The sequence below is a fragment of the Mycobacteroides sp. CBMA 271 genome (assembly GCF_009729205.1).
Taxonomy (GTDB): Bacteria; Actinomycetota; Actinomycetes; order Mycobacteriales; family Mycobacteriaceae; genus Mycobacterium.
Genome location: NZ_VTHB01000006.1, coordinates 342,896 through 388,302, shown reverse-complemented (window position 1 = coordinate 388,302; position 45,407 = coordinate 342,896). Strand labels below are relative to the sequence as shown.

The window sequence follows — 45,407 nt, the reverse complement described above, 5'->3', positions numbered from 1 at the left end:
TAAGGGTCGTTGTTACGACGACGGCCACGGGGAGTCCGTGATGGGAACCCAACTCGCCCGAGGTGATGTTTGATCGCAGGGTGGCGCGCAGGGCGTCGTGGTTGCGTTGCGCGCCGGTGCGGGTGTCCCGTTCTGCCGCTTCGGCGGGTATCTCACCATCGACGACGGGGCTTTGGTCGGCGGGGTTGCACATGCCGGGGGCGGCCAGTTTGGCGAAGACGGCATCGAGATAGGCGCGGGTTTCCGGGTCTAACAACCCGCTGATGGGTGACATGCCGTCGAATCCCTGTTGTCCGATCGTGAGGCCGCGGCGCCTGGCTCGATCAATGTCGGAGAATTCTCCGTCCGGGTTCAGCAAGGCCATTATGCGTTCGGCGCCGGTGCGCAATTGTTCGGGCCGAAACTGGGCGGCCATCTGCGCGAGTTGCTCTTCGGCGCGTGCGCGGATCGGTGCATCGACCACGATCGGGAGCCGGTCAAAGAACTGGCGCACCACCCGGATGTGTTCCTCGCCGACCTCGCCGCGCCCGAATGCGGCGGCCACGTTCGGTAGTTGCGGCGCCAACACTTCCCCGGTCAGTGCGCGGCGTGGGGCCAACTGCTCGGCGTCCGCGATCCGCCTGCGCGCCGCACCCCTGCTGATATGCAGCCGCCGCGACAACACATCCAGATAAGAGGTGCCGCCCAACTCGACCGGGGAGGCCTGGGCGGTCACCTTCGGCACCAACCCCAGCGCACTGGCGGACAGTCGTCGCTGCACCACCTCCAACCGGGCCAGAACCGTCAACGCCTCAGCGGCGGTGAGCCCTTCGATCGACTCAGCGCAGAAGGCATCGACGGCCGCCTCCAACACCTCGACCGAACGCATGTTCGAATACTAACCGCCCCTACCGACAAGTGCTTAGCCCTGGATCCACCTCGACCACCCGCGCCTACGACGTCGCGCTGGCGGTGGCGCCACCACTTCGGCAGTGGCCGCACTGCGTTCGGGATCGCGATCGATGGGACCGGATTCGTAAACGGCCACGAATTCTTGGGCGGCACGGACAAACGCGTCCTCGTAGTCTGCGACGTTGGGGTGTTCGTCCATGGACCCCACCGAGTACTCGATGGCGTTCGAAACTACGTTCATCACCGATTTCGGGTACGAACCGACCATCCGCGCGTCATCAAAGCCCCAATAGATCTCGTTCGCGGCATCCCCGGGCACCATCAGCCCGCGGCCGACACGAAGACACAGATCGTAGAGACCAAGAAGGAAGCCGCCACCCTCATCCGGTACTTCAATACCTAGTTCACTTGCACTGTCACGCAATAACTCCAAGAGATCCTCGGGATACTCGTCGATCGATCTGCCCGCGAGATCGCGCAGACTGGGCGAATCGAACCCGGCAACAAGCGCTTCAGCGGCAAGCCATGGAAGATTGCGCGCCACATCGCTCCCGCGTCCGGCAAGCACCAGCCGAATACGTCTATCTATCTCGACGACCGGATCGACCTCCACAGTCCAACTTTATGGACTCGTCAACCCCAATAACTCGGCGCCATTGCGATCGAGAATCAACAATGCGTCCTCAGCCGACAGCCCTTCCCGGATGTATGTCGCGGAGCTGACGTATCTGGCGCCACCTTGGTACGGAAAGTCAGATCCGTAGACCAGCCGATCGGCACCGAGCGAAGCGACGGCCGCCTGCAATGCGGGCGTGTGGTCATGCCCCACGGTGTCGTACCAGATCCGCCGGGCCGCATCCTTCGGCGCCTCCGGGCAGTGTGTCGCCTCCCACTCAGTGACCTGCCGATTCACGCGTTCCAACACCATCGGCAACGCCCCGCCCAGGTGGCACGTCACGATCTTCATGTCCGGGTATCGCGACGGGATGCCAGCCACGATCAGGTGCATGATCGCGATCGTGTCCTCGATGGGCGCGCCAATGGACCAGGTGAGCGAGTGGTCGGTGATAAGCGAGGACTCCGCACCACACCCTGCGGGATGTACGAAAAGTACTGCGCCCCTGCGATTCAACTCCTCGTACAGCGGATCGAAGACCGGGTTGGCGATCGATAGTCCCAGCACCGAGGTGGTGATCGCCGCCCCGAACATGCCGAGATCATCGATCGCACGGTTCAACTCCTGCACCGCGGCCGGGACATGCGGCAACGGCAGAGACGCCAGCGCCCTGAACCGTCCCGGATACTCACTCGCGAGCTTCGCGTACTCGTCGTTGACGAACCGGGCGCTCTCCACGGCCGCTTCCTCGTCCTCGAAATGGGGCGATGCCGGTGTCGCGGAAAGGATCTGCAGGCCGACACCCGCCTCATCCATCAACGCGAAACGGCCATCGAGGTCAGCCCGGTCAGCCCCCGCACCGAGACCACGATGAACATCGGTACCGGCCCGCCCATGACTGTCCAGCAGCGAGAGGTACTCGTCGGACCACAGGTGGGCATGAATGTCGACGCGCACACTAGTCATGCTAGTACCGGAACCCCCGTCGCGAGCGGTGTCAACAGTTCACTGAAAATCCCCACCCCGTCCCTTGTCAGGATCGACTCGGCATGAAACTGAATTGAGGCGAATCGCTTGGCACGTAACGCATGAACCTCGCCCGTCACGGGGTCCGAGCTGACCTGTATCCGTCCCGCCGGAGTGTCCACCCACTCACCATCCGCCGTGGCCGCAAAGGTGTTGTAGAACCCAACGTGCCGCTCCGCGCCGAACAGGTCGATCTGTCGCTGCACACCCTGGTTCGGCTGCTGCCTGCGCCGGACAGGAAGGCCGAGTTGCCGGCAGAGCACCTGATGGCTCAGGCAGATCGACAGGAATGGAATGCGTTGGCTGAGTGCGGTCTTCGTCAACGCGGTCAGGGTCGCGATCTTCGGGATATCGAGCGCCGTCGGATCGCCGGGACCGGGACCCAACACCACGATGTCATGTGCTCCGAGCTCGATGTCCTCGTCGAACCGCCTGATGTCCACCTGCAGCCCCAAGGCCCGCAGCTGCAATCCGATCATCGAGGTGAAGGTGTCCTCCGCGTCGACGACTAGCGCCGTCCGCCCGAGGAGTCTCGTGGCGGTGTCGAGAGGGCCATGCCCCAGCCAGAACGTCCCAATACCGGTATTGCGACTCGCGAGAGCCTCCGTCACGCGGGGATGACTCCGCAGTTCACGACGCGTCGTCAGTGCGGACAGCAATCCCGCTGCCTTGCTACGAGTTTCGGCAGCCTCACTCATGGGGTTGGAGTGCCGCACGATGGTTGCTCCGGTGCCGGCCGTGAGCGCACCATTCGGAGCGATCTCAGCGGTACGGATCAGGATGGCCGAATCCAGTTGCCGTACCCCAGCGGTGTCGGTGCTGATCAGCGCCGCCACTCCGCTGTAGTACCGCCGACCATTGGGTTCGTACCGTTGAATGACGCGGCACGCGTTCTCCAACGGACTGCCGGTCACGGTGGGCGCGAACAGCGTCTCGGCAAGGACATCGCGTGGATCACGGTTCGTCACACCGGAAATCAGATACTCGGTGTGCGCCAACCGGGCCATCTCCTTGAGATACGGCCCCTGCACCTGCCCGCCATCCGGGCAAATGCGAGCCATCATCTTCAGTTCCTCGTCAACCACCATGTACAGCTCATCGGATTCCTTGGTATCGGCCAGAAACTCCATCACCGCGTCCAGGCTCGGACCGTTGGCGTCGTATCGGTAGGTCCCGCTGATCGGATTCATCACCGCCAATGAATCCTGCACGCTGATATGGCGTTCGGGCGTAGCGCCGATGAAAACCTGCTCCCCCGTGTTCACCAGGAAGGTCCAGTACGCCCCCCTCTCCCGCTCCAGCAGCCGGCGAAACAGGGTCAGCGCAGTATTGATCGAATACTCGTGCAACTGGACGAGCAGATTCCGCTTGAGCACAAAGTTGGCTCCCGCACCCTGGCCTATCTCCTCGGAGATGATTCCCGAAGCCAGACGCGCATACTCTTCGTCGTCGATGTCGAAATCACTGTGGCCCACCACTACCGGATGCTCAGGAATCCTCTCGAGCACCTCGGACAAGGGGACCGTCTCCTGCTGCTCGATGGCGAGTGCCAGCAGCGGGGCACCGTCATCGGGTGCCACGAACCCACGCTCGGCAATCTGCCGATACGGAACCAACGCCAGCAGGTCGTGCCCAACGCGCGCGTCACGCAAGGGCAGATCGGCGATGCGCTCGACGGAGCTCACCTCCCCCGTGAACACATCGACGGTATCGGGCGCACCCGATTCGGGTCGGAACAGCAGCGCGAACGGCCCGGCCGTACCGGTCAACACGTGCCCAAGCAGGTCACTCATGTCAGCACCTCATCCGTGACGGTCAGCACGGCGCACCGCCGGGCCGCGTACTCCAATGCCATCCAATGTGATTCGTCATCGAAATCGGCGGTCGCATCGGCAACCAGGAAGGTCTCGATGTCCTGGGTAAATGCGTCGACCGCCGTCATCAGCACCCCGACATGTGCGTATACGCCGCAGATCACCAGCTGGTCCCGTCCGGCTGCATGCATCCGCTCTAGCAGTGCCGACCGGTGAAAGGCGCTGTATCGCCACTTGGTGAAGACCCAATCCCCTGACTCGGGTGCGATGGGATCGACGATCTGACGATGCTCCTCATCGACCCGCATGCCGGGTCCCCAGAAGTCCTTGAGCAGCCCTCGCTGCTCTTCGGTCATGCTGCCGGGCTGCGCGGTGTAGGCAATCGGGATGTCTGCCGCCACACACCGTTCCCGGATGGCCGCGACATTGCTCACCAGCTGGGTGCGCAATGAAATAGGCAGCGGTGCAAGGAAGTAGCGCTGCATGTCATGAATGAGCAGCACGGCACGCGCTGGGTCGATCTGCCAGGTCGCGGTGTTGGTAGGCAGCAGGTCGGCGGTGGGCAGGTCGTATTCGGCGATGATCGGTATGCCGCGTTCAACTGTGGTCATTGATCAAACCCCTAGCGTCGCGCCGCCATCGACCACCAGCGTGTGCATGGTGATGTGGGCGGCTTGGTCGGAGAGCAGAAAGGCCACGGCGTCGGCGATGTGGCGCGGTTGGGCAACGCGCCCCAGCGGGATTCCCGGCTTGAAGTCATCGAGACTGCCGGCAACTAGACCAGAATCGGAGGATTCTCCGAGCATGGCGCGCAGCATCGGTGTATCGGTGGAGCCCGGAGCAACGACGTTGCAACGGATCCCGTATTCAGCGAGCTCCAGCCCCAGACTCTTGGTGAAGGCATTTACGGCCGCCTTTGACGCGGCATAGGCCGTCATCCCCTTGCGGGCCACTAACGCAGCGTTGGAGGCGACGGTCACGATCGACCCCGCACGTCGCGGGATCATGTGCCGCGCTACCTCTCGGCTCAGCACAAACGGCGCGCGCACATTGACGTCGAAGGTCAGTGCCCAATCGGCATCGGAGAACTCCACCGCAGCACCGGTTCTCAGCACGCCCGCACCGTTGACGAGCGAGGTGATGGGTCCGATGCGGGATTCGATGTCCGCAACCCCCACTGCCACCGCGGTGTCGTCGGTGATGTCGAGAACCTGCCCGATGATGTCCAGGCCTTCCTCGGCGGCGTACTCGACAAGCTGTTTGATCGCAACCTCGTCGATGTCCACCGCGACCACACGCTCGTCACGACGGGCCAGTGTGGTCACTAACTGAGAACCGACGCCCCCTCCCGCGCCGGTAACCACCGCTACCATGCCGACGCCACCTCAGTGGCCTGTGCGATGTTCAGCCGCGGATCGCATAGCGTCGAATACCGCTGTCCAACTTCATGGTTCTGCGAGTCGTTGAGTACGCACTCCACCACGTCGTCCGGGGTGGCCTCCAGATGCAGTCCACCGGCGTGCACACCGGCCTCGGACAGCACCTCGCGGAAGCCGCGCACTTCGTCTATGGCCGTCTGGACGTGGCGAGTCTTGTACCCCGACTCCGTGGACACCGTGTTGGCGTGCAACGGATCGCACAACCAGATCACCGGATGCCCTGATTCACGCACTGCCGCAACCAACTCCGGCAGCTTTGCGCGTACCGCCGAGGCCCCCAACCGCGCGATCAGCGTCAACCGTCCGCTGACGTGTTCCGGGTCCAGCTTGTCGCACAGCGCGAGCAGGTCGTCGGTCGTCATCGACGGTCCCACCTTGCACGCCACGGGATTTGCGATGCGAGAGAACAACTCGACATGCTGGCCATCCAGATGCCGGGTCCGATCTCCGATCCACGGCCAGTGCGTGGATGTCAGCACCATCTGGCCCTCGCCATCGCGACGCAGCTGCGGTGCCTCATAGTCGAGCAACAGCGCCTCATGTGACGTCCACACCGGCGGTTCGATAACCGACAGCGAGGACGGCACCCGCCACCCAAGATGCCCCATCACCCGATTCGCCGCCCAGTAGCCGGCCAGCATCCGATCCGGGTTGGCCCGCCGATGCACCGGGTGCGGCTGCGGTCCGTTCACCAAATGCCCACGGAATGAAGGCAGCTCGACGCCGTCGATCGTCTCGGTAGGCTTGGATCTTGGCTTGGCGTACTGGCCGCCGATACGCCCGACACGCAGCACCGGGCGGTGAGTCTTCATCCGCATGGTGCCAGCGAGCACGTTGAGCAGCGCCACCTTGCGCGCCACATGGGCGTCCGTCGACTCCTGCGGATCCTCCGCGCAATCGCCCGCCTGGATGATGGTGGCACGGCCATGCGCGACCGTGGACAGCAGGGTGCGCAGCGTCCTGATCTCGTCGGCGCCGACCAGCGCGGGCAGCTCGCTGAGTTCCGCGCGTACGCGTTCTAGGTGGACTGGATTTTCCCAGTCGGGCTGTTGTACAGCATGTCCGGTATCGAACAGCAACGATGACGCAGTCATTCCAGTGGTCTCCATTCGATTGATTTCTGATTCACTTGCCCCACTGGACGGCATCGAGAATGCCCAGCTGTCTGGTCTTGGTGGGTGCCGCAATGGTTCCGGCACCATCACGCAGCACGAGCTGACGCAGGTCCGCGCCGACCGGATCCCATCGAGGAAGCCGCGGACTCTGCGGCGCGCGACCGTGAGCGAATTCGGCCACCACATCCATGAAGACGGCCGAGGTATCCCGCTCTTTCGGCCCGTCACCGAACTTGGCCACGTTCGCGGGATGCGCATAGGTGCCGAACAGGAAGGGCGATGTCGACTCGTGGGGCACACCGAAGTACGGCGGTCTTACCGGATGCGCGTACTCCATCAGGTAAAGCGGTGCGCGCTGTTCGGCGACCGCGCGATGCGTGAACGCGAGAATGCCGTGTCGGATTAGCGCATCGCCCCACAGCTCGGTCCACAGCGACAGCGGATCCGTGGGCCGGCCGTCCGCTTTCGCCGAATCCGTGTACACGGCAACGGCATCAGCAACTGTCGCATCGGATACCGACACCCCCTGCTCGAGGATGTCACGGAAGGCGGCCCGGAGCGCGGCAGCATCGGTGGGCCGCGGTTGTGGGTCGGGGGCACCCCGATCGGTGAAGAATGCCCCCTCCGTGGTGGTGTAGATGGAGATGGCGGGGATGTCCGGCATCGGCTGGTTCACGTCGAAGGCGGGAAGCAGCACCGGATCCAAGACAGGGCCGCGATACTGGCGACCGCTGGTGACCACGCGCCCAGAGCGCGGCAATGCGAACTGGGCGACCCACCAATCGCGTATCCGGTCTGCCGGTATGTCTTTCAGGTTCTGCACCGAAACCCCGTGGGCAGCGGCCAAGGCGTCGAACACCGAGGCGGCGTCTTCCGCCGTCAGGCTCAGGTACGGACTCCAGACATGCGCCGGACTGATGCTGACGATCCGGCGCAGCAGCGGTCGTGTCTGCGGATGCAGAGACAACTGCCAGGTACTGGCACCGCCTGCCGAGGTCCCGATGAGTGTGATGTTTCCCGGATCGCCGCCAAATGCCCTGGCATTCTCACTGACCCAACGCAAGAGAGCGATTTGGTCCTGTAGCCCCCAATTGGTGTGCAGCCCAGTCTCGGGGTCTTCCAGGGCGGGATGGCCGCAGAAACCGAAGGCGCCCAGCCGGTAGTTGAAGTTGATCACGACGGCACCGGCATGCTCGGCGAGCGCGGCGCCGTCGTAGACGGGAAGGCTGCCCGCGCCCCGAGACCAGCCTCCACCATGGATGTAGACGATGACGGGCAGCTTGGCTCCCCCGTCGACCGACGGTGTCCACACGTTGGCGTACAGCGCGTCCTCCTGGCGCACCGGGTCGCCACCTGCCGGCTGGATAAAATCGGATCCGAATCGGGTGGTGTCCAATGCATTTCGCCACGGAGCCACGGGGAGAGGGGACCGGAATCGATTCGCGCCGGTCGGCGGCTGCGCATAGGGGATGCCTCGGAACACATGCACCCGTCCGGCGGTTTCCCCACGGATCGGGCCGCCGGTCACCGTGACTAGCGGGGCCGCTGCGTGAGCCGGCGATCCGCAACCGGCCAGTACCGCCGCTCCCGCCAACGCCACGCTGGTTCCTAGCAATGCCCGCCGGGTGATCACCCCTCTATCTTCGGGATGGCCCATCCCGCACCAAACAATCGCGAATTCACTTCGTCAGTTCGACGGCAATCCGTCAGGTTGCACCCCTTTCCACCCCATTGCGCCACCTAGACACTCAGGCTGGATTCAATAATGCGCAGGTCATGGGGTTGTTCATCACACGGCCACTTTGCATTCGTCCACCACGGCGGGTGTAGCGGGGCACCCGCATAGTCCGTCACTTTGTGTGGTGCCAATACCTGGTGTACAGCGCGACTGTCACCCAAGCTGGGGGCGACATCGAACATCCGCTAATTCATCGAGGTGCGACAGACATGACATCTGCGACCAAGCCACAGGCCGCGACCGAGCTGTTCGATACGCGCCCCCGCGTCAACGCCGTCGACGCCATGGCGTCCGTCGCCGCACATGTGTGCCCGGACGTGCTGCGTTCGCTGCCGCGTTGCGATCAACGTGCCAAGGGAGAGGACTATGTCACCGGGCTGCTGAAGGTGCCCGGCCGTAAATCCGCGAGGAACATGGCCGCTTCGATGGGCCAATCCATGGGTAGAGAGGTGAGCGAGCAGAACCTGCATCACTTCGTGAACAGCTCCACCTGGGACTGGTGGGCGGTGCGCCGGGACCTGACGGCCTACCTCACCAGCGCCTATCACGCCGCCGCCTGGGTGGTAACCCCGATGCTGATCCCCAAGGCCGGCGTGCATTCGGTGGGCGTGGACCGCCGATACTGCCCACGCGCCGGGCGTGCGGTCAACGGCCAACTGGCCCTCAGCGTCTGGCTGGCGGCAGACGGTTTCGCGGTGCCGGTGAGCTGGCGGCTGCATCTGTCGCAGCCTTGGCTGGAATCCGCGACGAAGAAGACCAAGACCTCCATTCCCGAGGACTATCCGCTGGAATCGGTGAGCGGATGCGCACTTTCCTCGTTCCAGGAGTTCGTCCGGGTGGCCCGTCCCTCGAAGGCGCCGGTGATCTTCGATCTACTCGGCGCGAACGGTGCGGACCTGACGCAGCTCTTCGGAACGTTGGCGCATCAGGTCACCACCACCCGGGTGCCCAGCGACCTGCAACTGCAGGTCGTCGACCCGGCATTCGCCGGACACCAGGGCCGGGTGCTGCCGGCCGCGCAGATCGTGCAGGCCACCAAGGGCTCACGGCGCACCGAACAGTACGTCTACCAAGGGCGTCGCCATCTGATCAGCATCGCCAAGGTGCAGCTGGCCGACCCGCAGGCGAAACGGTCGCCAGCACCTCTCACGCTCGTCGGCATGACTCCCCTGGACCATCCTCGTGCGCGCACCGAACTGTGGTTGACCAACGACCCGGAATTCTCCACCTCGTCTCAGGCGCATCAGGTGGCACTGGCCGACCACGTGCAACAGGGATACCTGCACCTCGCGAACCGCATGGGTATGCAGGACTTCGCGGGACGGTCGTTCACCGGATGGCATCGTCACGCCACCCTGGTGTCTATCGCCGCCGCGGTTGGCTGCCTGGTGTCACCCGGTCTGGCGAGTGAGCAGCGAGCCCCGCACTTTCCACAGCTTGATGGCGAGCTGCGTGTCCAAGAGCCGCTCGGCGTCCTGCCACCCGTCACCCAGTAGCTCGTTCACTCGATCGAGGCGACGCACCACAGTATTGGGGTGTGTGTGCAGGATTTTCGCGGCACGGGTTGGGCTGGCACCGACGGTGAAGTACACGTCGAGTGTCTGCAGCAGATCGGTGTCGCGGTCGTCGTCATAGTCGATGACGGGACCGACCATGGAGCGGACGAACCCCTCGACATCCTGATGACGAGACAGCAGCACCCCTAGGAATCCGAGTTCATTTGCGGCAGCAGCTGTTCCGAGCGCCCCCAACGCGCTCATAGCGTCCAGGCAGCGCGTCGCATCCTGGTACGTGTCCTCGATGGACTCGATACGGTCCGACGGTCCGGCCGAAGATACCGTCACCGGCATCCGCAGGTGCGCGGTGGTCTCGTCCCATACCGCCTGTGCGGTCCGCCCCGGATCCGTTCCTGGGACGAGCAGCACCACCACCTCATCCTGCGTGGCGCGCAGCCCGCCCACCCGAGAGGCAAACGACGCCGACCACAGTGACGCCCGATCCAACCCACCACGTTCCGGCCTGACGATGACGACGACGTGTGGTTGGTTGAGGTCCAAAGCCAAACGGCGGGCATAGATCTGGACCAGACGACTGTCTCGTTGACGGTAGTCCAAAACGTCATGCAGCAGGTCATTACGCAACTGGGACACCGACAACGACATTCGATTGTCACCACACATCACCACTGCGGCAGTGGTGGCGAGGTCCTGGATGTGCAACGGGTACACAGAAACCGGTCCGTCGTCCAGGCTCGCTACAGATAGCTCGCCGTGATAGTCGTCGCCCACCGTGAGCGCGGTGGACAGCACGTTCGCTGGTTCTGGTTCCCATTTATAAGAAGCGATCTCGGCGCCGTCATGCCCCGTCACCCGCATGGCGACACCCAGCTGCTCCCCTGCGGTGTGGACGAAACTGTCCATGCCGCCGGGGCCGGCACCGGTGTCCAGCAGCGCGGTCCGCAGTTCGATGCGACGCTCCAGCTCACCGATTCGGGTTGTGTTACTTGCGAATTCGTCCGCACGCGCCAGCGCAATACTCGCGAATGAACAGAGGCTCGCGAATAGTGACCGCTCTGCGCCGGCATAGCTGCGCACCGTGCGCGAACCTACATACAGATTTCCGAAGTGCTGCCCCTCATGCTCCATCGGCATGATCATCAGGCTGTGCACACCCTCGGACCGCATCGCGGCATCACCGTCGGTCGCGCGCACAAACCTCGTGTCGGACGGATAATCTGCCGTCCACACGGGGCCCTGGCCCGGACGGTACAGACTGACCAATCCGATGTCGTCGCCGATCGGGAAGTACAGGCCACGGTTGATGGCGGTGGTGGGCCCATCCACATACCGGACGTGATGCCGCACATCTGGTCCGGAATCGTCACGCACCGAGATGAACGCGAAATCGGCGTCAAACATGATGCGGGCCCGTTTGATCAAAGTGGTCGATGCCTCGTCGATATCGTGGCAACCGAGAAGTTCGATACCCACACCCACCAGGTTGGACAGCCGCGCCTCACGCTGGTTCTGTCCTTCGATCAGACCGTAAATACGCTCGGCATATCCCCGCGCACGATGCAGATCGGCGGCACTCCACGGCGGCGAGGACTCGCGTGCCATCTCCTTGAGCCGGGCCTCGAATGCGTCGGGAGCCGTGCCCGACGCCAACAAGCGCAGCACCGACAGGGCAGATGGGCCTACCACGGAGCCCCCATCGCGCGCCCCGCCCACCTGTATTTCAGTCAATCCCAACTACCCGTCTGCCGTGTGTGCGTGGCAACGGTATGGGCGGGGTATGGCAGCGTCAAGACTATTGCGCGCGAACAATTCGCAAAGAATCGATCTGAGCGAAAGTTCGCGCAGGTGGCGTCCTCAGGATCGAGGCGCGATCGCCACATCAACAAGCTGACCTGCGGCTCCTACATAGGTGACCGGATCCACCAGTTCATCGATCTCGGCCACACTCAACCAAGCGACGATCTCGGGTCGGGCGAGACTTGCCTCGCGCAAACTCACGCCACGCGCGACTGCCTCGTCGATGACGGACGATACGAGAGCCTTCGCCTGCTTCCTGCCTACCCGTGGGGAAAGTGCCGCCGAGAGCCGTTCGGCCGACGGCTGTCCGCCGAGCAGCGCAAGGTTCTCCGACATGCGCTGCGCCCGAACCTGGAGTCCGCGAGCGAGATCAACGGCAGTCTGCGCGGCACCGCCGGTGAGCCGCAGACATTCCCGCAGCGCCAACCATTCCGCGTGCCAGCCACCCGCGGACCGTTCGTCCTCGCTGAGCAACGAGTTCGTCAGGATGGTGCTCAGCGCCGGAACCTGCAGCGCCGCCGATCGAATCATTGTGGCGAGCACAGGGTTTCTCTTGTGTGGCATGGCCGAGGAGATCCCCCGCCCCGGTGGCGCGGGTTCGGCCACCTCGGCGATTTCGGTGCGGCTCAAGGTCAGCACGTCGATGGCGAACTTACCGAGAGCACCCGTCACAAACGTTGTGGTACAGCCGATATCCGCTATCGGAGCGCGCAGCGCATGCCACGGCAACGGGGTCGACGACAATCCGGTCCTGTGCGCGAAGGCCGCGCTCAGCTTCTCGACAAATACCTTCGGGTCGGAGCCTTCCAGTCCCGAGTATTCGAGGTATCCGGCAAGGGTTCCCGCGGCACCGCCGAGCGAGACCGGCAGCCCACCGGCCACCGCCAACACTCGTTCGCGCGCATCGAGTATCAGCTCCCGCCAGCCGGATGCCTTGAGCCCGAATGTGGTGGGAACGGCCTGTAGTGACAGCGTGCGGCCAGCCATGACGGTGTCTCGGTGCGTAGCGGCCAGGCCCGCGAGGGCCTCGGCGACAGCGGCGAGATCGGCGGCGATGATGACCAACACCCGCTTGGCCAGCATCATCGCCCCGGTATCGAGAATGTCTTGACTGGTCGACCCCCGATGCACGTAATCGGTTGCACTCGGATCGATCTCACCCACCACCCGGGTCAATTCGTTGATCAGGCCGACGACGGGGTTGGCGGTCTCCCTGGCGGACAACGCCACCCTGCGGATGTCGATATCGTGCACGGTCGCGGCCTTCGCGATCACGTCCGCCGCGTCCCTGGGTAGAACACCGATATCTGCCTGTGCGGCTGCCAGCGCTGCCTCGGCATCAAGCATCGCCTGCAGCCAGGCGGCATCGGTCAATTCGGCCTCGGCGACGGTGCCTGCACTGACCGGCGAGAGCAGCCCGGCATCAAGGAATCCGCTCACACCAACACCCCGGGCTCACCGACATCCTCGACCGGATGGGGTGCGCTCGCCAACGCGGCGCGGGCGATGGCGTCTGCGTCGCCGAGCGTCACCGAATCCACCCCGGGCCTGATACCCGCCGCGGTGACCCAGTGCACGGATTCGGTGGGCACCCCGTAGGCGAACCGGCGTGGATGCACCCGTCCGTCGGCGCCGATCATTCGGTAGGGGCGCTCAGTGACCGCCAATCCCTTTGTCTGGTAGGCATTGTGCCCGTCGGCGGGAATCTCGTATGGCCGGCATTGACCGGTTTCCAGCAGAAAGATGAGAAGCGGGTCGCTGCTGCGCCGCAAGTCGGGTTCATGTAATCGCGCCTCGATGAGGCTGCCCGTCCTGATGGCTGATCCGGCAATCAGCGATGACTCGACCACGACGGCAGGATCGTGGGTGTCGAATCGCACCTGCATCCGAGGCCCCACCAAATGCAGCACCCCGGCCTCAATCAGCGCGATCATCTCCTCGATCCGCTGAGCCGGGGGGCCGATGGACAGATACGCGTTGAGCGGCGTATACCAGCCCTCCAGCTCCTCCCGGTACGACTTCCCATCCAACCCACCATGATCCACCGCGAGCCGGATCTCATTGCGCAGATCGCGCAGCACATCCAGCGCTGCCTTCACGGGTCCGTCGACGTTACCCTCCCGTGCCATCACCACATCGGCCCGGAGATGTTCGAGGATCCACGCGGTGAAATCCGCGGGGCCGGCGAACTCCCGGTCGCCCCACGGACGGTCGAGATCGTCCCAATCCCACGCGACGTCGAGCAGATCGTGCTCCGCCAGCACAGCCGGCAGTTTGCCTTCGTCGGCGTGGAGATACTGCTCGGAGAACTCGATGGTTCCTGCGCCTCGCTGTGCTAAATGCCGTTCGTAGTAAACGCATTCCACCTCGCGCGCGATGAGCGGCCACAGATCGCGTCGAAACTGCAGCAGGCCCCCGAGAGTCTCGCGGAGGCGGGCGATGCGTTCGACGGTGAGCAGCCGCGGTAGGTAGCGACCCGAGGAGCCCTTCTGGTTCTCGCCACGTGCGTGGTACGGAATGCCACGCCGGGAGCTTGCATGCAGAACAGGCTCCTGCCCGGACGGGCGGTACACCAGTCGCTGTTCCTCGCGCTCGAACCTCCCACCCCGCCCGACCGTCAACAGCGCCATATAGTCGAAGAAGTTCAACCCCAGACCCCGAACTGCCACGGGCTCACCGGGTTTGATCGCGGACAGGTCAATATCGGCGGGGTTGGCCGGCGTAACGTACGTCAGCCCATGGATGCGGGCAAGGGAGGCCGCGCGCGCCTCACCGGGACGCAGACCTGCCGGCACATGCCCGACGGCGAGGATGACGGCGCTGAGGTCATGCAATCGAGTGCCATTCTCCAGCCGAACCCCCTGTGGCCCATCAATATCGCCATGCGTATCGGCCAGCGCCACCGCGCGGGAGCGGTGGACATGCACCGTCATGTGGTCGGGGGCCCACCCGACGACGCGCGCGAAACTGTCGCTGAGGTAATGCCCGTAGAGCGCTCGGGTCGGATAGGAGTTCGATCGCAGCGCCCGCGCTTCCTTAATTGCCTTCTCTCCGCTACGGGACGGGTCACCCAGCAGCGCAAGGCTTTGCGCCCACTCGAAAAGCGTGGGACCCGGTTCAATGGGACCCTCGATGGCCACGCTGTCGTCGGTGAATACGGTGATCTGGGATGCCACAGTGTTCATCAGCAAGTGCCAGGACTGGTCGGTGCGCCAGACCGATCCGGCACCCGGAGAGTAGGGGTCTACGACGTGTACGACGACGCGATCCGCACTGGGCGCATGTCTTTCGTTGGCGCACAACCTTTCCAGGACTGCCAGGCCGCGCGGTCCCGCACCGATGATGCAGATCTGATGGTCAGGCATCTATTGCACCCCCGCCGCCGACGTCACCGAAGCCAGTCCGAAGTCGTTGTCTCCATGCATCCAGGCCAACGCATCGTGTAGATCGGCGTCCGTCATGGCCCCGAGCTTCTCGTTGCGTTCGATGGCCGCCTCGCCCGCCGGATGCCAGATGCGGACGCTGTCCCGCGCGGCCAGAGTCACATCGGCGGTGCGGTCGCGACGCGCCTCCGCGTACCGGGTGAACCACCCGGGGATACGATCGGGATCGACACCGATGATCGCGCCCAGGACCACGGCATCCTCCAGTGCTTGGCTGGCGCCCTGCGCCGCATAGTGCAACATGGGGTGCGCCGCGTCTCCCAACAGCACCACCCGATGATCGGACCACTGCCGCACCGGATCGCGATCGACAAGCGCCCACGACTTCCAGTCCTTGCCCAACTCAAGTAGGTCGCGGGCGGTACCACGCAGCGGTGCCAGCTCGGAGAGCACCCGCGCCTTGCTCACCGCAACTCCCGAGAGCGCCTGCGCGACCCCGTCGGTGCGGCTTGCCGCGAGATTCAGTAGTGAGCCGCCGGCGATGGGGTAGGTCACCAGATGGCATCCGGGCCCTGTCCACCAGGTGACCGAATTGGATTGCAAGCTCGCGTCGACGTGGTCGATGGGCACCGTGGTGCGGTACACCGTGATACCGGCAACCCGCGGATCCCCGTCATCAAGCAGAGCCCGCCGGATCGACGAATTGATGCCGTCGGCGCCGATGAGGCCGTCGCCTTCGACGCTGGTGCCGTCGGCAAGCAGTGCCCGTACTCCCGTGGCTTCCTGTCGATACCCAAATACCTCACTGCTACTGTGTAATTCGATGCGGGTATCCGAAGCGCAGGCCTCCACCAGAATGCGATGCAGCTCCGCGCGATGCACCACCAGGTACGGACTGTCGAACCGCTGCTGGTAGTCCGCGCCCAGGCTCATCGTGTTGACGAGCCTGTCCACGGTGGCATCGAAGAGGCGTAAGGAGTCCACTTGAACACCGACGCTGCTCACTTTGTCGCCCACGCCGAGCACATCGAGTGCACGTAAGCCGTTGGGCGCAAGCTGGATCCCCGCGCCAATCTCGGCGAACTCGCGCGCCCGCTCCAATACGATGACCTCGTTGCCCGCCGAGGCGGCGCTCAACGCAACGGCAAGCCCGCCGATGCCGCCACCGACGACGATGAGCCGGGACACTAGATTGCCCCCGCGCCGATCCGTGCGGACAGCTCGAGTCTCTTGATCTTCGTGGTGGCGGTTTGCGGAAGCTCTGCGAGGCGTAGCTGCAACGGCGGGGCCATCGGCGGCAGCTGCGCCGCTGCGGCACCCCACGCGTTCAGGTTCAGCGGCACATCATTTTTCGTGCACACGACCGGCTGCGCGAGACCACCCGCTCCGGCGACGATGATCACCTCGGTGAGCTCGTCCACCGCAAGGAAGAGGCGATCCTCGGCCGCCAGGGTGCTGCCGAAACCTTCGATGAGATCTACCTCGCGGTCAAGCAGATGAATGCAGCCCCAGCGCGTGCGGTAGCCGACATCGCCCATGCGCCACCAGCCGTCGTCGAGCTGATTGTCGTAGCGTTCCTGCTCGCCCAGGTAGGTACGGATCCGTCCGTCGGTGCGCACTTCGATGTAACCCGGGTTCTCTACGGACGGCGGCTGGCCGTTGCGGGACACGATTCGGACATCGGTCATACCCGGGAACGGGAACCCGACGCAGCGTCCATCGGAGTCCGCGGACCGCAAGCGGCTGAACCCGCGGGCCACGATGGGGCCCACCTCACTCTGACCATAGAGCTGCCCGAAGAGCGGGCGGCGGCGCTCCGTGGCGGCGAGCAGGGTGCGTACGGTGCGCGGGTGAATGGCATCGAAGGTGCTGCTGAAGTATTTGACCGATGCCAAGGGTCGGCGCGGATCCTCGGCCAGCACTTCCCAATTGATGAAGGTGTTCGGGTGGGCCTCCAGGATTCCCGGCTTGACGCGCAGGAAGATCTCCGCGGCGTGCTCGGGCTCGTCGTCGACAAGAACCACCACGGGAAACCCACGCAGGATCGCGATCGCCAGCGCCGTCACCAGGCGCGAATGCACGAACGACACGTGGATGACGATGGGCTCACGGCGACGCACCAGTGCGGCGACGCCGGCCTGGGGTCGATACCGTGCCTCGAAGGTAAAGTTGGTGTGCACAGCCAGCTTTGGCACCCCGGTGGTACCGGATGTATGGGTGATCAACGCCGGGTCGTGCGGGCTGGGGATGACGGCGGGTGCGGGCGCCGCCGGCGTCAGATCCGACAGTGTCACGGCCTGCGGGTGCTTGCCTTCCGCGAGCAAGACGCGGGAGGTGAGATCGGCGATGGGCTGCCCGGCCAGGTCGCCGTCCAGTTTCACGGCATCAGTGAGCAGGGTCGGGTTGCCGACTCGTTCGATGAGGGTTGCGACCGTCGCCCCGTCTAGCTTGGGCGACAACAGAACTGGCACCGCACCAACGCGGGCCGCGGCACAGGCGGCCAGCGTGATGTCGAAACCATCGGATTTATGGATGACAAGTTTGTCTCCTGGCGAGATACCCGCGGCCCGCAGCCGCCGGGCTATATCGTCCACAGCCGTCGCCACCTGGGCGATGGTCGAGGTGCCCTCGAGCTGCGGCGCCAGCGAGGGCCGGTGATCCAGGGTCAGCGTATTGGACGGGTGCCTACGCGCGGCGCGCTCAAACAGCGTTCCGAGTTTGATGCCACGGTTTCCTATGCGCTGAAGAATCATTGGGGCACTTCGACTTTCTGGCTAGGAAGAGCTTCCTGGGTGATACGCGCGATGGCGTCCACGGTGGCCTGCATATCGGTACGGAGTTTGTCGCCCCATTCGCGAACGAACCGGGCCTTACCCTCTTCGTCGAGATGGGACATGATCTCGGTGATGCCCTCGGTGGGCTTGCCCATGCGGTAGTGGTGCCGCAGTATCGAGCCGCCGTCGGCAGCGTCCACGAAGTAGCTCCAGACGCTCTCTTGCAGCTCGCCCGAGCGGTTCAGGATGGACCAGCTGAATTGCTTCGGCGTTTCGGCGGCCACGATTTCACTTTCCGTCTGCCAGCCGCCGCGCACCACCGGCGCCCAGGCCACGACATCGGTGGCCCGGTTGTTATTGCCCCGGAAGCGGGCGCCAACCTGACCGGGTTCGCCTGATATCCACTGTCCGCCAATGCATTCTGGGCTCCATCGGCCGCTCTCGGGGAGGTCGCTGACCAATGCGTACAGCTCGTCAGGGGTTGAGGTGGTGAAGGCGCTGGTTTCGATTTCGAAGAGGCTCACGCATCAAAGGCTGGCATCGGTGGTATGGCCCAGCGATGGATCCGCAGAAGGTCCGTCAAGTTGGTTTTTGGGTCCGTCAAGTCTGGGATGTCAGGCGGGCAGCAGGACCAGCCGGGTGCCGCCCATGGTCTCCGTCTCGATCCGTCTGTGCGCCCGTGCTGTTTCCGAAAACTGCATTAAATCAATGGCATTCGGTAGCAGTGCGCCCTCGGCAAGCAGTCCGGTCGTGCGCTGGGCGGCATCGGCGAGCTGTTCTGCGGAAGCCCTCGACATGACAAACCCGCGAATGGACCCGCTCTTGCGGTACAACGGGCCGAGCGGCACAGGTCGCTGTGTATCCACTGTTCCGTCCCCCGACAGCAGCACGATCCGGCCGTGCGGCGCCAACAGATCCACCGCTGCAGCCACATCGTTGACGCCCGAGGTATCCAGGTAGACGTCGACGTGGTCGCGATGCTTCGTACTCACCTGCGCCACCCAATCGGAGGCGTAGTCGTATGCTTCGTGGGCGCCGATTTCCAGGCACCGCTCCAGGCTCCGCCTTGCCGCCACCGCGACGACCGTCGCGCCCGATCGAACCGCCAAGGCGACCGCAGCCGAACCCACGTTCCCGGCGGCGCCGACGATCAGCACCGTGTCACCGGCTTTTGTCTGTCCGTAGTCGAAGGTCGCCAAATAGGCGGTGGAGGCGGGGTGCGCCACCGCCACGGCGGTCACCGGGTCTACATCCGTCGGCAGCCGATACAACCGTTCCGCGGGAACGGCCGCCAATTCCGCTGTGGCGCCTTGCCTTCCGTCATATCCCAGACTGGTGCACCACACTCGCTCACCGGGAAGAAACCCCCCTGCCTCCTCATGGACCGTCCCCACCAGATCACGACCAACCACAAAGGGCAGGGGGATCGCGGTGGGGTACGACCCCGAACGCACGAAGGTGTCGACCGGATTCACGGCCACCGCGTCGACCTGGACCAGCACCTCACCCGCGGCGGTGACGGGTTCAGGGAGCGTGCCGTATCGAATGTTCTCGGCGGGCCCCCGCTGCTCGATGTATGCGGCGCGCATGCGCACATCTTGCGGCATACCGCGAGCCCTCACAACGTGACGGATTATGTTGCTAATGCTTGCGATTCAGTGCCCGAGGTCAGGCAGCGGCGTCCTTGCGATCCCCGGAGTACCCAGCCTTCCGACGATCCACGGAAACGCCTGCGTGAATGCCTCCTGTGCGTATGCCCAGTCGTGATTGCCGGTGCGCTTGACCACCGCACAGTCGATGGATGCCGATCTTCCGGCGTCACACAGTCGGCCGGCCGCAATCGGGCCGGTGAGCTGTTCCTGCCCTGCCCTGATCTTCGCGTTCGTCGAAACATCGAGCCATCCTGCGACGTCCTGGTATCGGCGATGCGCGTGTATCGCGGTCAGTGTGTCGAAAAGCTCCCATTGCCGTTCGTCACCGCCATAGAGCCGTTCCACACTCTGCTCCTTGGTACCCGCATTGGGGGTGAGGTCCCCGGCCATATCGACGAAGGCATGAAAGAGCTCGGGGTGGGTGATCGTGAGGTCAGCGGCGCACGTTCCACCCATCGACCAACCGACAACACCCCAGTTCTCGGGGTAAGGACTCGTCCCGAACTCCGAATTAACATACGGAACAACCTCTTTGGTGACGTGGTCCGCGACGTTTCCGCGTGGACCATTCACACATTCGGTGTCATTGTTGAACGCACCACCCGTGTCCACGAACACTAGGACAGGCGTGACTCCGTTGTGGGCTTGCGCAAAGCGGTCCACGGCTTCGGCGGCATTGCCCTGGCGTATCCAATCTGCGGGCGTTGACCATGCCCCGGAAATCATGACAATTGCTGGGAGCTTTGGAGTCGTCTGCTCGGACCATGCCGGCGGCAGATACACATATTCGGTGCGGTGATGGAATCCCGAGATATCCGACGGGATCTGGATTGGGACCACGTGTCCGGTTGGCGTGGCGCCCTTACCTTTCAGGCTCTGTGCCGTCACCATGTCGGTCTCGTCGGTCAGCGGCCCGGCAGTCACCGCGGCCCAGGCCAACCGCGCGGTGTCGTAGTAGTCGATCCACTGGTTGAGGACGGTCGCAGCGGCAAGCAGACACAGCGGAAAGGCCAACGCCGTCGCACCCCGTCGCACCCATCGAGCCTGCGTCCAGCCGGCAAAGAGAAGCACCAATGATGCCGCGGCAGAACCTATCCAGACCCACAGCAGCAGCGGTGGCGGGTTGTCCGCCATCCCCTGGGAGGTGATGTACCAATACACCAGCGATCCCATGCCCACCCCACAGAGTGCGGCGGCGGGTAGCCACACCCGGAGCCAGCTCCGAGATCTACGGTAGACGCCGGCGGCCACGGCCAGGGCCGCCACAACCTGGATGACCACGGGAAGCCAGCCGTGGATGAGCGACGGCCCCGCGTAGAGCGGGTTGTTGCGCGCGTAGGCAGGCAGCTCTGCCAGTACCGATATCCCCGACGGTGGCACGCTCCGATCATCCTCATGATTCCTGAAAGAAGGGCCCGCGCATTCTGAAGAACCGCTGGGAATCCGGCGAAAGACGTGACGGACAACCGGACCGTTGCTTGCTGCCGGGCTCGCGGCCCGCCGATAGTGCAGCAATGGTGAGGGTGGCCCTGGTGGTGTTGTGCGCGCTCCAGGTCACCATGCAGCTGTACGTCTGGATTCCGATCCACGATGCCGTCTCGGCGTCTTACGACGGTCACAACATGACGCCGGCGCTCTCCGCGGCGCTGTTCGGGTACGCCGCGGGTTTCCTGCTCTTCGGGCCAGTCACCGACCGTTTCGGTCGCCGACGTGTGCTGCTCGCTGGGGTATCGGTTATGGCCGTCTTGACTCTGCTGGTGCCCTTCGCCCCGACACCGGCGCTTTTCGGATTGCTGCGCGTGCTACAGGGTTTCGCCGGTGGGGCGTTCTCGCCATCGGCGCTGAGTCACCTCGGAGAGGCGCTGCCCCGGCAGGCGGCGACCACCGCGATCGGCGCGGTTTCTACTGCCTATCTGATGGCCGGTGTGCTCGGGCAGGTGACGGCGTCCGTTATCACCCATGCGTGGGGCTGGCAGTGGGTGTTCTGGGCCGGTGCCGCGGGGCTCGCGCTCAATGTCGCGCTGCTGGCTCCCGTCATGCGCGAGGAGCGCAACGGCGAGCCGTCGGCCCGAATCGTGAGCGGCTTCGCCGCACAGGCCCGGCTGCTGACCCGTCGCGATATCGCGGTGCCGCTGGCGGCCGTGTTCATGTTGATGCTGTCGTTCGTCGCGATGTACACCGGCCTGGCGAGTCAGCTGGCGGATGAGCTGCGACTGCCGGAGTCCACGGTGACCACCATTCGGCTGGCAGGCATTCCCGGAATGCTGGTGGCGCCGTTCGTCGGGTCGTGGGTGGGCAAGGTCGGCACCGAAACCGGGGCACTGGTGGGGTATGTACTGGCCGCGGCGGGTTTGGCCATTGAAGCGCTCGGGGCCGGCTCGGTTCCGGTCATCGTGATCGGCAGCAATATCTTCGTCGCTGGTATCGCCGTGGCGTCGACGGCCATGGTCACCATGTTCGGCGATCGGGCGGCTCCACGACGCGGCGCCGGTACCGCCCTGTACGGATTCACCGTCTTTCTTGGCGCCAGCTCGGCGCCCTACCTGGCGCATGCCCTCGATTTTCGGCCACTGCTGGCGGTCCTCGTGGCTGCCCTCATCGGTGGCGCGGTGCTCGTCGCGGGCTCGCGGCGCGCGAGGACCGGCCAAGGCGACGGTCAATCAGTGATCGCGCTCCCACGTTCGCAGCAACAGAGGCGACGCAGCTAACCATTCCACCGCCGCAGAGGTGGCGTAAACTCCCCGCATGACTATGCCCGCACCGAAGCGGCGCCTCCCCGGCTACTGGTACGGCATCGGTGCGGCACTGATCGCGGTCGGCGTGATCGCCGGGATTACCGTGTTCATCGCCGCGATGGTGTCCGTCCTACAGGGACCCACGGACGAATTCTCCGGAGATGGCTCTGTCACAGCGCCTTTCGAGGCGGGGACGTCGAAGATCATCTACCTCGCCGACACCAAGGCCAGTTCGGCTGTGTACGCCCACACCCGGTGCACCGCCCGCGACGACAAAAACCGTGACGCCACGGTCAGCCGCTACGACGGCAGCCTGTCCATCAACCAGTGGAGCGCCCTCTACGTGGTCTCCGCACCAGAAGATGGCAACTACACGATCAGCTGCGCGGGGCCGTCGGACATGTACTACGGCGTCGGCCCGCGGGCCAGTTCCGCCGCCAAGTTCGCGATCTTCGCAGGCCCGTTCGGCGGTGTGTGTCTGGCCGCGGCGGGACTCGTCGTCCTCATCGTGACCGCCTCCCGCCGCCGCCAGGCACCCCCGACGTACCTAGGGCCTCCCCCGTACCCCGGACCGGGGCCCTACCCATACCGCTGACGTGCATCGGGGCCGGTCACGGCGACGGTGGCGTTGAGCACCCAGGGCGGTCGGCTACCATGACCGACGGAGGATTCGCCTAGTGGCCTATGGCGCTCGCCTGGAACGCGGGTTGGGTTAATAGCCCTCAGGGGTTCAAATCCCCTATCCTCCGCCACTGTGGGTTGGCTTTGAGCTGCCCGTTGGACCGCATCAAGGAGGGCAATGGCTGCCGGACGCCGAACGGCGACCATCGCTTCGACCAGCAGCCATGCCGCTCTCTCCTTGATCGCGGGACTGCTCTATTTCCTCTTCGTACTGCCACGCTGGCCGGAGCTCGACGGCACCATCAGCCACTCGCTGGGCACCGGGTTGCGGATCCTCACCGGCGTGCTGGTGGCGAGCGCGGGTATCCCGGCCCTCGCCTCCTGGCGGCGGACCCGGCGGCCCGAGTTCGCGACACCGCAGCTGGCGCTCACCCTGCGTGCGGCATCGTTCAGCGGCCATTTCCTGGCCGGTGCGCTGATCATCGCGACGGCGATCGCCGAGATCTGGCTGGACCTGGACCGGTTCGGCATCTGGGAGTTCGGCGTGTACGGCGCCGCCGCGGCGATCGGACTCCTGGCCTTCGCGGCCTACCACCTGGCGTTCGTGGCCGAGCTCCCCGAAAAGGAACGCACGCCCCGCCCGGTCAAGAAGAAGCCCGTCGAGACCGTCACGGAAACCGCCGAGACCCCTGCCGAGGAGCCGGAGTCCGAGGAATCCGACGAGACGGACACCGAGCAGCCTGCCGACGAGACCGCGGTGGACACCGCGGACGCACAGGCGGGCGAAAGCACAGCCGAGGAGCCGGCGCGCGGTCTACGAAACCGTCGCACCCGCAAGTCCTAGGCCGGGTCCTTACCCTGCGTACTCAGGACGAGCACCGCACCGTCCTTGGGCGCGAAAGCCTTAACCTCCCACCCACCCTTCGCCGTATTGGTGGACAGCATCCGGTCAAGCTCATCGCTGCGTTCGAACTGAGCCGTCGATGACACCCCGGTATCGAGCGTCTTCCACAGCCGGGGTCTGGTCGCGAGCACCATGCTGGAGCGGAAAGGCGCCACGTACGCGGCCAGCTGCTGCGGCGGCATTTCGATGATCGCGTCAACCCAATACGTGGTGTTCGGGCCCGGGAGCGGCTCGTCGCCGAAGAATCCCTGGACCCATTCGCCGGTCACCGGTTTCGGTAGCTTCGGGAAACGCTGCTCCAGCGGCCCTGAGTCGTAGCGGATCGGCGACGCGCCGGTCTTTTGCGGCAGGTAGGACGCAGGGGTGGAATCTGCTTTGTCCCATGACGAACAGCCAGCGACCGCGAGCAGCGTGACGACGCAGGTCGCCGCCCAACGTTTCATTCCTGCACGGTACCGGCAACAACGGGTAGACGGCGGCGGCAAACTACTGCTTCCTATCGGTATCCCGGGATGGCTGAACGCGTTTCGGTTCTCCCGGCATCTTCGGGTAGTTCGGCGGATAGGGCATATCGCCCAGTCCGTTCGCCTCGTCCCGCTCTACCATCTCAAGCAGCGGTTCGATCGACTGAGACGCCTCGTCCATCTCCGCCATGGGATCCGGACGTTTCTTCAGCAGCTCGGGCACGGTGGCGATGGTGAAGTCGTCCGGTTCGGCGTCAACCAGTTCATCCCACGTCAGCGGCGTGGACACCGTGGCGATGGGCGTGCGCCGCACCGAATAGGCCGCGGCCATGGTGCGATCGCGCGCGTTCTGGTTGAAGTCGATGAAGATGCGTTCTCCGCGTTCTTCTTTCCACCACGATGTGGTCACCTGCTGGGGCGCGCGACGTTCCACCTCGCGGGCCAGCGCGATGCCCGCCCTGCGTACTTCTGTGAAGTCCCAGCGGGTTTCGATGCGCAGGTAGATATGGATACCGCGCCCTCCGGAGGTCTTTGGGTAGGCGACGAATCCGAGCTCGTCCAGCACCGGGCGCAACACATCGAGCGCCACCGACTTGGCCTCGTCGAATCCGGTGCCCGGCTGCGGGTCCAGGTCGATGCGCAGCTCGTCGGGATGATCCAGGTCCGGATGCCGCACCTGCCATGGATGCAAGGTCACGGTGCCCATCTGCGCGGCCCACACGATCGCGGCGGGCTTTGTCACCCGCAGCACCTCCGCCGTGCGACCCGACGGAAAGGTCACCTCGCAGGTGTCCAGGTAGTCCGGATAGTGCTTGGGCAGCCGCTTTTGGTAGATCTCCTCGCCATCGATGCCGTCGGGGAAGCGTTGTAGATGCGTGGGGCGGTCACGCAGCGCGCTCATCATCGGACCTGCCGCGACGGTGCGGTAGTACTCGGCGAGATGGCGCTTGGTGCCACCCTCGGCACCAAGCTGTGGAAAGTAGACCTTGTCAGGGTTGCTCAGTCGGACGGCGATACCGTCGACATCCAGTTCCTCTGCAGGTGTGGGCATTACCGTCATCATATGGGAATGGACCTGCCCGTCATGCCTCCTGTGTCACCGATGCTCGCAAAACCTGTCACCAAGATCCCTGCCGAGGCGTCATACGAGCCCAAGTGGGATGGGTTCAGATCGATCGTCTTTCGCGACGGAGACGAGGTGGAACTGGGCAGCCGCAACGAGAAACCGCTGACCCGATACTTCCCCGAGCTGGTGACGGCCCTCCTCGCCGAGCTCCCCGAACGATGCGTGGTTGACGGAGAGATCGTGATCGCCACCGAGACGGGGCTCGATTTTGAGGCACTACAACAGCGGATCCACCCTGCCGATTCACGGGTGCGCCTGCTGGCCGAGCAGACACCCGCCTCGTTCATCGCCTTCGACCTGCTGGCCCTGGACGACGAGGACTACACCGGACGGCCATTCAGCGACCGGCGCACCGCCCTGACCGAGGCGTTGTCCGGTGCCGGCACGTCAGTCCATCTGACGCCCGCCACCACCGACCAGACCCTCGCGCAACGCTGGTTCGAGGAGTTCGAGGGCGCCGGTACCGACGGGCTCATCGCAAAGCCGTTGGCGCTCGCGTACCAGCCCGACAAGCGCGTGATGTTCAAGATCAAACCCGAGCGAACGGCCGATTGTGTGGTCGCCGGATATCGGGTCCACAAGTCCGGTGACGATGCCATCGGCTCACTACTGCTCGGCCTCTACCAAGATGACGGCGCACTGGCCTCGGTCGGTGTGATCGGCGCGTTCCCCATGGCCGAGCGTAAACGCCTGTTCCAGGAACTTCAACCGCTCGTCACCTCTCTTGAGGATCACCCGTGGAACTGGGCTGCGCACGAGGCCGGTGAACGTACCCCCCAGAAGAACCAAGGCTCTCGCTGGAATGCCGGCAAGGACTTATCTTTCGTAGCGCTGCGCCCCGAACGGGTCGTGGAAGTGCGCTACGACCATATGGAGGGCGCGCGATTCCGACACACGGCGCAGTTCAACCGGTGGCGCCCGGACCGCGAGCCTCATTCATGCACCTACGAACAACTGGAACGGCCAATCGCGTTCAGTCTCAACGAGATTATCCCGGGCCTGGTGTGACGGGTGCGGGGCGATTTGCGCCGAGTCCGTCGGGCGACCTGCACGTAGGGAATCTACGGACGGGCTTGTTGGCATGGCTGCTGGCACGCTCGACCGGGCGAGAGTTCTTGATGCGGGTCGAGGATCTGGATACCCGAACCAGCGCCGCGTTGGCGCAGCGTCAACTGGCCGACCTCGCCGCGATCGGGTTGGAATGGGACGGACCCGTGGTGTGGCAGTCAACTCGGACCGCTGTCTACGACAACGTGATCTCGTTGTTGGATTCCCGCGGATTGTTGTACGAATGCTATTGCAGCAGAAAAGATATCGCCCAAGCGCCGACGGCGCCACACTCCCCGCCCGGCGCATACCCGGGAACGTGTCGCGATCTCTCAGGGTCTGAGCGTACGCAGGCCCGCTCTGAACGCCCGCCCGCGCTGCGGCTGTGCACCGAGAACTCACCCTTCACGGTGCGGGACGTGTTGCACGGTGAATACACCGGCGTGGTCGACGATTTCGTGGTGCGCCGCGGTGACGGTGTGACCGCTTATAACGTCGCGGTGGTGGTCGACGACCATGCCCAGGGTATCGATCAGGTGGTCCGCGGCGATGACCTGCTGGCCTCCGCGCCCCGGCAGGCCTACCTGGCGGAGCTGCTGGGTTATCCGGTGCCGACGTATGCCCATGTCCCGCTGGTACTCAACACCGCGGGGGCACGGCTGGCAAAACGTGACGGGGCGGTCACCGTTGCCGATCTCGGTGCCGTGACCGCGTTCAAGTTGATCTGCCAATCCCTCGGGTACGAGGCCGCCGACGCCGCCGACCTACTGCGTCAGTTCGATCCAGAGCACATCCCCCGCGAGCCGTGGATACACCCCGGCTGATCCGAAGCAGGGCGCTGGCCACCCGAATCGTGTTAGCCTCCCGCGGTGTTTCGTGCTCTGGCGCTCGCGCTTCTGGCTCTCGTGGCGGTAGCCGGTTGCGGCTCGGACGCTCGCGAACCCCTGCGGGTGGGCACCGAAGGTGTGTACGCGCCGTTCAGCTTTCATGACGAGCGCACCGGGAAGCTGACTGGCTACGACATCGACGTGGCTCGCGCCGCCGGCGAGAAGCTAGGCCGCCCCATCGAATTCGTCGAAATACCCTGGGACGCGATCTTCGCCGGACTGGATGCCGACCGGTTTGACGTCGTGGCCAATCAGGTCACGATCACGCCGGAACGGCAGGCCAAGTACGACCTGTCCCGGCCTTATGCGGTGGGTGAGGGTGTGATCGTCACCCGCGCAGACGACAACACCATTCACAGCCTGGCCGATATTCGGGGCAAGGTGGCCGCCGAGAACGCAACGAGCAACTGGTCACAAATCGCCCGAGACGCAGGTGCACGCGTGGAGGCCGTCGAGGGTTTCACGCAATCCATCACGCTGCTCAGCCAGGGCCGGGTGGACGTCGTCGTCAACGACAGCATCGCCGTCTACGCCTACTTGGCCAGCACCGGCGACCCCGCGGTAAAAATCGTTGGGAGCACCGGCGTGCGTAGCGAGCAGGGATTCGCCGCCCGTAAGAACAGCGGTCTGCTACCCGAGCTCAACAAGGCATTGGACCAGTTGTCGGCCGATGGCACCTTGGCTCGGATCTCACAGAAGTACCTCAAGGCAGATGCCAGCGGCACCGCTAAACCGCAAGCGGCAGTGGTCCGATCCGACAGCCGTCTGGTCCTGGACAATCTGTGGCCCATGGCACGTGCCATGCTCACGGTCACCATTCCGCTGACCATCATCAGTTTCGTGATCGGGCTGGTACTCGCCCTCGGGGTGGCGCTGGCCCGGATGTCCGATCATCGGGCGCTCTCTGGCCTTGCGCGGGTGTACATCTCGATCATCCGCGGCACACCGCTGCTCCTTCAGCTGTTTCTGATCTTCTTCGCGCTGCCCGAGTTCGGGGTGAAGATCAGCCCGTTCCCCGCTGCTGTCATCGCGTTCAGTCTTAACGTGGGCGGCTACGCCGCCGAGATCATTCGATCCTCGATCATGAGCGTGCCTCGCGGACAATGGGAAGCCGCGTCAAGCCTGGGTATGAGCTATGGCACCACGTTGTGGCGCATCGTCATTCCGCAGGCCAGCCGAATCGCGGTGCCACCCTTGTCCAACACGTTGATCTCGCTGGTGAAGGACACCTCGCTGGCCTCCGCGATCCTGGTGACCGACGTGATGCGCACGGCGCAGGTCGCGGCCGCGCCCACCTTTCAGTTCTTCACGCTGTATGCCACGGCCGGGGTCTACTACTGGATTGTCTGCATGGCGATGTCGGTGGCCCAAGACCGCCTTGAGCAGCGTCTGGAAAGGTCCGTCGCGCAGTAGGACTTCTCCGAGCGCTGCGGTTCATACTCGGCGCCTAACGGATGGCAACCGGGAGGTCGACCAGACCACGCAGGGTGACGTTCGGCTTGTAGGTGGGTTCACCGATCAGGCGCGCGTCGGGGAACCGCGCCGTGATCGAGCTCAACGCCAGCTTGGCCTCCAGTCGCGCGAGCGGCGCGCCTAAACAGAAGTGTGGTCCGTGGCCGAAGGCCAGATGCTTGATCTCGGCGCGATCGGGGTCGAACACGTCCAGGTCCGGGCCGATCTCCGGATCTCGTTGTGCGGCGGCGAGCATCAACAGCACCCACTCACCGCTGGGAAACGTGAAGTCGCGAACATCCATGTCACCGTCGGCTACCCGGGCCACCATGTGCACGGGCGGGTCGTAGCGCAGCGTCTCTTCGACTACCAGTGCGACTCGATCGGCGTTGCGTCCCAGCAGTTTCCACTGCCGGGGGTCGCGCAACATGGCCAGCGAGGCATTGGCGATCAGGTTGACGGTGGTCTCGTGACCGGCAATGAGCAGCAGGGTGCAGGTGGAGATGATCTCCTCTTCGGTGAGCTGATCACCGGCCTCCTCCACCTGGATCAGGGCGGACAGCAGGTCGTCACCGAGATTCCGTCGGCGGGCGGCGATCAGGTCGATGAAGTAGTCCCACATCCAGTGGCTTGCCTTGATGCGTTCGTCCATGTTTTCGGCGGCACGCCCGGTGAGTGCGAACACAGGGTCTAGCGACTGTCCGAGAAGCGCCGAGGCGCGGCTGAATTCGGGCTCGTCCTGCAGCGGCACGCCCAGCATCCGGCAGATCACCGCCACCGGTAGCGGGTACGCGAAATCCGACACCAGGTTGAAGCTGCCGCGCCGGTCGATATCATCCAGAAGCTCGTCGACAAGGTACTGAACATCGGCGGCCATGGCGTTGATGATCTTGGGCGCGAATGCCTTTGATGCCAGCTTGCGTAGCCGGGTGTGATCGGGAGCGTCCAGGCCGAGGAACGAAGGCGTGCCCAGCGCCAGGTTCGGGTACTTGGCGAGCTGCTGCTGCACGATGGTCGACTTCCGGCGATCCGAGGAGGCCTGCGGGTGGCGCAGCATGGCATTGCAGTCCGCGAAGGTGGCCAGCACGCTCACCGCGGGCAGGGGTGGGTGCGCCGGTCCGTCCTGGGTCTGTTCGCACAGCTGTCGGTACACGGGATACGGATTCGCGCGATTCGCCGGATCGAGCACCTGTTGCAGCAGGTCGCCCGGGTCGGTCGTAGTAGGCATGTGTCCAGTGTGCGCGCGGATGCTGAGATGCGCCTGAATTCGTGATCAGCCGTAGTAGCGGCCCAGGGTGTCCGCTCGCAGCTCCTCGAAGGTGCCGTCGATGATGCTGGCGCGGATGCGGTCCACCAGCCCGATGGTGAATCGTTCGTTGTGAATGGTGGCCAAGGTGGATGCCAGGATCTCCTTGGCCTTGAACAGGTGGTGCAGATAGGCCCGGGTGTAGTGCGTGCAGGTATAGCAGTCGCACGCGGCGTCTATGGGAGTGAAGTCCCGGCGGTACTTGGCACCGGTGATGTTTACCCGGCCGTCGCGGGTATAGACGGCGGCGTTGCGCGCGACCCGTGACGGCGAGACACAGTCGAAGGTGTCGGCTCCCGCCGCCACCGCGGCGAACAGGTCGTCGGGCTCGCTGATCCCGAGCAGGTGGCGCGGTTTGTGTTCGGGCAGTTCGGATGTCACCCAGCCGACGATGGTTCCGAGATTCTGCTTCTCCAGCGCACCACCGATCCCGTATCCGTCAAAACCCCGGCCCTCTTCGCCGGCAAGGGATTCCAGGCCACGCGCGGCCTGGCGGCGCAGATCCTCGTACTGCGCGCCCTGCACCACCCCGAACAATGCCTGATACGGCTTGTCGGCACGCTCACGAGTCAGTTTCTCGTGCTCGTCCAGGCAGCGCTGCGCCCACTCATGGGTGCGCTGCACCGAGTTCTCTTGATACTCACGGGTATTGATTAGGGTAGTGAGCTCATCAAAGGCAAACATGATGTCGGCGCCCAGCTGATGCTGGATCTGCATGGACACCTCGGGAGTGAACCGGTGCGTCGAGCCGTCCAGGTGAGAGGTGAAGGTGACGCCCTCGTCGTCGACGTGCGCGAGCTTGTCCTTACCAGCGATCACATGATCATCGGCGCGGGCGCGGTCGACCTCCATCGCCATCACCTTGCGGGCTCCCGAGCCGAGGGAGAGCACCTGGAACCCGCCACTGTCGGTGAACGTCGGGCCGGGCCAGTTCATGAAGGCACCCAGTCCCCCCGCCTCGTCGACAATGTCGGGGCCGGGCTGCAGATACAGGTGGTAGGCGTTGGCGAGGACCGCCTGGGCGCCCAGGGCGGCCATGGTTTCCGGCAGGACCGCCTTCACGGTGGCCTTGGTTCCGACGGCGATGAAGGCCGGGGTCTGGATATCGCCGTGCGGGGTGTGGATGACTCCGGCCCGGCCCGCGGTTCCGGGCAGGGTGGCATCGATGGTGAAGTACTGGTCATTCATCAGGGGCTATTTTGCCTGGGCGCGTCGCGGACCCAGACCTTGGCTCTTCGCGCAAGCGGCTCATCGCAGTCGTAGGCTGAGCTCATGACATCGACGTCGGATCTTCTCGCGCTGGAGCACGGCACCACCACCCAGGAAGCACTGGCCTTTTTCGACAACCTGGACCCGGTGCGGGCCGAGGATCTGGTTGGCCAACGATGGCATGGGGGCGAGGTGCCGACCGGGCATTCGATGGACGGGATCCTGACCGTCTCGGGCTGGTACGGCAAGCAGTTCGACGACCTGAACCATGTGCATCCGCTGCTGTTCAGCGATGGTGGGGGCGATATCTTCGCGGTGGATCCGATGCTGGCGCCGATGGGTTTGGCGGGGCGGATCAGCGGGCTGACCGAGTCTCCGATGGTCAAGCGCACGTCCCCGACCGCGTTGACCGCTTTGAAGCCACTGATCAAGACCAACAAGCACCGGGCGCGACTGCGCAATATCGAGTACCGCGGCGTCGTGAGTGCGGCCATGGTCTATGACCACAAGGCGATCATCGACCACTTCCGGAAGGTCGACGACGCCACGCTGCTGGGCATCATGGATCTTCGCGATATGGAGCAGCCGTACTTCTTCACGCTGCGTCGCGACTGACATCGGGTGCCCGCCATCGCCGCGGCCGGGGGCGGATTTCTCCTCGCGGTGCTGTGGTTTGACCTGATGTTCGACGTTCAGGTGCGCGGTCATCGTGCGCCCGCCCTGCCGAACCCGGTGCTCGCGTCCATCCGCGCCTACTACCGTCGGGTGACCACCGACGCGTCACCGATGGGTGTGCTGGTGAGCCTCGTGATGCTCCTGACCGTTGGGGTGATCGTCTCGGAAGTCGTACAGGCCCGGCTCGTTGCCTGGCCCTGCTGGTTGTCGTTGGCCGCAGTGCTGACGGCCATGGGGGTCGCGCTGGGCCGGACGTTCCGAAACGCGCGACGGTTGGCGCAGAACGCCGATGCCGCGGAGGTACAGAGTCGTCTCGCCCGGAGTATCTACCGCGATCACCTGATTTGCCTGGGATGCATGGTGGTCGTGGTGGGGTTGCAGATCGCGCTGAGCTTTGGCATGCACCCGGTCTGATCAGGTCCTAGGCTGCTCGGGTGAGAGCGCCGGAATGATCTTGTTTGAGCGGACATTCGCCCACCCACCCGTCCGGGTGTGGCAGGCGATGATCGATCCCGATCTGTGGTCCTTGCAGACCAACGGGTTCCGGCCCGAGGTCGGTTGCGAGTACCGAATCACCCATCCGGCCATCATGGGCACCCGACTGCTCGGCACCGGCGATTGCACAGTCGTCGCGGCCGATCCGGGCGAGCTGCTGGCCGTGGAGTTTGTGGGCGCCGTCCGCTCCGGGGATCCCGCCCGCTGGACCATCAGCCACAGTCTCACCGCCACGCACGAGGGCAACACCGACTTCGTGACGTGTCTGGACGGAGTCGATGTCGGCGATCGCTCTGAGATGGTGCTGCTGCACATCGTGACCGAAAGCACGGCGCGATCCCTGCACCTGCTCGAAGAGAGGTTGACGGACCCCTACCGGAATCCCGGCGAAAAAAATGGCGGTGGCGGAGGGATTTGAACCCTCGGACGGGGGTTACCCGTCACACGCTTTCGAGGCGTGCTCCTTAGGCCGCTCGGACACGCCACCGTCGAGAAGACTACAGGCCACCGGACCGATACCCCGAATCGTGTCCATCGGGCATGCGGGCCCTACTTATCGGCGCAGGTCACTCGGTTGTTAGCAACCGGTCGCTCACATGCATGCATCCGCATGGCTGGCAGCTGATTCCCAGCCTCTTGTACGAAATACGGCGCTCGATTCCCAGCTCCGTGGCTTTCGATCTTGCTTGTGAAGTTCTTGTTGGCATCGCAGTAGCCGCAGCAGTCACGGCGCCCGCCACGACGACTGGCATCGCGACCGCGACAGAAATTGACACGACCACGATCGAGATTGGAGACCCTGACAATGAAGTTACTTGTAGGTATCGCAGCGTCCGCGGCCATCGCCGCCGGTGGACTGGGCCTCGCCGCCACGGCGAACGCGGCCCCAGCGCCGGAGCTGCCGGCGCCCATGTATCACTGGTGCCCCGGCGAGTTCTGGAACCCGATCTGGGGTTTCAACATGAGTTGGGGTGAATGCCACGCCGACGGGATCTTCGACCGCGACCGCCCCGGTGACTGGCGCGCCGACGACGGCCGAGACAGGTGGGGTCATCGCGATGACCGTCGTGACGACCGCCGCGATGATCGTCGTGACGACCGTGGCGACCATCGCGATGACCGCGGGAACGATTGGCGTCGCTAGCACCAACCAGCGATACGTGGCGTATCGCCCGAGGATCTCTCGGGCGATACGCCTCTTTGCTTTCTGCGACCATTCCGCACTGAATCGCTGGACCTTCAATACACCACTATGGTTGACTGACAGTCACTTTCAAGGATTCTCTACGCTCATGCCAAGCGACTTTATACACAAAGGATGGTTTGCTTGAGGGATGAAAATTCTTCTCGGAATCGCCGCATCTGCCGCCATCGCGGCCGGCGGGCTCGGCCTCGCCGCTAGCGCCAATGCCGCCCGCGCCCCGGAGCTTCCGGCTCCCACCTACCACTGGTGCCCCGGCGAGTTCTGGAACCCGATCTGGGGTTTCAACATGAACTGGGGTGAATGCCACGCCGACGGAATCCTCGACCGCGACCGCCCCGGCGACTGGCGTGGCGACGACGGCCGCGGGCGCGACAACGGCCCGGGTGACAACCGGGACCGCGGACCCGATCGCGGACCTGACCGCGGCAACGACTGGAACAACGGCCACCGGTAAAACTCCCCGAACCGGCCCGCCCGGCGCGCGACCCCGACCCCCACCCGCGTCGGGCGGGCCACTTATCGCCTCGCGGCGAAGAACTCCTCCAGCAGCGCGGCACACTCGTCGGCCAGCACACCGCCCCGCACCTCCGGGCGGTGTGTCTGGCGACGATCCCGCACCACATCCCACAGCGATCCGACCGCGCCGGTTTTCGGTTCCCACGCCCCGAACACCACCCGGCTGACCCGAGCGAGCACCAACGCGCCGGCGCACATGGTGCACGGCTCGACCGTCACCGCCAGCGTCGCGCCCTCCAGCCGCCAGCCGTCACCGTGTTTCGCCGCGGCCTCGCGCAACGCCAAAACCTCCGCGTGTGCCGTCGGATCACCAAGGCGTTCACGGGCATTTGCGGCTCGGGCAAGTTCAGTTCCGTCGGCGGCATAGATCACCGCACCGATCGGCACGTCGTCGGCGCCGGCCTCGCCGGCCGCAAGCAGTGCTGCGCGGATCAGCGCCTCGTCTTGTGGGAACGTCACCGATCCAGCTTGTCGAGCACCGCACCGAACTCGTCGGCAAACCCCATCCGGGCGGCAATCATGCCGAGCTGCTCATCCGGGTAAAGATCGGTCTCGCTGAGGATCACGCCGAGCACCGGTTCGGGCAGGCCGATATCGGAGAGCAGGCCCAGATCGCCTTCCTCCCACGGATCAACCTCGTCGAGCTCATCGGAATCAAGGTCCGGGACAGGAACATTCAGCCGCTCGAGCACCTCGGCGGCAATGTCGTAGTCGACGGCCGCTGTGGCGTCAGAGAGCAGCAGATGCGTTCCCGAGGGCGCCGGACGAATGATGATGAAAAATTCCTCGTCCACATCAATCAGACCAAACACCGCACCGGCACTACGCAATTCACGCAGCTCGGTTTCCGCAGCGGCCAAGTCGGTGAGCGCCGAGGCGTTCAGGGAGGTCACCCGCCAGCGGCCTTCTTCACGCACGACGGCTACACCGAAACCCTCCAGGCTTTCAGCACTGGGCCCTGCGGCCTTGGCACGTTGTGCGTCCATAAGCCAATACGGTAATGCCCCACCCCGTGTTGTGACCACATCCAACGCTCTTCGCGCAGGCGGCTCATCGCCCACCCCGTTGGTCACGTATGCCAACCTGATGGGGTGAACGCCGCCGAACACGACCACCAACGCCCCCCGATCTGCGTACTTGGCCTCGGGCTCATCGGTGGCTCCCTGGTCCGGGCGGCCACTGCCGCGGGCAGACATGTGTGGGGCTACAACCGTTCCCCCGAGGGCGTCGAAGCCGCCCGCGCCGCGGGATTCGATGTCACCGCAGACCTGGATCTGGCACTGCGCCGAGCCCGCAATGCGCACGCGCTCATCGTGCTCGCGGTCCCAGTACCCGCCCTGCCCGCGCTCCTCTCGCGCATCGCGGAGGTGGCCCCCGAATGCCCTCTCACCGATGTCACCAGTGTGAAATCCGCTGTTCTGCAAGAGGTCTCCCAGCATGGTCTGGCGGGGCGATTCGTCGGCGGACACCCCATGGCCGGGACGACGGAATCGGGCTGGGGCGCCGGGAACGCACAGCTTTTCCGGGATGCGACGTGGGTAGTCAGCGTCGACGACGACGCAGATCCACAGGTGTTCGCGCAGGTGACGCGGCTTGCCCTGGACTGCGGATCGGTGATTGTCCCGGCACGCTCGGATGAGCACGACGCCGCGGCGGCGTCCATCTCACACCTGCCGCACCTGCTCGCCGAGGCCCTCGCCGTCACCGCCGACGGAATTCCGCTGGCGTACTCGTTGGCCGCCGGATCGTTCCGGGACGGCACTCGCGTCGCCGCCACCGATCCGTCGCTGGTGCGCGCCATGTGCGAATCGAACCCGCACGGCGTACTGCCCGCCCTCGAAGAGGCCATGACACTGCTGGCGGCCACCTGGAACACCTTGAACACGGAAGGCTCGGTAGAGCTGCTGGTGGAAGCCGGTCATGCGGCGCGAGGACGGTACGAGGCCCACGAACGCTTCGACATCACCGGCATCAGCCGCGAAGACGCGGATTGGCGCGAACAGCTCGCCGAGGCGGGTCGCGCGGGCGGCGTGCTACGAAAAGTGCCTTAGATCCGGACGGCGAGCCCGGGGTATTCCAGCAGGAAACCCTCGTCGTCGACGGTGACGGTGGTGTCGGCGACCGGGGAGACCACCTTGATGCCCTTACCGACATTGCGATAGCTGATGGTGGCGGGACTGACCACCAGATCCGGCAGGGTTACGTAAACAACCGGCAGCACCGCGCTGCCTTCCTGCTGGTAGAGGCCGGTCCGCCGGATCGGCAGCGCGTTGAAGAACGGGCTGAACACCACATCGACGTCCAGTGCCCCGTCAAACGCGGAGCGGGTCGCACCCTCATGGTTCTGCACCGTCCACATGCCCTCCTCGTCGCGGGCGATCGACAGCTGCCGCTCCCGCTCGGCGACCGTGGTGGACAGGGACAATCGATTGGTGGAGCCGGTCTCGTCGGTCACCAAGTCATAGGAGGCGCTGAACGCGGGATGCGCATCGGATGCGCCCGCCACGAAGCGACCGTGTGCACGGATGCGCCGGCCCGACAGTTGGACCCGGGTGGATTCCATGCGCGACGAGTCGTGGGCGCGCCAGGTCAGCACGACGGGCCCAGTCGCGGTGGCCGTCGGGCTGGGGTTATTCACCCGTCTACCGTAGGCGACCGCGCAAATTGAGCCCGTACCGCCCGGATCACCCCCGTGTGCGTGCGACGTACAGCAGGTACTCCCAGTCCATCAGCAGCCGACCGTCACCGCGATCGTGCCGTCGCGCTAGGTCCACGAGTGCACCGTCGAGTTCGGCGGTGCGGTCCGGGTCGTCCGCGATCCGCGTGTAGACGGCGATGGTCGGCCCGTAACAGGCCTTGAAGAAGTCTCGGAACTCCTCGGCGGTGGCGAATCGGTCGACCGTCAGGGTCCGCCGCTCCGCGCTGACTTCGATGGTCCGATCCGCCAGTAGTGCCCGCACATGGTCGGCGTCACCCCACAATGGCGGCGGCTGTGCGCCGGGCAGCGGCGCCGCCGCGAACGGCTTCATGGTCGCGAACATCTGGCCGATGAATCCCTGCGGTGTCCAGTTGATGAGGCCGATCGTGCCGCCCGGCCGGCAGACCCTGATCAGTTCGTTGGCACTGTCCTGATGACGTGGGGCGAACATCACGCCGACGCAGGACACCACGACATCGAAGCCGCTGTCGCCGAATGGAAGCGCTTGCGCGTCGGCCACCTGCCAGTCGACGGCCACGTCTGCACGCACCGCGGTTGCCCGGCCCGCGTCCAGCAGCTCGGGAGTCAGATCGGAGGCGATCACGGTGGCGCCGGTACGCGCCGCGGGGATGGCCACATTCCCCGACCCGGCCGCAACGTCTAACACCCGAACTCCGGGGCCTATCCCGGCCTCCGTAACGAGGATCGGGCCCAGCGGCGCAATCACCTCGGACGCCACCGCCGGATAGTCGCCCAGCGCCCAGAGCGAAACCTTGTGGGCTGTATCAGTGTTCATGTGTACACGCTAGGGAACCGTGCCGTCGCGGGCTAGTACAAGATCTGTACCGGGACTGGTCACCGCGCCGTGCGCGGCCTACCGTTCATTCATGGGCGCGTCGTACTACCAATTCTGTCCCGTCGCCAAGGCGATGGAGCTACTCGACGAACGCTGGACGCTGCTGATTGTGCGCGAATTACTGCTTGGCAGTGAGCATTTCAACGACATCAGGCGTGGGGTGCCACGGATGTCGCCGACGCTGCTGTCCAAACGACTGGACCGGCTGGTGCGCGCCGGGATCGCCGAGCGTCATGAGAACCGCTATCTCCCAACCGACGCGGGCCGCGAGCTACAGCCGGTCGTCGAAATGTTGAGTCAGTGGGGCATCCGGTGGATCGGCGAGATCGGGGACGAGGATCTGGACCCCAAACTGCTGTTATGGGACATGCGACGCCACGTGATCGGCAGCGCCGTACCGGAAGGCCGCACCGTGCTGCACTTCCATTTCGGGGACGTGGCGGCCGATAAGCGGCATTGGTGGCTCATCGTCACCCCCGAGGCCGTCGATCTGTGCGACGCCGACCCCGGCTTCGACGTGAATGTGGACGTCACCGCTCAGCTGCGGAGCCTGACCCGGGTGTGGCGCGGCGACGCCGAGTGGCCGGACGTGCTGCGATCCGGCGAGGTCTCGCTGCGTGGGCCGCTAGGTCTGTGCCGCAGCGTGCCGGCCTGGTTTGACCTGCCGCTCTACGCCGGAGTCCCCCGCCCCTGAGTGGTCGACAACATCGCCCGGTGGCGGTCGCAGCCGTCCGGTACCCGGTGCCGAAAGCCACACCGCGAAGGCGAGTATCGCGTCAAGCAGCAGAGCCAGCGCGGTCACCATGATGGCGCCGACCAGCGCCAGGTGGAACTCTCGGACCTTGATGCCGTCGATGAGGTAACGCCCAAGCCCGCCGAGACTCGCGTAAGCGGCGACGGTCGCGGTCGCAACGATCTGCAGGGTCGCCGTGCGCAGCCCGGACAGGATGAGCGGCAACGCATTAGGCACCTCGACGCGCAGCAGCACCTGACGTTCGGTCATCCCCATGGCACGCGCCGCCTCCACGACCGTACGGTCGACGTTCGCGATGCCGGAGTACGTCCCTGCCAGCAGCGGCGGCACCCCCAACAGCAGCAACGCGACCGTCGGCGGGATCAGGCCCAAACCCCAGAGCAGCACGCCTAACAGCAGCACACCGAGTGTCGGCAGCGCCCGAAGCGCGTTCACCGCGCTGACCACCAGGAAGGTTCCGCGACCGGTGTGACCAATAACGAGGCCGATCGGCACCGCGATGACCACAGCGGCCAGTAGCGCAATGGCCGTGTACTGCAGATGCTCGCCAATCCGCGCGCCCAGACCACTACTGCCCGTCCAGTTGGCTGCGGTGAAGATGTAGCCGAGCGCATCGGAGAGAAAATTCATGACACACCAATGGCTTTCGTTGCTCTGGCCCACGGTGTCGCGGCGCGGCCGAGCAGCACCAGCAGGGTGTCCACCACGACAGCCAACAGGAAGATGGCCACGATTCCGGCAACAATCTGGCTGCTCTTGTTGGCCTGGTAGCCCTCGGTGAACCAAGTACCCAGACCACCGATGCCGATGACGGAACCCACCGACACCATCGAAATATTAGTGACCGCTACGACTCTCAAACCTGCCACCAACACTGGCACAGACAGGGGCAGTTCAACTCGGATGAGACGCGCCAGCGGGCGGTACCCCACCGCGGTGGCCGCATCCAGCACCTGCGGGGCTATCGCGTCGAGCGCCTCGGGTACCGCACGGATGAGCAGCGCCGTGGTGTAGAGCGTCAGCGCCACCATCACGTTGGCCTCGTCGAGAATCCGGGTGGGGATGATCAGCGGCAATGCCACGAACAACGCCAGCGAGGGGACGGTGAACACGATGCTGGCGATCACCGTAGTCACGCGCCGCACCGTCCGATGCCGGTGGATCAGCGCGCCACCCGGAATCGCGATGGCCAAACCAATGAGGATCGGGACCAACGACAGCCGCATGTGGATGAGCGACAGTTCCCAGGCATCGCCGAGATGGGTAAAGAGATAACGCATCTCAGCGCACCTATAGCTCTTCACGCAAGCGGTTCATCGGCGCCCGTTTCTGCGTTGCCGATCCAGCGCTATCAGCACGTCACCACCACGGACACCTCCGCGCACGCGGCCGTCCTCGTCGGTGGCCACGCCCAAACCGGACGGGGAGGACAGCGAGGCGTCCAGGGCCTGCCGCAGGGTGCCGTCCGGGCCGAACAACGAACCCCCGGCAATAACACTGTCGTACAACGGCTTCCCCGACCGGTAAACATCTACCCCGGCATCGTCCATCCATCCAAATGGGGTGCCATCCGGATTGCACACCAGCACCCAGTCGCCCGGAGCGATGACGAGGTCCTCGATCTGCGCTTCGTGGACCTGCCTGATCTCGTGCAGCGGCACCTCGCTCGCCTCGCGAAACTGCAAACCTCGGTAGCCGCGGTCACGTCCGATGAATCCGGCGACGAAATCGCTTGCCGGGTTGGACAACACCCGCTCGGGTTCGTCGTACTGCTCAAGTACCCCACCGGGCCCGAACACCGCCACCTTGTCGCCAAGCTTGACGGCCTCGTCAATATCGTGGGTGACGAAGACGATGGTCTTGTTGAGCTCGGCCTGCAAGCGTTGCATCTCGGCCTGCAGATCGTCGCGCACATTGGGGTCGACGGCGCTGAACGGCTCGTCCATCAGCAGGATCGGCGGGTCCGCGGCCAGAGCACGCGCCACGCCTACGCGTTGTTGTTGGCCTCCGGAGAGCTGCGCGGGGTACCGGGTGGCCAACTTCGGATCGAGCCCTACCCGTTCCAGCACCTGCAGCGCGGCCTTGCGTGCGGCACGCCGGGACTCGCCGCGCAGCACCGGTACGGTCGCCACGTTGTCGACCACGCGTTGATGCGGCATCAGCCCGGCGCTCTGGATCACGTAGCCGATACCCAGCCGCAGTTTGACCGGATCGACCGTCCTGATATCTGCCCCGTCGACGGTCAGTACACCCGAAGTGAGGTCGGTCATTCGGTTGATCATCCGCATCGAGGTGGTCTTGCCGCAGCCCGACGGCCCCACGAACACCGTGAACGATCCCTTGTCGACGTGCAAGGTGAGATCGTCGACCGCGGTGGTCCCATCTGGGTACTGCTTGGTGACGTTCTCGAAAATAATCACGCGATCAGTTCCCCATCGGTTTGTCGAAACCCTTATCCACCAACCATTTCTGAGCGGCCTCCTTGGGGTCAACGCCGTCGTTGCCGGAGACGGCCGCGTTCAGCTTGGTGAGGTCGTCGGTGGTCAGCCGCGCCGAGAGTGCGTCGAGCACCTTCTTCAGCTTCTCGGACTTCTTCTGCGCGTTGACCAACGGCACCAGATTCCCGGCCGGGAAGGTGAATTTAGGATCGTCGAGCACCACAAGATCATGCTCGGCGATGGCCGGTGAGGTGCTGAAGATGTTGGCCGCGGTGATGGTTCCGTCCAACAGCGCCTTAACCGTCGCCGGTCCGCCGCCGTCGCTGATGGCCACAAAACGTGATTCCGGAACGTCCAGGCCGTAATTGGTTTTGAGCCCGGCCAGTCCGACGGTGCGATGCAAGAACTCCGAGGGGGCGCCGACCTTCACTTCCGCCGAGTGTGCCGCCAGGTCGGCGATGGAGCGCAGGTTCCATCTGTCGGCGGTGGCCCTGGTGACGCACAGCGTGTCGGCGTCCGACGCCGGCGACGGGGACAGGATGTCCAGGTCCCCGTCGAGCTTGCGCAGCAGCGCCAACTCGATGTCATCGGGTTTGGTGGCAGTGGCCTCCGGGTCGAAGTACCGCAGCAGATTTCCGCTGTAGTCAGCGATGAGGTCGATCGAATGATCCTTGACCGCAGGAATGTAGGTCTCGCGGCTGCCGATACCCAACTGTTTGGTGATCTGAAAGCCGTTGGTCTGCAATATCTGTGCATACAGCTCGGCCACGGTCTTCGATTCGGGGAAGTCCGCCGAGCCGACGATCAACGAGTTGAGGTCTCCCGAAAGCGGGCCTCCGCCCAAGGGATTGGAACTGCCGCACCCTCCCAGCCCTAGTGACACAACCGCCGCCAGGACGGCGGCGAGGAGTCGTGCGGCCCTGCGCATCCTCAGACAGTAACCGGGCGACGGCCTACCTGCCCGGGATTGCCGTCACGAAGATTCCGGTGGCTAACCGCCAGAGGGGGCCGTTTCGGGGCCGTCTCCTGGCCCCGACAGGAGCTCTGGCAAATAACCGAGGACCGCCTGCGCCCGCTCGTCGGGGAGCATCTGATGCGCGAGCACATTCGCTCCGATGATCATCAACATGGTGGCGTTGGCCCGGTCGTGCGCCTCTTGGTGGCCGATACCCGGACGCTGCGCGCGGATCACCTGTGACAGCAATTCCGCACCTGCCTCGCCGAAGCTTGCCCACATGGCCTGCCCCAGTTCGGGATCGGTACGCATCTGGCTGAGAAGTGCCGGAGCGGCCGCGATGACGTCCGGTCGCTCGAATAGTTCCGCTGTGTACGAGCATGATTGACGCACCCAGTCGTCGACTCCCGCGGCCGCACTCATCTCCTGGGTCGGAGCGGTCCAACCGAACACCGCCTCAAACACCAGGTGTGCACGCGAGGGCCATCGTCGGTACAGCGCGGGCTTGCCGACACCGGCGCGTTCGGCGATCGCCACCATGGTGGTGGCTTCCCACCCCTGTTCCACCAGGAGCTCGCGCGCAGCGACCAGCGCCTTGGTGTCGATATCGGAGCTGCGGCGACGCCCTCGCACGGGTTCCTCAATAGCGGCCATTGCAAATATCGTAACACTGTGTAACGTTGAGGCGTGGGTCACACGCAGAAAGGCAGCCGATGACAGAACTTCTTTCCGGTAAGACGGTGGTGATATCCGGTGTGGGCACCGGATTGGGGCGCGAGGTCGCGCTCAAGGCACACCACGACGGTGCGAACGTGGTTCTCGGCGCCCGCACCCAGGAGAACCTTGAGAAGCTCGCGGCGGAACTCGACGGCTCCGGTGCCACCGTCGCCTGGGCCGTCACCGATATCAACGACGCGCAGGCGTGCCAAGGTCTGATCGATACCGCTGTCGAAAAGTTCAGCACGGTGGACGCATTGGTGAATGTCGCGGCCAAGGAGGATGTCTTCGGGGGTATCGAAGGCGCCGACCTGGCGCAGTGGCAGGCGATGCTCAACACCAATGTGGTCGGCACGCTGCAGCTCGTTCAGGCCGCGGTACCCCAGCTGAAGAAGAACGGCGGCTCGGTCGTCTTTATCGGTTCACAGTCGGCCTTTCATCCGCAGCTTCCCCAATCCGCATACGCGACATCCAAGGGCGCATTGCAGAACGCGATGTACCAGCTCGCGAAGGAGCTGGGGCCGCACAAGATTCGTCTCAACATGGTGGTACCGACATGGATGTACGGTCCGCCGATACAGCTGTACATCGGCCTGGTGGCGCAACAGCGCGGTATCACCGAGGACGAAGTGCTGGCCGAGTTGTCGGCCAAGTTCCCGCTGGGCGAGATGCCCGCCGATGAGGACGTCGCCGATGCGGTGGTGTTCTTCAGTTCCGACCGGGCCCGAATGGTGACCGGACAGACCCTATTCGTCAACGCAGGGGAGTACTTCCGATGAGCCGCTTGCGCGAAGAGAGAGGACACAACAATTGAGTGACAAGTATCCCGTCATCGTTTGGGGCACAGGCGTTGTCGGCAAGCTGGTAATCCGTGAGCTGCTGGACCATCCGGTGTTCGAGCTGGCGGCCGTGGTGGTGCATGATCCGGCCAAGAACGGCGTGGACGTCGGGACTCTGGTCGGTAGTCACCCGATTGGATTGGCCGCCACCACCGATATCGATGCCGCGCTGGGCACCGAGGGCACCGTCGCCTACTTCGGGCCCACCGCCCAGTACGCGCTGGAGAACATCGACAACATATCCCGGGCGTTGCGCAGCGGACACAACGTCGTCTCCACCGCGATGACCCCATGGGTGTACCCGCAGGTGTGTCCGCCGGAGATGCTGTCAGATATCACGCGGGCCTGCGAAGACGGCCAAACCTCCTGCTTCACCACCGGTATCGATCCCGGATTCGCCAATGACCTGTTCCCGATGACCCTGCTCGGTGTCGGCGGACGAGTGGATTCGGTTCTGGTGCAAGAGCTTCTGGACTACCAGTACTACAACGGCGATTTCAGCACGCCGATGGGGCTAGGAGCGCCCATGGACCAATCGGCGGTGCTGGAGATCCCCGAGGTGCTGATCCTGGCGTGGGGTCACACCATTCCGATGATCGCCGACGCGGTCGGAGTCAAGCTCGACAAGATCGATACCGTCTACGAAAAGTGGGCCACCCCAAACGAAATTACCTACGGCGCCGAGCCCAAGACCGGCGTCATTCCCGCCGGACACTGCGCCGCCGTGCGGTTCGAGATCCGGGGCTGGGTCGGCGGAGAGCCGAAGATCCTCATCGAGCACGTCAACCGGATCACCAACGACGCTGCACCGCAGTGGCCGCGGGCGCAGTCGGTGGACAACGACGCGTACCGCATCGAGATCAAGGGCAGCCCGAACATCACCCAGGAGACCGTGTTCCGCGATGAGCGCAGCGGTGACGGCGCTATCGGCGGCTGCCTGGCTACCGGGATGCGAGCGATCAACGCGATACCGGCGGTGATCGACGCTAAGCCGGGATTCCTGACACCACTGGATCTACCGTTAATCGCCGGCAGGGGCACAATCCGCGCGTGACCTGTACCGAATGTCGACTTTTCGCGGCATCCACTCGATCTTTTCCGCGAAAAGTCGGCACTCAATGCTTGCAATAACTGCCGGTGTAGCAAATGATGAACCCATGACCAGTGACCCCGGTACGACGCCGGACTCTCCGGTTGCCGACTCATCTGCCGATATCCCGGTCGGGGAGCAAGCGCCGCTGCCACCCGAGCCAACGCCGAAGAAGCCTGTGCCCGCCAAAAAGCAGGACGCGGTCAAGCGGACCCGTGCCGCGGCGACATGGACCGGCGTAATCCTCGGCCTGTTGATTCTGATTCTGCTGCTGGTGTTCATCCTGCAGAACCTGGAGTCCACCACCACCTACTTCCTCGCGTGGGAAGTTCACATGCCACTGGGTATCACGGTGTTGTTCGCGGCGATCGCCGGCGCCGCGCTCACTGGCCTGGTCGGTGGAGTGCGAATCATCCAGCTGCGGCGCGCGGCGAAAAAGAACCTCAAGGCGTAGCCCAGGTTGGGGCTCTACGACTGCAATTGTCTTCTCACCGGAGCCAGTCTGCTGCATCAGGATGCTGCGCTGGTGATCCTGAGACGAGTCGGCGGGACTTTCACGCCCATCACGTTGGGCCTGCACGGCGACTACAACATGCGGGGCGCAGTCGACGCGAAAGTAGATTCCCATAGCGGGCTCGTGCTCGACTACTTCATGGA

The 45,407-nt window shown here is 64.7% G+C and carries 47 protein-coding genes and 2 tRNA genes (1 of these 49 cut by a window edge); 19 read left to right on the top strand and 30 right to left on the bottom strand.

What is annotated here, in order from left to right:
• The 8 genes from FZI91_RS18050 to FZI91_RS18015 form a co-directional block, all read right to left on the bottom strand.
• Positions 1 to 868, bottom strand: an 868-nt coding sequence (locus tag FZI91_RS18050) for a DUF222 domain-containing protein (RefSeq protein ID WP_155940423.1), incomplete at its 3' end; no start/stop codon positions are given.
• Positions 869 to 901: 33 nt separating this feature from the next.
• The gene (locus FZI91_RS18045; protein ID WP_155940422.1) at positions 902 to 1,504 is read right to left on the bottom strand and encodes a hypothetical protein; all 603 of its coding nucleotides are present in this window, start codon (positions 1,502 to 1,504) and stop codon (positions 902 to 904) included.
• Positions 1,505 to 1,513: 9 nt separating this feature from the next.
• Positions 1,514 to 2,464 (bottom strand): amidohydrolase family protein, encoded by a 951-nt coding sequence (locus FZI91_RS18040; protein WP_162526570.1) that lies wholly within the window; start codon positions 2,462 to 2,464, stop codon positions 1,514 to 1,516.
• 5 nt (positions 2,465 to 2,469) lie between these two features.
• Positions 2,470 to 4,326: an anthranilate synthase family protein gene (locus FZI91_RS18035; protein ID WP_155940420.1), complete on the bottom strand. Its 1,857-nt coding sequence runs from the start codon at positions 4,324 to 4,326 to the stop codon at positions 2,470 to 2,472.
• A complete protein-coding gene (locus FZI91_RS18030) occupies positions 4,323 to 4,958 on the bottom strand; it encodes an isochorismatase family protein (protein ID WP_155940419.1) in 636 nt (211 codons plus the stop codon). The genes FZI91_RS18035 and FZI91_RS18030 overlap by 4 nt, the downstream gene beginning before the upstream one ends.
• A 3-nt stretch (positions 4,959 to 4,961) precedes the next feature.
• Entirely contained in the window at positions 4,962 to 5,720 is a 759-nt protein-coding gene (locus FZI91_RS18025) for an SDR family oxidoreductase (RefSeq protein ID WP_155940418.1), read from the bottom strand.
• The gene (locus FZI91_RS18020) at positions 5,714 to 6,895 is read right to left on the bottom strand and encodes a 3-deoxy-7-phosphoheptulonate synthase (RefSeq protein ID WP_155940417.1); all 1,182 of its coding nucleotides are present in this window, start codon (positions 6,893 to 6,895) and stop codon (positions 5,714 to 5,716) included. The genes FZI91_RS18025 and FZI91_RS18020 overlap by 7 nt, the downstream gene beginning before the upstream one ends.
• 16 nt (positions 6,896 to 6,911) lie before the next feature.
• Complete coding sequence (locus FZI91_RS18015) at positions 6,912 to 8,534, bottom strand: carboxylesterase family protein (RefSeq protein ID WP_309224181.1); 1,623 nt, start codon at positions 8,532 to 8,534, stop codon at positions 6,912 to 6,914.
• Between the two features lie 314 nt (positions 8,535 to 8,848).
• Here FZI91_RS18015 and FZI91_RS18010 point away from each other — a divergent pair, with 314 nt between their 5' ends.
• Positions 8,849 to 10,135 (top strand): transposase, encoded by a 1,287-nt coding sequence (locus FZI91_RS18010; protein ID WP_155940415.1) that lies wholly within the window; start codon positions 8,849 to 8,851, stop codon positions 10,133 to 10,135.
• Here the strand turns inward: FZI91_RS18010 and FZI91_RS18005 are convergent.
• The 8 genes from FZI91_RS18005 to FZI91_RS17970 all read right to left on the bottom strand — a co-directional run bounded on the left by FZI91_RS18005 (position 10,031) and on the right by FZI91_RS17970 (position 21,142).
• Positions 10,031 to 11,758: a helix-turn-helix domain-containing protein gene (locus FZI91_RS18005; protein ID WP_162526571.1), complete on the bottom strand. Its 1,728-nt coding sequence runs from the start codon at positions 11,756 to 11,758 to the stop codon at positions 10,031 to 10,033. The genes FZI91_RS18010 and FZI91_RS18005 overlap by 105 nt on opposite strands.
• A gap of 252 nt (positions 11,759 to 12,010) precedes the next feature.
• A complete protein-coding gene (locus FZI91_RS18000; RefSeq protein WP_162526567.1) occupies positions 12,011 to 13,393 on the bottom strand; it encodes a lyase family protein in 1,383 nt (460 codons plus the stop codon).
• Positions 13,390 to 15,318: an FAD/NAD(P)-binding domain-containing protein gene (locus FZI91_RS17995; protein WP_155940413.1), complete on the bottom strand. Its 1,929-nt coding sequence runs from the start codon at positions 15,316 to 15,318 to the stop codon at positions 13,390 to 13,392. The genes FZI91_RS18000 and FZI91_RS17995 overlap by 4 nt, the downstream gene beginning before the upstream one ends.
• Complete coding sequence (locus FZI91_RS17990) at positions 15,319 to 16,524, bottom strand: FAD-dependent monooxygenase (protein WP_162526568.1); 1,206 nt, start codon at positions 16,522 to 16,524, stop codon at positions 15,319 to 15,321. It abuts the gene before it with no gap.
• Positions 16,524 to 18,089 carry an AMP-binding protein gene (locus FZI91_RS17985; protein ID WP_155940412.1) on the bottom strand — a complete coding sequence of 522 codons (1,566 nt, stop codon included), beginning with the start codon at positions 18,087 to 18,089 and terminating at the stop codon, positions 16,524 to 16,526. Before FZI91_RS17985 ends, FZI91_RS17990 begins: the two co-directional genes overlap by 1 nt.
• The gene (locus tag FZI91_RS17980) at positions 18,086 to 18,634 is read right to left on the bottom strand and encodes an SRPBCC family protein (protein ID WP_162526569.1); all 549 of its coding nucleotides are present in this window, start codon (positions 18,632 to 18,634) and stop codon (positions 18,086 to 18,088) included. Before FZI91_RS17980 ends, FZI91_RS17985 begins: the two co-directional genes overlap by 4 nt.
• 90 nt (positions 18,635 to 18,724) lie before the next feature.
• Positions 18,725 to 19,699 (bottom strand): NADPH:quinone reductase, encoded by a 975-nt coding sequence (locus FZI91_RS17975; RefSeq protein WP_155940411.1) that lies wholly within the window; start codon positions 19,697 to 19,699, stop codon positions 18,725 to 18,727.
• Positions 19,700 to 19,765: 66 nt separating this feature from the next.
• A complete protein-coding gene (locus tag FZI91_RS17970) occupies positions 19,766 to 21,142 on the bottom strand; it encodes an alpha/beta hydrolase-fold protein (protein ID WP_309224038.1) in 1,377 nt (458 codons plus the stop codon).
• A gap of 134 nt (positions 21,143 to 21,276) precedes the next feature.
• On the opposite strand from FZI91_RS17970, the gene FZI91_RS17965 reads away from it, so the two are divergent.
• The 4 genes from FZI91_RS17965 to FZI91_RS17950 all read left to right on the top strand — a co-directional run bounded on the left by FZI91_RS17965 (position 21,277) and on the right by FZI91_RS17950 (position 23,962).
• Positions 21,277 to 22,470: an MFS transporter gene (locus FZI91_RS17965; RefSeq protein ID WP_155940410.1), complete on the top strand. Its 1,194-nt coding sequence runs from the start codon at positions 21,277 to 21,279 to the stop codon at positions 22,468 to 22,470.
• 37 nt (positions 22,471 to 22,507) lie between these two features.
• On the top strand, positions 22,508 to 23,092 hold the full coding sequence (locus FZI91_RS17960) for a hypothetical protein (protein WP_239001589.1): 585 nt from the start codon (positions 22,508 to 22,510) through the stop codon (positions 23,090 to 23,092).
• A gap of 68 nt (positions 23,093 to 23,160) precedes the next feature.
• Positions 23,161 to 23,249, top strand: a tRNA-Ser gene (locus FZI91_RS17955).
• Positions 23,250 to 23,296: 47 nt separating this feature from the next.
• On the top strand, positions 23,297 to 23,962 hold the full coding sequence (locus FZI91_RS17950) for a hypothetical protein (protein WP_155940409.1): 666 nt from the start codon (positions 23,297 to 23,299) through the stop codon (positions 23,960 to 23,962).
• Here the strand turns inward: FZI91_RS17950 and FZI91_RS17945 are convergent.
• Both FZI91_RS17945 and ligD read right to left on the bottom strand, forming a co-directional pair.
• The gene (locus FZI91_RS17945) at positions 23,959 to 24,465 is read right to left on the bottom strand and encodes a hypothetical protein (RefSeq protein WP_155940408.1); all 507 of its coding nucleotides are present in this window, start codon (positions 24,463 to 24,465) and stop codon (positions 23,959 to 23,961) included. The genes FZI91_RS17950 and FZI91_RS17945 overlap by 4 nt on opposite strands.
• Before the next feature lie 43 nt (positions 24,466 to 24,508).
• Complete coding sequence (ligD, locus tag FZI91_RS17940; RefSeq protein WP_155940407.1) at positions 24,509 to 25,537, bottom strand: non-homologous end-joining DNA ligase; 1,029 nt, start codon at positions 25,535 to 25,537, stop codon at positions 24,509 to 24,511.
• A gap of 18 nt (positions 25,538 to 25,555) precedes the next feature.
• Here ligD and FZI91_RS17935 point away from each other — a divergent pair, with 18 nt between their 5' ends.
• From FZI91_RS17935 to FZI91_RS17925, 3 genes are read left to right on the top strand one after another with little or no spacing between them, the layout of a single operon-like run.
• Entirely contained in the window at positions 25,556 to 26,620 is a 1,065-nt protein-coding gene (locus FZI91_RS17935; protein WP_155940505.1) for an ATP-dependent DNA ligase, read from the top strand.
• Positions 26,617 to 27,483 (top strand): tRNA glutamyl-Q(34) synthetase GluQRS, encoded by an 867-nt coding sequence (gene gluQRS / locus FZI91_RS17930; protein ID WP_162525422.1) that lies wholly within the window; start codon positions 26,617 to 26,619, stop codon positions 27,481 to 27,483. The genes FZI91_RS17935 and gluQRS overlap by 4 nt, the downstream gene beginning before the upstream one ends.
• A gap of 45 nt (positions 27,484 to 27,528) precedes the next feature.
• Positions 27,529 to 28,959 carry an ABC transporter substrate-binding protein/permease gene (locus FZI91_RS17925; protein ID WP_162525421.1) on the top strand — a complete coding sequence of 477 codons (1,431 nt, stop codon included), beginning with the start codon at positions 27,529 to 27,531 and terminating at the stop codon, positions 28,957 to 28,959.
• A 34-nt stretch (positions 28,960 to 28,993) separates the two neighbouring features.
• Here FZI91_RS17925 and FZI91_RS17920 read toward each other — a convergent pair whose 3' ends face one another.
• Positions 28,994 to 30,226, bottom strand: coding sequence for a cytochrome P450 (locus FZI91_RS17920; protein ID WP_155940405.1), 1,233 nt, complete (start codon positions 30,224 to 30,226; stop codon positions 28,994 to 28,996).
• Positions 30,227 to 30,271: 45 nt separating this feature from the next.
• Entirely contained in the window at positions 30,272 to 31,492 is a 1,221-nt protein-coding gene (gene tgt / locus FZI91_RS17915; RefSeq protein ID WP_155940404.1) for a tRNA guanosine(34) transglycosylase Tgt, read from the bottom strand.
• A gap of 84 nt (positions 31,493 to 31,576) precedes the next feature.
• On the opposite strand from tgt, the gene FZI91_RS17910 reads away from it, so the two are divergent.
• Genes FZI91_RS17910 through FZI91_RS17900 form a run of 3 tightly spaced genes read left to right on the top strand, consistent with a single transcriptional unit; the run spans position 31,577 to position 33,101 of the window.
• Positions 31,577 to 32,128, top strand: coding sequence for a DUF4334 domain-containing protein (locus tag FZI91_RS17910; RefSeq protein ID WP_155940403.1), 552 nt, complete (start codon positions 31,577 to 31,579; stop codon positions 32,126 to 32,128).
• A gap of 6 nt (positions 32,129 to 32,134) precedes the next feature.
• Positions 32,135 to 32,602: a hypothetical protein gene (locus FZI91_RS17905; RefSeq protein WP_309224037.1), complete on the top strand. Its 468-nt coding sequence runs from the start codon at positions 32,135 to 32,137 to the stop codon at positions 32,600 to 32,602.
• Between the two features lie 34 nt (positions 32,603 to 32,636).
• A complete protein-coding gene (locus tag FZI91_RS17900; protein WP_155940402.1) occupies positions 32,637 to 33,101 on the top strand; it encodes an SRPBCC domain-containing protein in 465 nt (154 codons plus the stop codon).
• On the opposite strand, the gene FZI91_RS17895 is transcribed toward FZI91_RS17900, so the two are convergent.
• Positions 33,080 to 33,170, bottom strand: a tRNA-Ser gene (locus FZI91_RS17895). The genes FZI91_RS17900 and FZI91_RS17895 overlap by 22 nt on opposite strands.
• A 318-nt stretch (positions 33,171 to 33,488) precedes the next feature.
• Here FZI91_RS17895 and FZI91_RS17890 point away from each other — a divergent pair.
• Both FZI91_RS17890 and FZI91_RS17885 read left to right on the top strand, forming a co-directional pair.
• Positions 33,489 to 33,827, top strand: coding sequence for a hypothetical protein (locus tag FZI91_RS17890; RefSeq protein ID WP_155940401.1), 339 nt, complete (start codon positions 33,489 to 33,491; stop codon positions 33,825 to 33,827).
• Between the two features lie 190 nt (positions 33,828 to 34,017).
• A complete protein-coding gene (locus FZI91_RS17885; RefSeq protein ID WP_155940400.1) occupies positions 34,018 to 34,341 on the top strand; it encodes a hypothetical protein in 324 nt (107 codons plus the stop codon).
• A 62-nt stretch (positions 34,342 to 34,403) separates the two neighbouring features.
• On the opposite strand, the gene FZI91_RS17880 is transcribed toward FZI91_RS17885, so the two are convergent.
• Entirely contained in the window at positions 34,404 to 34,862 is a 459-nt protein-coding gene (locus FZI91_RS17880; protein ID WP_162525420.1) for a nucleoside deaminase, read from the bottom strand.
• Positions 34,859 to 35,389, bottom strand: a complete 531-nt coding sequence (locus tag FZI91_RS17875; protein WP_155940399.1) for a tRNA adenosine deaminase-associated protein — start codon at positions 35,387 to 35,389, stop codon at positions 34,859 to 34,861. Before FZI91_RS17875 ends, FZI91_RS17880 begins: the two co-directional genes overlap by 4 nt.
• Before the next feature lie 105 nt (positions 35,390 to 35,494).
• On the opposite strand from FZI91_RS17875, the gene FZI91_RS17870 reads away from it, so the two are divergent.
• Positions 35,495 to 36,454 (top strand): prephenate dehydrogenase, encoded by a 960-nt coding sequence (locus FZI91_RS17870; RefSeq protein ID WP_162525419.1) that lies wholly within the window; start codon positions 35,495 to 35,497, stop codon positions 36,452 to 36,454.
• On the opposite strand, the gene FZI91_RS17865 is transcribed toward FZI91_RS17870, so the two are convergent.
• Both FZI91_RS17865 and FZI91_RS17860 read right to left on the bottom strand, forming a co-directional pair.
• Positions 36,451 to 36,999, bottom strand: a complete 549-nt coding sequence (locus tag FZI91_RS17865) for a putative glycolipid-binding domain-containing protein (RefSeq protein WP_162525424.1) — start codon at positions 36,997 to 36,999, stop codon at positions 36,451 to 36,453. The genes FZI91_RS17870 and FZI91_RS17865 overlap by 4 nt on opposite strands.
• An 88-nt stretch (positions 37,000 to 37,087) precedes the next feature.
• Entirely contained in the window at positions 37,088 to 37,897 is an 810-nt protein-coding gene (locus tag FZI91_RS17860; protein ID WP_155940398.1) for a class I SAM-dependent methyltransferase, read from the bottom strand.
• 91 nt (positions 37,898 to 37,988) lie between these two features.
• On the opposite strand from FZI91_RS17860, the gene FZI91_RS17855 reads away from it, so the two are divergent.
• The gene (locus tag FZI91_RS17855) at positions 37,989 to 38,651 is read left to right on the top strand and encodes a helix-turn-helix domain-containing protein (protein WP_155940397.1); all 663 of its coding nucleotides are present in this window, start codon (positions 37,989 to 37,991) and stop codon (positions 38,649 to 38,651) included.
• On the opposite strand, the gene FZI91_RS17850 is transcribed toward FZI91_RS17855, so the two are convergent.
• From FZI91_RS17850 to FZI91_RS17830, 5 genes are all read right to left on the bottom strand, one after another.
• Entirely contained in the window at positions 38,583 to 39,341 is a 759-nt protein-coding gene (locus FZI91_RS17850) for an ABC transporter permease subunit (protein ID WP_239001588.1), read from the bottom strand. The genes FZI91_RS17855 and FZI91_RS17850 overlap by 69 nt on opposite strands.
• On the bottom strand, positions 39,338 to 39,991 hold the full coding sequence (locus FZI91_RS17845; protein WP_155940396.1) for an ABC transporter permease: 654 nt from the start codon (positions 39,989 to 39,991) through the stop codon (positions 39,338 to 39,340). The genes FZI91_RS17850 and FZI91_RS17845 overlap by 4 nt, the downstream gene beginning before the upstream one ends.
• Before the next feature lie 33 nt (positions 39,992 to 40,024).
• The gene (locus FZI91_RS17840) at positions 40,025 to 41,131 is read right to left on the bottom strand and encodes an ABC transporter ATP-binding protein (RefSeq protein ID WP_162525418.1); all 1,107 of its coding nucleotides are present in this window, start codon (positions 41,129 to 41,131) and stop codon (positions 40,025 to 40,027) included.
• A gap of 4 nt (positions 41,132 to 41,135) precedes the next feature.
• Entirely contained in the window at positions 41,136 to 42,077 is a 942-nt protein-coding gene (locus FZI91_RS17835; RefSeq protein WP_155940395.1) for an ABC transporter substrate-binding protein, read from the bottom strand.
• Between the two features lie 63 nt (positions 42,078 to 42,140).
• Complete coding sequence (locus tag FZI91_RS17830; RefSeq protein ID WP_155940394.1) at positions 42,141 to 42,758, bottom strand: TetR/AcrR family transcriptional regulator; 618 nt, start codon at positions 42,756 to 42,758, stop codon at positions 42,141 to 42,143.
• Between the two features lie 59 nt (positions 42,759 to 42,817).
• On the opposite strand from FZI91_RS17830, the gene FZI91_RS17825 reads away from it, so the two are divergent.
• The 4 genes from FZI91_RS17825 to FZI91_RS17810 all read left to right on the top strand — a co-directional run.
• The gene (locus tag FZI91_RS17825; RefSeq protein ID WP_155940393.1) at positions 42,818 to 43,600 is read left to right on the top strand and encodes an SDR family oxidoreductase; all 783 of its coding nucleotides are present in this window, start codon (positions 42,818 to 42,820) and stop codon (positions 43,598 to 43,600) included.
• Positions 43,601 to 43,631: 31 nt separating this feature from the next.
• Positions 43,632 to 44,714 (top strand): dihydrodipicolinate reductase, encoded by a 1,083-nt coding sequence (locus tag FZI91_RS17820; RefSeq protein ID WP_155940392.1) that lies wholly within the window; start codon positions 43,632 to 43,634, stop codon positions 44,712 to 44,714.
• 103 nt (positions 44,715 to 44,817) lie between these two features.
• Entirely contained in the window at positions 44,818 to 45,204 is a 387-nt protein-coding gene (locus tag FZI91_RS17815; RefSeq protein WP_155940391.1) for a lipopolysaccharide assembly LapA domain-containing protein, read from the top strand.
• Between the two features lie 72 nt (positions 45,205 to 45,276).
• A protein-coding gene (locus FZI91_RS17810; protein WP_155940390.1) for a hypothetical protein crosses the window boundary here: on the top strand, positions 45,277 to 45,407 show its 5' portion. It continues 583 nt past the right edge of the window; only the first 131 of its 714 coding nucleotides appear in the window; its start codon is at positions 45,277 to 45,279; its stop codon lies beyond the right edge, outside the window.

Bases quoted from the DNA above. Each gene is read 5' to 3' on its own strand.
- FZI91_RS17975 (WP_155940411.1), bottom strand. From the start codon at position 19,699: ATGCGCGCCGCATACATCGAGCAGCGGGGGCCCGCCGAGAACATTCGA.
- FZI91_RS17845 (WP_155940396.1), bottom strand. From the start codon at position 39,991: ATGCGTTATCTCTTTACCCATCTCGGCGATGCCTGGGAACTGTCGCTC.
- FZI91_RS18005 (WP_162526571.1), bottom strand. From the start codon at position 11,758: ATGGCACGCGAGTCCTCGCCGCCGTGGAGTGCCGCCGATCTGCATCGT.
- FZI91_RS17835 (WP_155940395.1), bottom strand. From the start codon at position 42,077: ATGCGCAGGGCCGCACGACTCCTCGCCGCCGTCCTGGCGGCGGTTGTG.
- FZI91_RS17960 (WP_239001589.1), top strand. From the start codon at position 22,508: ATGACTATGCCCGCACCGAAGCGGCGCCTCCCCGGCTACTGGTACGGC.
- FZI91_RS17850 (WP_239001588.1), bottom strand. From the start codon at position 39,341: ATGAATTTTCTCTCCGATGCGCTCGGCTACATCTTCACCGCAGCCAAC.
- FZI91_RS17965 (WP_155940410.1), top strand. From the start codon at position 21,277: ATGGTGAGGGTGGCCCTGGTGGTGTTGTGCGCGCTCCAGGTCACCATG.
- FZI91_RS17855 (WP_155940397.1), top strand. From the start codon at position 37,989: ATGGGCGCGTCGTACTACCAATTCTGTCCCGTCGCCAAGGCGATGGAG.
- FZI91_RS17875 (WP_155940399.1), bottom strand. From the start codon at position 35,389: ATGGACGCACAACGTGCCAAGGCCGCAGGGCCCAGTGCTGAAAGCCTG.
- FZI91_RS17945 (WP_155940408.1), bottom strand. From the start codon at position 24,465: ATGAAACGTTGGGCGGCGACCTGCGTCGTCACGCTGCTCGCGGTCGCT.
- FZI91_RS18035 (WP_155940420.1), bottom strand. From the start codon at position 4,326: ATGAGTGACCTGCTTGGGCACGTGTTGACCGGTACGGCCGGGCCGTTC.
- FZI91_RS17910 (WP_155940403.1), top strand. From the start codon at position 31,577: ATGACATCGACGTCGGATCTTCTCGCGCTGGAGCACGGCACCACCACC.
- FZI91_RS17830 (WP_155940394.1), bottom strand. From the start codon at position 42,758: ATGGCCGCTATTGAGGAACCCGTGCGAGGGCGTCGCCGCAGCTCCGAT.
- FZI91_RS17860 (WP_155940398.1), bottom strand. From the start codon at position 37,897: ATGAACACTGATACAGCCCACAAGGTTTCGCTCTGGGCGCTGGGCGAC.
- FZI91_RS18025 (WP_155940418.1), bottom strand. From the start codon at position 5,720: ATGGTAGCGGTGGTTACCGGCGCGGGAGGGGGCGTCGGTTCTCAGTTA.
- FZI91_RS17950 (WP_155940409.1), top strand. From the start codon at position 23,297: ATGGCTGCCGGACGCCGAACGGCGACCATCGCTTCGACCAGCAGCCAT.
- FZI91_RS17995 (WP_155940413.1), bottom strand. From the start codon at position 15,318: ATGCCTGACCATCAGATCTGCATCATCGGTGCGGGACCGCGCGGCCTG.
- tgt (WP_155940404.1), bottom strand. From the start codon at position 31,492: ATGAATGACCAGTACTTCACCATCGATGCCACCCTGCCCGGAACCGCG.
- FZI91_RS17935 (WP_155940505.1), top strand. From the start codon at position 25,556: ATGGACCTGCCCGTCATGCCTCCTGTGTCACCGATGCTCGCAAAACCT.
- FZI91_RS18020 (WP_155940417.1), bottom strand. From the start codon at position 6,895: ATGGAGACCACTGGAATGACTGCGTCATCGTTGCTGTTCGATACCGGA.
- FZI91_RS17885 (WP_155940400.1), top strand. From the start codon at position 34,018: ATGAAAATTCTTCTCGGAATCGCCGCATCTGCCGCCATCGCGGCCGGC.
- FZI91_RS17920 (WP_155940405.1), bottom strand. From the start codon at position 30,226: ATGCCTACTACGACCGACCCGGGCGACCTGCTGCAACAGGTGCTCGAT.
- ligD (WP_155940407.1), bottom strand. From the start codon at position 25,537: ATGCCCACACCTGCAGAGGAACTGGATGTCGACGGTATCGCCGTCCGA.
- FZI91_RS17815 (WP_155940391.1), top strand. From the start codon at position 44,818: ATGACCAGTGACCCCGGTACGACGCCGGACTCTCCGGTTGCCGACTCA.
- FZI91_RS18010 (WP_155940415.1), top strand. From the start codon at position 8,849: ATGACATCTGCGACCAAGCCACAGGCCGCGACCGAGCTGTTCGATACG.
- FZI91_RS18030 (WP_155940419.1), bottom strand. From the start codon at position 4,958: ATGACCACAGTTGAACGCGGCATACCGATCATCGCCGAATACGACCTG.
- FZI91_RS17900 (WP_155940402.1), top strand. From the start codon at position 32,637: ATGATCTTGTTTGAGCGGACATTCGCCCACCCACCCGTCCGGGTGTGG.
- FZI91_RS17825 (WP_155940393.1), top strand. From the start codon at position 42,818: ATGACAGAACTTCTTTCCGGTAAGACGGTGGTGATATCCGGTGTGGGC.
- FZI91_RS17890 (WP_155940401.1), top strand. From the start codon at position 33,489: ATGAAGTTACTTGTAGGTATCGCAGCGTCCGCGGCCATCGCCGCCGGT.
- FZI91_RS17985 (WP_155940412.1), bottom strand. From the start codon at position 18,089: ATGATTCTTCAGCGCATAGGAAACCGTGGCATCAAACTCGGAACGCTG.